Origin of the sequence: Nitrospirillum amazonense (assembly GCF_007828045.1) — a bacterium.
In the GTDB taxonomy this organism is placed as follows: Bacteria; Pseudomonadota; Alphaproteobacteria; order Azospirillales; family Azospirillaceae; genus Nitrospirillum; species Nitrospirillum amazonense_C.
Genome location: NZ_VITN01000020.1, coordinates 57672 through 115342 on the forward strand (window position 1 = coordinate 57672; position 57671 = coordinate 115342).

Annotated in this window: 42 protein-coding genes (2 of these 42 cut by a window edge); 24 read left to right on the forward strand and 18 right to left on the reverse strand. The window is 68.4% G+C overall.

What is annotated here, in order from left to right:
- Both FBZ89_RS23980 and FBZ89_RS30990 read right to left on the reverse strand, forming a co-directional pair.
- Positions 1–2792, reverse strand: partial view of a TonB-dependent receptor gene (locus FBZ89_RS23980; RefSeq protein WP_145752855.1) — the 5' portion only. Its footprint begins 115 nt before the window's first position; 2792 of the gene's 2907 nt are visible here — the first part of the coding sequence; it begins with the start codon at positions 2790–2792; its stop codon lies beyond the left edge, outside the window.
- A 462-nt stretch (positions 2793–3254) separates the two neighbouring features.
- Complete coding sequence (locus FBZ89_RS30990; RefSeq protein ID WP_186457542.1) at positions 3255–3401, reverse strand: hypothetical protein; 147 nt, start codon at positions 3399–3401, stop codon at positions 3255–3257.
- On the opposite strand from FBZ89_RS30990, the gene FBZ89_RS23985 reads away from it, so the two are divergent.
- Entirely contained in the window at positions 3400–4782 is a 1383-nt protein-coding gene (locus FBZ89_RS23985) for an alpha-L-fucosidase (protein ID WP_246172517.1), read from the forward strand. The two genes, FBZ89_RS30990 and FBZ89_RS23985, sit on opposite strands and share 2 nt — an antisense overlap.
- 356 nt (positions 4783–5138) lie before the next feature.
- Here FBZ89_RS23985 and FBZ89_RS23995 read toward each other — a convergent pair whose 3' ends face one another.
- The 6 genes from FBZ89_RS23995 to FBZ89_RS24020 form a co-directional block, all read right to left on the reverse strand.
- A complete protein-coding gene (locus FBZ89_RS23995) occupies positions 5139–5390 on the reverse strand; it encodes a type II toxin-antitoxin system Phd/YefM family antitoxin (protein ID WP_145752857.1) in 252 nt (83 codons plus the stop codon).
- 62 nt (positions 5391–5452) lie between these two features.
- Positions 5453–6262 carry a 5-deoxy-glucuronate isomerase gene (gene iolB, locus FBZ89_RS24000; RefSeq protein ID WP_145752859.1) on the reverse strand — a complete coding sequence of 270 codons (810 nt, stop codon included), beginning with the start codon at positions 6260–6262 and terminating at the stop codon, positions 5453–5455.
- Positions 6259–7173, reverse strand: a complete 915-nt coding sequence (iolE, locus tag FBZ89_RS24005) for a myo-inosose-2 dehydratase (RefSeq protein ID WP_145752861.1) — start codon at positions 7171–7173, stop codon at positions 6259–6261. The genes iolB and iolE overlap by 4 nt, the downstream gene beginning before the upstream one ends.
- A 14-nt stretch (positions 7174–7187) precedes the next feature.
- Entirely contained in the window at positions 7188–9044 is a 1857-nt protein-coding gene (gene iolD / locus FBZ89_RS24010) for a 3D-(3,5/4)-trihydroxycyclohexane-1,2-dione acylhydrolase (decyclizing) (protein ID WP_246172519.1), read from the reverse strand.
- Positions 9041–10996 carry a bifunctional 5-dehydro-2-deoxygluconokinase/5-dehydro-2-deoxyphosphogluconate aldolase gene (locus tag FBZ89_RS24015; protein WP_145752862.1) on the reverse strand — a complete coding sequence of 652 codons (1956 nt, stop codon included), beginning with the start codon at positions 10994–10996 and terminating at the stop codon, positions 9041–9043. Before FBZ89_RS24015 ends, iolD begins: the two co-directional genes overlap by 4 nt.
- 97 nt (positions 10997–11093) lie before the next feature.
- Positions 11094–11981, reverse strand: a complete 888-nt coding sequence (locus FBZ89_RS24020; protein ID WP_145752863.1) for a MurR/RpiR family transcriptional regulator — start codon at positions 11979–11981, stop codon at positions 11094–11096.
- A 188-nt stretch (positions 11982–12169) separates the two neighbouring features.
- Here FBZ89_RS24020 and iolG point away from each other — a divergent pair, with 188 nt between their 5' ends.
- The 5 genes from iolG to FBZ89_RS24045 are packed head-to-tail and all read left to right on the forward strand — an operon-like array spanning position 12170 to position 18116.
- Entirely contained in the window at positions 12170–13165 is a 996-nt protein-coding gene (gene iolG, locus FBZ89_RS24025) for an inositol 2-dehydrogenase (RefSeq protein WP_145752865.1), read from the forward strand.
- The gene (locus FBZ89_RS24030) at positions 13162–14544 is read left to right on the forward strand and encodes an APC family permease (protein WP_145752867.1); all 1383 of its coding nucleotides are present in this window, start codon (positions 13162–13164) and stop codon (positions 14542–14544) included. The genes iolG and FBZ89_RS24030 overlap by 4 nt, the downstream gene beginning before the upstream one ends.
- Entirely contained in the window at positions 14541–15479 is a 939-nt protein-coding gene (locus FBZ89_RS24035; protein WP_246172521.1) for a carbohydrate kinase family protein, read from the forward strand. The genes FBZ89_RS24030 and FBZ89_RS24035 overlap by 4 nt, the downstream gene beginning before the upstream one ends.
- On the forward strand, positions 15457–16833 hold the full coding sequence (locus FBZ89_RS24040) for a family 4 glycosyl hydrolase (protein WP_145752869.1): 1377 nt from the start codon (positions 15457–15459) through the stop codon (positions 16831–16833). Before FBZ89_RS24035 ends, FBZ89_RS24040 begins: the two co-directional genes overlap by 23 nt.
- Before the next feature lie 29 nt (positions 16834–16862).
- A complete protein-coding gene (locus FBZ89_RS24045) occupies positions 16863–18116 on the forward strand; it encodes an ROK family transcriptional regulator (RefSeq protein WP_186457543.1) in 1254 nt (417 codons plus the stop codon).
- Here the strand turns inward: FBZ89_RS24045 and galA are convergent.
- The 3 genes from galA to FBZ89_RS24060 all read right to left on the reverse strand — a co-directional run bounded on the left by galA (position 18107) and on the right by FBZ89_RS24060 (position 23587).
- A complete protein-coding gene (galA, locus tag FBZ89_RS24050; RefSeq protein WP_211115342.1) occupies positions 18107–20983 on the reverse strand; it encodes a beta-galactosidase GalA in 2877 nt (958 codons plus the stop codon). The genes FBZ89_RS24045 and galA overlap by 10 nt on opposite strands.
- Before the next feature lie 113 nt (positions 20984–21096).
- Positions 21097–22404 carry an MFS transporter gene (locus tag FBZ89_RS24055; RefSeq protein WP_145752873.1) on the reverse strand — a complete coding sequence of 436 codons (1308 nt, stop codon included), beginning with the start codon at positions 22402–22404 and terminating at the stop codon, positions 21097–21099.
- 67 nt (positions 22405–22471) lie between these two features.
- Positions 22472–23587 (reverse strand): ROK family transcriptional regulator, encoded by a 1116-nt coding sequence (locus FBZ89_RS24060; protein ID WP_145752875.1) that lies wholly within the window; start codon positions 23585–23587, stop codon positions 22472–22474.
- A 221-nt stretch (positions 23588–23808) separates the two neighbouring features.
- Here FBZ89_RS24060 and FBZ89_RS24065 point away from each other — a divergent pair, with 221 nt between their 5' ends.
- Positions 23809–26592: a TonB-dependent receptor gene (locus tag FBZ89_RS24065; RefSeq protein WP_246172523.1), complete on the forward strand. Its 2784-nt coding sequence runs from the start codon at positions 23809–23811 to the stop codon at positions 26590–26592.
- A 68-nt stretch (positions 26593–26660) separates the two neighbouring features.
- A complete protein-coding gene (locus FBZ89_RS24070) occupies positions 26661–28733 on the forward strand; it encodes a phosphocholine-specific phospholipase C (protein ID WP_145752878.1) in 2073 nt (690 codons plus the stop codon).
- Between the two features lie 107 nt (positions 28734–28840).
- On the opposite strand, the gene trhA is transcribed toward FBZ89_RS24070, so the two are convergent.
- The 5 genes from trhA to FBZ89_RS24095 form a co-directional block, all read right to left on the reverse strand.
- Entirely contained in the window at positions 28841–29428 is a 588-nt protein-coding gene (gene trhA, locus FBZ89_RS24075; protein WP_246172525.1) for a PAQR family membrane homeostasis protein TrhA, read from the reverse strand.
- A gap of 95 nt (positions 29429–29523) precedes the next feature.
- Positions 29524–29796, reverse strand: a complete 273-nt coding sequence (gene infA, locus FBZ89_RS24080) for a translation initiation factor IF-1 (RefSeq protein WP_145752882.1) — start codon at positions 29794–29796, stop codon at positions 29524–29526.
- A 75-nt stretch (positions 29797–29871) separates the two neighbouring features.
- Positions 29872–30081: a cold-shock protein gene (locus FBZ89_RS24085; RefSeq protein WP_145752884.1), complete on the reverse strand. Its 210-nt coding sequence runs from the start codon at positions 30079–30081 to the stop codon at positions 29872–29874.
- A 316-nt stretch (positions 30082–30397) separates the two neighbouring features.
- Entirely contained in the window at positions 30398–31201 is an 804-nt protein-coding gene (locus FBZ89_RS24090; protein ID WP_145752886.1) for a fructosamine kinase family protein, read from the reverse strand.
- A 15-nt stretch (positions 31202–31216) separates the two neighbouring features.
- Entirely contained in the window at positions 31217–31969 is a 753-nt protein-coding gene (locus FBZ89_RS24095) for a prepilin peptidase (protein WP_186457544.1), read from the reverse strand.
- A 608-nt stretch (positions 31970–32577) separates the two neighbouring features.
- Here FBZ89_RS24095 and FBZ89_RS24100 point away from each other — a divergent pair.
- The 14 genes from FBZ89_RS24100 to FBZ89_RS24170 all read left to right on the forward strand — a co-directional run bounded on the left by FBZ89_RS24100 (position 32578) and on the right by FBZ89_RS24170 (position 52255).
- Positions 32578–41079, forward strand: coding sequence for a discoidin domain-containing protein (locus FBZ89_RS24100; RefSeq protein ID WP_211115343.1), 8502 nt, complete (start codon positions 32578–32580; stop codon positions 41077–41079).
- Between the two features lie 97 nt (positions 41080–41176).
- The gene (gene gspG, locus FBZ89_RS24115) at positions 41177–41605 is read left to right on the forward strand and encodes a type II secretion system major pseudopilin GspG (protein WP_145752889.1); all 429 of its coding nucleotides are present in this window, start codon (positions 41177–41179) and stop codon (positions 41603–41605) included.
- A gap of 24 nt (positions 41606–41629) precedes the next feature.
- Positions 41630–42841, forward strand: coding sequence for a type II secretion system F family protein (locus FBZ89_RS24120; RefSeq protein ID WP_145752891.1), 1212 nt, complete (start codon positions 41630–41632; stop codon positions 42839–42841).
- Positions 42838–44526: a GspE/PulE family protein gene (locus FBZ89_RS24125; protein WP_145752893.1), complete on the forward strand. Its 1689-nt coding sequence runs from the start codon at positions 42838–42840 to the stop codon at positions 44524–44526. The genes FBZ89_RS24120 and FBZ89_RS24125 overlap by 4 nt, the downstream gene beginning before the upstream one ends.
- Positions 44519–45358: a hypothetical protein gene (locus FBZ89_RS24130; RefSeq protein ID WP_145752895.1), complete on the forward strand. Its 840-nt coding sequence runs from the start codon at positions 44519–44521 to the stop codon at positions 45356–45358. Before FBZ89_RS24125 ends, FBZ89_RS24130 begins: the two co-directional genes overlap by 8 nt.
- The gene (locus tag FBZ89_RS30995) at positions 45355–45909 is read left to right on the forward strand and encodes a PilN domain-containing protein (protein WP_186457545.1); all 555 of its coding nucleotides are present in this window, start codon (positions 45355–45357) and stop codon (positions 45907–45909) included. Before FBZ89_RS24130 ends, FBZ89_RS30995 begins: the two co-directional genes overlap by 4 nt.
- Entirely contained in the window at positions 45906–46526 is a 621-nt protein-coding gene (locus FBZ89_RS31000) for a hypothetical protein (RefSeq protein WP_186457546.1), read from the forward strand. Before FBZ89_RS30995 ends, FBZ89_RS31000 begins: the two co-directional genes overlap by 4 nt.
- Positions 46523–47056 (forward strand): hypothetical protein, encoded by a 534-nt coding sequence (locus FBZ89_RS24140; protein WP_145752898.1) that lies wholly within the window; start codon positions 46523–46525, stop codon positions 47054–47056. The genes FBZ89_RS31000 and FBZ89_RS24140 overlap by 4 nt, the downstream gene beginning before the upstream one ends.
- Positions 47056–49521, forward strand: coding sequence for a cohesin domain-containing protein (locus FBZ89_RS24145; RefSeq protein WP_246172528.1), 2466 nt, complete (start codon positions 47056–47058; stop codon positions 49519–49521). The genes FBZ89_RS24140 and FBZ89_RS24145 overlap by 1 nt, the downstream gene beginning before the upstream one ends.
- Positions 49518–50003, forward strand: a complete 486-nt coding sequence (locus FBZ89_RS24150; RefSeq protein WP_145752900.1) for a type II secretion system protein — start codon at positions 49518–49520, stop codon at positions 50001–50003. The genes FBZ89_RS24145 and FBZ89_RS24150 overlap by 4 nt, the downstream gene beginning before the upstream one ends.
- Before the next feature lie 5 nt (positions 50004–50008).
- The gene (locus FBZ89_RS24155) at positions 50009–50401 is read left to right on the forward strand and encodes a type II secretion system protein (RefSeq protein ID WP_211115344.1); all 393 of its coding nucleotides are present in this window, start codon (positions 50009–50011) and stop codon (positions 50399–50401) included.
- The gene (locus FBZ89_RS24160) at positions 50401–50979 is read left to right on the forward strand and encodes a type II secretion system protein (RefSeq protein ID WP_186457547.1); all 579 of its coding nucleotides are present in this window, start codon (positions 50401–50403) and stop codon (positions 50977–50979) included. The genes FBZ89_RS24155 and FBZ89_RS24160 overlap by 1 nt, the downstream gene beginning before the upstream one ends.
- Before the next feature lie 29 nt (positions 50980–51008).
- Positions 51009–51761, forward strand: coding sequence for a DsbA family protein (locus FBZ89_RS24165; RefSeq protein ID WP_145752903.1), 753 nt, complete (start codon positions 51009–51011; stop codon positions 51759–51761).
- A gap of 152 nt (positions 51762–51913) precedes the next feature.
- Positions 51914–52255 carry a cupin domain-containing protein gene (locus FBZ89_RS24170; RefSeq protein ID WP_145752905.1) on the forward strand — a complete coding sequence of 114 codons (342 nt, stop codon included), beginning with the start codon at positions 51914–51916 and terminating at the stop codon, positions 52253–52255.
- Here FBZ89_RS24170 and FBZ89_RS24175 read toward each other — a convergent pair.
- Positions 52241–53191 carry a LysR family transcriptional regulator gene (locus FBZ89_RS24175; RefSeq protein WP_145752906.1) on the reverse strand — a complete coding sequence of 317 codons (951 nt, stop codon included), beginning with the start codon at positions 53189–53191 and terminating at the stop codon, positions 52241–52243. The genes FBZ89_RS24170 and FBZ89_RS24175 overlap by 15 nt on opposite strands.
- 113 nt (positions 53192–53304) lie before the next feature.
- On the opposite strand from FBZ89_RS24175, the gene FBZ89_RS24180 reads away from it, so the two are divergent.
- Positions 53305–54096 carry an SDR family NAD(P)-dependent oxidoreductase gene (locus FBZ89_RS24180; protein WP_145752908.1) on the forward strand — a complete coding sequence of 264 codons (792 nt, stop codon included), beginning with the start codon at positions 53305–53307 and terminating at the stop codon, positions 54094–54096.
- 102 nt (positions 54097–54198) lie between these two features.
- On the opposite strand, the gene FBZ89_RS24185 is transcribed toward FBZ89_RS24180, so the two are convergent.
- The gene (locus tag FBZ89_RS24185) at positions 54199–55356 is read right to left on the reverse strand and encodes an SGNH/GDSL hydrolase family protein (protein WP_211115345.1); all 1158 of its coding nucleotides are present in this window, start codon (positions 55354–55356) and stop codon (positions 54199–54201) included.
- A 285-nt stretch (positions 55357–55641) separates the two neighbouring features.
- On the opposite strand from FBZ89_RS24185, the gene FBZ89_RS24190 reads away from it, so the two are divergent.
- Positions 55642–57671 carry the 5' portion of a PAS domain-containing sensor histidine kinase gene (locus FBZ89_RS24190; RefSeq protein WP_145752912.1) on the forward strand. It continues 19 nt past the right edge of the window, so 2030 of the gene's 2049 nt are visible here — the first part of the coding sequence; it begins with the start codon at positions 55642–55644; the stop codon falls past the right edge of the window.

The window sequence follows — 57671 nt, forward strand, 5'->3', positions numbered from 1 at the left end:
GACACCGAAACGTCGGCCCGGACGCCATAGCCGAAATCGTAGCCGGCATGAAGGTCCACCCGCTGCACCGGTCGGATCCACAGATCATCCCAGCTGCCGCCCAGGCCCAGGTAATCATACTGGGTCACATAGGCGCCGGTGTAATGGTAGATCAGGTCCAGGGTGAAACCGTCCTTTTCATAGAAGGCCTCGATATTGGCCATCCATTCCGGGGCGTTTTGAATGCGCTCGTTGGGGTCCAGACCCGGCGCCTTGGTATCGACCGAGGTCCATTGCCGGGTGAGGTTGGCGCCGATGCCGAAGCCGTCGAACGGGGCCGGCATGTCCTGGAATTTCTGTCGGGCGGAAAGTTCGATGCCATAGACTTGGCCGTCGCCGCCGTTGGTGGGGTGGTGGAAGATCACCGAACCGCTGTTTGCCACCGCCGGATTGCTGTAGGTGCTGCCGTTGTCATAGATGTAGTTGGACAACTGCTTGGCGTAGCCCGCCACCACCAGGGTGCCGCCGTGGCCGCTGTCCCACTGGCCGGAGACGTCGTAATTGACGGCGGTGATGGCCTTCAGGTTGGGGTTGCCCTCGGTGATGGTGGTGACACCGTTGGAGATGCTGGTCTGCGACCCGCCGCCCAGCTGCACGAAGGGCGGGCGGGTGTAGCTGGTCCAGATGGCCGCGCGGTAGACCGAATTGTCGTCGGGCCGGTAGTTGGCGAAGATGCTGGGCAGAGGTTCGTTGTAGTGGGTGGAGTTATAGCCCCAGTGGCCGGCCAGCTCATTGCCGTCGGCATCGTGCGGCGTCACCCAGAAGGTGTTGTGGATGGAGGTGTGCTCGAAGCGGAAACCAGGGACGATTTCCAGATCGTTGAATTTCAGGTTGGCCATGACGTAGGCCGCTGAAACCGCCTCGGTACCCTTCTGCGTGTTGCAGTTCCAATTGTTGATGTACAGGCTGCTGCAGCTGTCCAGATTCCCCGGATAGGCATAGGTATTGTAGAGGCGGAACAGTGCCGCTTGGTTGATGATGGGCACCGACCAGTTGTAGATGCCCGGATAAACCGAGGAGTAGTTGCCGCTGATGATGCCGAGCGAACCAAAAGTGCGGCCGTCATCGAAGTTGCCGTTGTACCAGTCGCGGTTGGTCACCTGCCGCTCGCTGACCTGATATTTCGCGCCGAACTTGATGAACTCCAGCGGGCCGGCGTTGACGTCGTAGCGTGTATCGAACTTGCCGCCACCCTTCACTTGGCCACTGAGCTGTGCGGTGATCTCGCCCCGGTCGCGGGCCGGCAGGCTGGCGACGTTGCCGAGCTGCGCGATGACATCCGACCCGACGAGCGGGTAGGGGAAGTCATTCACGTAAGTCGCCAGGGTGTTGTTGCCGTAGGCGAAGCCGTTGCCGCCGTTCTGGACGGAACGGGTGGAAATCTCGATGTGGTCGGGCCGGTCGTTATCACCCCAACTCATGAAGACATTGGGGCTGAAGGTCCAATTGCCCCACTTCTTTTCACCGCCCAGCTGGGCTGTCGCCAAGTCGGAATATTCAGGGTTGGTTTCATACCAGAAGCGGGTGGACAGGTACTGAATGTTGGGATGGTACAGGGCCGTGCTGCCGATCTGGTCATAGGTGACATTCATGCCGACCAGCTGGCTCAAATTGCTGTTCTGCTGCGTCTCCGCGACCGCGTAGCTCAGGCGGAAGTAGGCGCTGGCGGTCTCGTCCGGCTGCCAGTCCGCCGAGAAGTTGCCGCCGTAGCGCTTGGTGAAGCCGGTCGAGACGCCGACGTTGAAGCCGGTGGTCTCCAGATTCTTGGCCGGGTTCAGGTTGCTGGGATTGGTGCCGTCGGCATTGGCCACGGCGAAGGCCCAGGCGTTGTCGCAGCAGGTGGTTTCCGCCACCGCGCCCATCTCGCTGTTGGCGTAGTGGCGGATGTCGTAATAGGCGCTGACATAGACGCCGAACTGGTTATCGCGGCCGAACTTGCCCGCCCCCTCGCCCGCAAGGCCGTAGCCCAGGCTGTCCTTCTTGTAATCCTGCGCCCGCGTTTCCAGCCGGCCGCTGGCGGTGAAGCTGAACATCAGCGGTTCGCTGTAATCGAAGGCCGTGGGCGTACGGAAATCGACGGTGCCGCCGATGGCGTCGCCGTCCATGTCGGCCTTGGACGTCTTGTTGACGACGATGGTGTTCAGGCCGGACGGCGGCAGCAGGCTCAGCTGCACCTCGCGGCTGTAGGGCATGCCCTGGGCGACGTTGGCGCCGTTGATCAGGTTGACGTTGTATTCGCCGTTCAGGCCGCGGATGGAAGTGAACATGCCTTCGCCGCGTGAGGCGGCCCCGATACCGCCCACGAAGGACTGTCCCTGGCTCATGACGTTCACGCCGGGCAGCAGGCCCAGCGCCTCGGCCACGTTGTGCACCGCCGTGTGCTCCAGGTCCGCCGCCGACATGACGTCGACGGTGTTGCTGGCGTTCATCTGCAGGCTGGAGGCCTGGTAGCGGTTGGCGGCGACGATGATCTCTTGCAGCGCCGCGGTATAGGCCTCGAAGCTGACGGTCACCGTGCCGTCCTTGGGTACGGTCACGCGGGTCGAGCTGGTATGCAGGCCGGCCCGCGAGGCCGTCACCGTGTAGGTGCCCTCAGGCACATTGGCCAAGGTGAAGGTCCCGTCCTCGCCCGAGGCGGTGGAATAGCCAGTACCGGGAATGGTGATGGCCGTGGCGGCGAGCGGCTTACCCGTGCCCGGGTCCACGATCGTGCCAGTGATGCTACCTGCCATGGCCGGCAGCGAGAACGCCATTACCGTCGATCCCGCCAGAAGGCCAGCCCTGAATTTGCCCAGGCCCATGTCTTGCTCCCCGATTTTAGTGGAGCGGCGGCTGGTTTCCCCGGGGCATCGGTCCCTGGGGAATGGGTGGTTCAGCACGCCGTTCTACCTACAGAGGAACGCCTGGCCGGGGGCCAAGTCAATTCATTTTTTCCATTTTTCTTATTTTTGATCTAAAAATTCCATTCTAATCCCCTTCCTACATGGAACCAAAGTTCAGGAAGATAGAAGGGGCCGCCGGCGAAGATATTGGAATCGCTTGCATTGCCGGGACAAGACATACGGCCGCATCGCGCAGCAGAACGAGCATGCCGCAAGGTGCTGTTTCACAGGGGTGCGAAAAGAGCGCTTTCCCTACCCTTCCGCGGCAGCGACGCCACTTGCCGATGCATAGCCTCAGACCAGAGGAAACCCTTAGGATGCACTCATTTGGTTTCAGGCGGCGCGCAGGACCCCGCTGCTTTTCCGACTCGCGAGGGCCGTCATCGCGGCAATCGTATGGAAAATAATTTCCATCTTTTGATAAATGGGAATATATTTATCGAAACAAACCCGCCACATGACAGGGAAAGCCGCAGCCATGGCCGTCATCCGCCACCGCCTCGCCACCATCCTGGCCGGCACCGCCCTCGCCACGCTCATGGCGCTCGGCGTTGGGGCCAGGGCGGACACCGCGCCGCCGGCTGCGGCCCAGGCCTATACGCCGACGGCGGAGAACCTGGCCGCGCGGCAGTGGTTCCAGGATGCCCGGTTCGGCGTCTTCCTGCACTGGGGCCTGTATAGCGAACTGGGCGGCGCCGGCAAGATGGGCATCGCCGAATGGATCATGGATGAGAACCAGATCCCCGCCCGCCACTACGAACGCCTGGCCCGCTTCTTCAACCCCACGGCCTTCGACGCCGACGCCTGGGCGCAGACCTTCAAGGCGGCGGGCGCCCGCTACGTCGTCATCACGTCGAAGCACCATGAGGGCTTCGCCATGTTCGCCAGCAAGGCCAGCCCCTACAACGTCGTCGACGCCACCCCCTTCCATCGCGACCCGCTGGCCGAACTGGCCGCCGCCTGCCGCAAGGCCGGGCTGAAGCTGTTCTTCTATTACTCGCAGCTGGATTGGCACCATCCCGACTATTTCCCCCAAGGAACGACAGGGCATGCCTCGGAGCGGCCGGCCGGCGGCGACTGGGACCGCTACATTGATTTCGAGCAGGCGCAGCTGCGTGAGCTGCTGACCTACTATGGGCCCATCGGCGGCATCTGGTTCGACGGTTGGTGGGACCAGAAGGACACGGCCATGCGCGACCGCTGGCGCCTGGATGAGACCTACCGCCTGATCCACGGCCTGCAGCCGGCCGCCCTGATTGGCAACAACCACCACCAGGCGCCCTTCCCCGGCGAAGACTTCCAGATGTTCGAGCGCGACCTGCCGGGCGAGAACAGCATGGGTTTCAACACAGCCGGCGTCAGCGCCCTACCCCTGGAAATGGCCGAGACCATGAACGGCTCCTGGGGCTTCAACATGATCGACGACCAGTACAAGTCGACCGCGACCCTGATCCGCAGCCTGGTGGGCGCCGCCGGCCGCAACGCCAACTTCCTGCTGAACACGGGTCCCATGCCCAATGGCGAGCTGCAGCCGGAGAACGTCCAGACCCTGAAGGACATGGGACAATGGCTGAAGCGCTATGGTGAGAGCGTCTACCAGACCCGGGGCGGCCCCGTGGCGCCACGCCCCTGGGGCGTCACCACCCAGGCACCGGGCCGGGTCTATGTCCACGTCCTGGACTGGAAGGATGGGCCCCTGTTCCTGCCGCTGACCCAGGCCGTGCGCAAGGCGACCCTGCTGCGCGACGGCAGCGCCGTGCCGGTGCAGACCCGGCCGGACGGTCTGGAACTGACCCTGCCGGCCGCGACAGGCGAGGCTATGGACGGTTGGGACCGGGTGATCCGCCTGGACCTTCAGTGATGGAATGGAAGCGGGCGGCCGGAGCTGGGTTCCAGCCACCCTACTCCGTCCGCTTCACCCTCGTGAGCGTGCGGAGGAGATGTGCATGCAGGATCCTGTCGCGAACCAGCGCGAAGAACTTAGGCGGCAGCATTCCGTACTCGAAGCGGGCTGGTTTTCGGCAAGATCATTCGACGGTGTATGTGTCACCGGCACGACAGTGACTACCTCCCGCCCCGCAACGATCTGGCGGGCGGCGACGATGGCGCAGGGCCGGTCTTTCCGGCCATCTTCCGCGCCCTGGCGGTGTTCCCGCTCCCATAGATACGCGTAGGAAATCACGAGGCCCGGCCGCGGCGTCGGTAGGCTCATGAAGGTCAGTCTTCAAGAAGCTTGTCGAGATGATCGAATTCGGCGGGCACGGTGCTGTCGGCGATGGCCTTGAGGGTGTCCACATCCAGGTCCTCGACCTTGCGGGCAACCCGCCCCTTCATCAATATCTCAAAGAACGCCGCCGACACCGGCACCGTATGGGTACGGCCATTCTTGGTGATCGCCACCGGAGCCTGTTGCGCGGCATCCTGGTAGCGCCCGACATGCTGCTGGAATTCGCTGGATGTGATTTTCATGGCCTCCGCTCCTCTTTATCTAAAATAGATAAAATAGATAAAGTTGGCGAGGACAATCAGCCTCAGCGGCGCATGATCCAATCGTGCGCCGGATCGTTGCGGAATATCCAGCGCCGCTCCGGCCCCGCCATCACGTTGAGGTAATAGAGGTCATAGCCGTGCGGCGCGCCCACGGGGTGATAGCCCCGGGGGACCATGACCACGTCGCCGTCCTGCACGCAGATGGTCTCATCCAGGCTGCGATCGTCGGTATACACACGCTGGAAAGCGAAGCCCTGGGGCGGGTTCAGGCGGTGATAGTAGGTTTCCTCCAGCGCCGTCTCCTGCCCCGTCTCGGCCGTGTCGTGCTTGTGCGGCGGATAACTGGACCAGTGGCCGCCCGGGGTGATGACCTCCACCACCAGCAGGCTGTCGGCCGGCTTGCCCTCCGGCAGGATGTTGCGGACATGGCGGGTGTTCGTGCCCTGGCCCCGCATCTCGCGCGGCATCTCATCCGCGGCGATGACGCGGGCCTGGGCACCGGCCCGGCCCGGCGCGGTGCAGACCGCCAGCTCGACGGCGTCCGTCGCCATCACACCATAGGGCTGGCCCGCCGGCACATAGACCGCGCCGGGCGCCTTGTCCTCGAAAACGCTGGCGCGGCCGCCTACGGGGCCCAGGTCCTGGCCCCCCGCCGTCACCCGCGCCGTGCCGGACAGCACCACCAGGCAGGCCTCGCGCCCCAGCTCCACCCCATCGAGGGTCCGCCCCGGCGCCAGCCGATACAGGCGGAAACCGACATGGGTCCAGCCGGCGCTTTCCGGCGTCACCTCCAGCACGCGGCCATCGGCGCCGGGCGCCTGGGAACGCACCAGCAAGGGCGACGCGGTCATGACGCCACCGTCAGGCCGGCGCCCGCCGCCGCCTGCCGCAGGTGGCGCAGGCCCATCTCGCCGTACTGGCGCGGGTCGGCCTTGGCGGGATCCTGTTCCGCCTCGATGATGACCCAGCCGCTATAGCCGATGTCGGCCAGGGCGCGCATAACGGCGGCATAGTCCAGACGCCCGTCGCCCGGCACCGTGAACATGCCGTCCAGCACGCCGTCCAGGAAGCTGCCGCCCCGGTCCAACAGGGCCTGGAACACCGGCTGGCGCACGTCCTTGCAATGGACATGGGCGACCCGGCCCGGATGGGCGCGGATGACGTCCACCGCGTCGATGCCGCCCAGGGCGGCATGGCCGGTGTCCACCGTCAGGCCGACGGACGGGCCGGTATGGGCCAGGAACTGGGCCAGATCATCCGGCCGCTCCACCACCGTTCCCAGGTGATGGTGATAGGCGAAGCGCACCCCCTGCCCGGCGATATGATCGGCGACCTCGGTCAGGCGCCGGCCGAAGACGGCCCACCCGTCGGCGTCCAGCCGGGGCGTCTGCGCCAACGGGCGGGCGCGGTCGCCATGGATGGCGTTGCTGGTCTCGGCATGGACGAAGACGGTGCTGCCCATGGCCTTCAGCAGGGCCAGGTGCCCTTGCAGGGCGGCGATCTCGGCCGCCGCGTCATGGGCCAGCAGGTTGCCGCTGTACCAGCCCCCCACCAGGTCCAGCCCATGGCCGGCCAGCAGGGGCTTCAGCACACGCGGATCGCGGGGGAACTTGCCACCCAGCTCGATGCCGCTGAACCCAATGGCGCGGGCGTCGGCCAGCACCGTTTCCACCGGCGTCGCCCCGCCCAGCTCGGGCATGTCGTCGTTGATCCAGGCGATGGGACTGACGCCGAAGCGGATGGACCCTAAGCGGGTAGACATGGGGGCTGATCTCCCTAACGTTGGTCTTTTGTCTTCTCGTCATACGCCGCGCGGGCCTGGCGGACGGCCGCGCGGTCGGACACCTGGGGCACGGCCACGTCCCACCAGGCGCCGCCGGCGGCGGTGGACACGGCCGGGTCGGTGTCGATGACGATGACGTGCACGCCGGTGCCTGATCGCGCTTCGGCCAGGGCCGCCTCCAGCCCGACGATGTCCGCCACCTTGCGCGCCGTGGCACCCAGGCTGGCGGCGTGGGCGGCGAAATCGATGGCCGGCAGGGTTGCGTGGCGCGCGTCGGCCAGCAAATTGTTGAAGGGCGCGCCGCCGGTGGCCCGCTGCAGGCGGTTGATGCAGCCGTAGCCACGGTTGTCCAACACGATGATGGTCAGCTTCAGGCCCAGCATGGCGACCGTGGCGATCTCGGAATTCATCATGAGATAGCTGCCGTCGCCGACCACGACGTGGACGTCGCGCCCCGGCTCCGCCATCTTCACGCCCAGGCCGCCGGCGATCTCATAGCCCATGCAGGAATAGCCGTATTCCACGTGGTAGCCGCCGGGCCGCCGCACCCGCCACAGTTTGTGCAGTTCCCCCGGCAAACCGCCGGCGGCGCAGACCACCACCGCGTCCTCGGCCGTCTGGCGCCACACGGCGCCCAGCACCTGGGCGTCCGTGGGCAGGGCCATGGCGTCCCCCTTCGGGGCCGCCATGGCCGCCTCCCAAGCCTGGTCCCAGGCCAGTGCCGGGGCCGCCAGTACCTGCGTCCAATCCGCCGGAACGCGCCAGCCGGCCAGCAGCGGCGCCAGGGCGGCCAGCACGGCGCTGGCATCGCCCACCACGCCCACGGCACCCTGCTTGGCCGCGTCGTGGGCCGAGACGTTGACCTGCACCAGCGTGCGCGCGGCCCCCCGGAACAGGGCGCGGGAACCGGTGGTGAAATCCTGCAGGCGCGTGCCGATGCCGATGATCAGGTCCGCCTCGGCCGCCGCCGCGTTGGCGACGCCGGTGCCGGTGACGCCAACGGCGCCCAGGTTGGACGGATGATCCCAAGGCAGCGCCCCCTTGCCCGCCTGCGTCTCCGCCACCGGGATGCCGGTGGCCGCCGCCAGGTCGGCCAGCAGGGTTTCCGCGCCGGCGTACAGCACGCCTCCGCCGGCGATGATCAAGGGCCGCCGCGCGGCACGGATGCGCACCACCAGATCCGCCAGATCGAAGGGATCGGCCGGCGGGCGGCGGAACCGCCACAGGCGGGGGACGAAGAAATCCTCCGGATAATTCCAGGCCTCGGCCTGCACATCCTGGCAGAAGGCCAGGGTGACGGGGCCGCAGGCGGCCGGATCGGTCAGGACCGCCATGGCCTTGGGCAGGGCATCCAGGATCTGCTCGGGCCGCGTCAGCCGGTCGAAATAGCGTGAGACCGGCCGGAAACAGTCGTTGGCCGAGACGGTGCCGTCGCCGAAATCCTCGATCTGCTGCAGCACCGGATCCGGCCGGCGGCCGGCATAGACGTCGCCCGGCAGGAACAGCACGGGCAGGCGGTTGACATGGGCCAGGGCGGCCGCCGTCACCATATTGGTGGCGCCCGGCCCGATGGAGGTGGTGCAGACCATGGCCCGCCGGCGGCGCGCCTGCTTGGCGAAGGCGATGGCGGCGTGGGCCATGGCCTGCTCGTTATGGGCGCGATAGGTGGGCAGGGTGTCCTGGCTGGCCTGCAAGGCCTCGCCCAACCCGGCCACATTGCCATGGCCGAAGATGGCCCAGCAGCCGGCGAAGTAGGGCACCGCTTGCCCGTCCGCCCCCTCGACCCGTTGCGCCGCCAGATAGCGCACGGTCGCCTGGGCCGCCGTCAGGCGCAGGATCCCGGTGGTCACTTGCCCTTCCCCTCGACCACAGACGCGCGGGCCTGCCGCCAGGCGTCCACCAGGGTCTTCAGCTTGCCCGCCATCATGGCCACCACCTGTTCATCGTCCAGCCGGTTGGCAAGCCAGCCGCGCGCGACATCATAGAAGATGGTCCGCCCGACGGCGAAGCCCTTGACGATGCCCGAGGGGGCCGCCGCCTGGAAGGAGGCCAAAAGTTCCTCCTCCGGCGCCGAGAGGCCCAGCAAAACCACACCCCGGCAATAGGCGTCGTTTTCCAGCACCGCCATTTCAATATTGCGCCAGGCTTCGGGGTCGGTCACCGGCTCCAGCTTCCACCAGTCGGGCTTGATGCCCAAGGCGTACAGGCGGCGGATGCCGCGGGCCACCGTCATGGCGTCGACGGGCAGGCCGGCCGGCACGATCATCTCGAGCAGCAGTTCATGTCGCGTCTTGCGGCAGGCGTCGAACAGGCGCAGCAACTGCCGCTCCTGCCGGTCGCGCATGTCGGCGGCGTCGTCCGGATGATAGAAGACCAGGCACTTGACCACATGGTGCAGGGGCCATTCCGCCAGTTCCGTCGCCACGTCGGCGGAGCTTTCGAACACCAGCGGGCGGGACTTGGGCTCCTCGATGGGGCGGCCGATCCAATAGGGGTCGTCGGCGGAACTGGCCAAGGCCTCGAAGCCATAGCGGCCGTCCAGCAGCAGGCCGAAGCGGTCGTCGCCGCCCGCCACCGTCTCCACCGCCCGCAGGGCCAAAGCCTTGAACAGCGGGATGCGGGCCGGATCAGCGCCCAGCTCCGCCACCAGATCCTCGAACTGGCTGCGGTGGTCCACGGCCAGCACCGTCAGCTCGTCATAGCGATGCCGCCGGGTGGTGGCCCAGTGGATGTGTTCCAGCTCGGCGCTGTCGCGCAGGCGGTGGGGCAGGCTGGGCTGGGCCAGGAACCATTCCAGTTCCGGCCAAGTGGGCATGGCGGGGGCGCAGCCGTGGCGCGACACGACGATGGCACCGCAGGCGTTAGCCCAGACGCAGCAGCGCTCCAGCGGCTCATCGCGCAGCCAGCCGCGCAGGAAGCCCGCCATGAAGGCATCACCGGCGCCCAGGACGTTGAACACCTCGACCGGGAAGCCGGGTACCACGACGCCCTCTGCCAGGGTGGCTGGAATGGCGCCGGGGAAGGCGGTGCAGCCGCCCGCCCCCTGCTTGCAGACGATGAGGGCGTCGGTCTGCGCGCGGATGGCGCCCAGCGCCGCCAGCGTGTCGGTCACGCCGCCGAGGATGTGGATTTCCTCCTCCGTGCCGACGATCAGGTCGCACAGCGGCAGCACCTCGCGCAGGCGGGTGGTGACGCCCTCATGGGCGACGAAGCGATCCTCGCCCCGGTCGCGGCCGGCCAGGCCCCACAGCACCGGACGGTAGTCGATGTCGAACACGACGCGGCCGCCGTTTTCCTTCACCAGCCGCGCCGCCGCCACGCTGGCGGCGAAGGCCCGGGGCTGGGACAGGTGGGTGCCGTTGATCAGCACCGCGCCAGTGTGGCGCAGCCAGTCGCGGTCCAGATCCCCCACATCCAGCGCCATATCGGCGCAGTTCTCGCGATAGAAGATCAAGGGGAAGTTTTCGCGGTCGCGGATGCCCAATACCACCAACGCGGTCAGGCGGTCGGGGTCAGAGACGACGCCGGTGATGTCAACCCCTTCACGCTCCAGCTCTTCCCGGATGAAGCGGCCCATATGGTCCGCCCCCACCCGGGTGATAAGGCCCGTGCGCAGGCCCAGGCGGGCGCCGCCGGACGCGGTATTGGTGGGACTGCCGCCCAGGTATTTGGCGAAGGACGCCATGTCCTCCAGCCGGCCACCGATCTGCTGGCCGTAGAGGTCGACGCTGGATCGGCCGATGGCGATCAGATCCAGCGACTTGGGATGGGTTTGGACGGGGGATTGCGCAGAAGACGCCATGCCGGTTCCAGCCTTGGGGGCGCCGGATCGGCGCCCGATAGAATGGAACATATATTCCACGTTTCCGGTTTTTGTAAATAACGTATCGCCAAACTGGTCAGGCTTTCCGACGGCGGGGCCGCGATACGCCACTGGCGCTGGCCCGTTCGCGCTCAAACGCCAGGCCGATCACCAGGGTTTGCGCCAGGCACAGCGAGGCCGCCAGCGAGCGGAAGCCACGCACCTCGGACTCGCGCACCTGCAGGACATGGACCGCCATCTTGGCCATGGGGCTCACCAGGCTGTCGGTGATGGTCAGGACCTTGGCGCCGGCGGCGGCGGCGGCCTCGACGGCATGCACCGTTTCCTCGGCATAGGGGTGGTAGCTGACGGCGATCAGCAGATCGGTTTCCCCGACCGCGCCCATCTGCTGGCTGGTCAGGCCGCCCACGCCATCGACGAAGATGGTGCGCTTGCCCACCTGTTGGAATGAATATGCCAAATATGACGCCACCGGGAACGCGCGCCGGAAACCCATGATATACAGGGTTTGCGCCTGGTCGATCAGCTTCACGGCGCGCGCGAGGTCGGCCTTGGTCACGGTCTGACCCAGGTTTTCCAGCGCCAGCGTGTCGCGTTCCACGAATTCCGCCAGCAGGTCGCCGCCGTCGCCGGCCCCCGCCTGGTGGTCCAGGGCGGCGTTGAACTGGCGCACGCGCTCGCCATAGCCCAGGGCGGTGTGGTTGGCCAGCAGGCCGTCGCGCAGCAGGCGCTGCATGGGCATGGCGCCGGAATAGCCCAGCGCCTTGGCGAAGCGGACGATGGCCGATGGCTGGACGCCCGAGCGTTCCGCCACCACGGCCAGGGTTTCCAGCGCCAAATCGTCCGGATGGTCCAGGACAAAGCGTGCGATCTGCTGCAGCCGCTTGCTGAAGGTGTCGTAGCGTTCCAATATGGCGGCCCGCAGTTCCTCGGCCGTGCGCGGCACGGTGGCACTCCCCGTCATCGCCCCTCCAAAATCCTATGTGGCCCCAAGAATAGACGCTCACCGGGTGAAGGCAACGCCGCCCGGCGTTATGGATATTCCATCATACCCCATGGTATGATATTTTCATTCCATAATGTGTTGATGACCGCCCCGCTGGCGCCGAAAAGCCGGCCAGCCGGGCGGCCGGGCCTTGACAGGGAGCCTGCATGTTCGACATCGCCATTTTGGGCGCCGGCCGTATCGGCCGCATCCACGCCCGCAACGTCGCGGCCCACCCGGCCCTGCGCCTGAAGTACGTCACCGATCCCAACGCCGCAGCCAGTGACGCCGTGGCGGCCGAAACCGGCGCCACGGTCACCGACCTGGACACGGTGCTGGCGGACGACGGCGTGCGCGGCGTGATCATCGCCAGTTCCACCGACCTGCACCTGGACCAGGCCGCCCGCGCCATCACCGCCGGCAAGGCCGTGCTGTGCGAGAAGCCGCTGGACATGGATCTGGCGCGCGCCCAGGCCGCCGCCCCCGTCCTGGGTGGCGACGTTCCCCTGATGCTGGGCTTCAACCGCCGCTTCGACCCGCACTTCGCCACCTTGAAGGCCCGACTCGAGGCCGGCGCCGTGGGGGCGCTGGAAACCCTGCAGATCACCAGCCACGACCCCGCCCCGCCGCCCGTCAGCTACATCAAGGTGTCCGGCGGGCTGTTCAAGGACATGGCCATCCACGACTTCGACATGGCCCGCTGGCTGCTGGGCGAACCGGTGGTGGAGGTCTACGCCGCCGCCAGTTGCCTGGTGGATCCGGCCATCGGCGCCGCCGGAGATATCGACACCGCCAAGACCGTCCTGCGCACCGCCACGGGCAAGCTGTGCGTCATCAGCAACAGCCGCCGCTCCGGCTATGGCTATGACCAGCGTATCGAGGCCTTCGGCTCCAAGGGCCTGCTGCGCGCCGACAACATCCTGGAAAGCAGCGTTTCCACCTGGGGCGGGGCCGGCGGCAACCCGGGTGCTGCCAGCGACGCCTTCCAGAACTTCTTCCTGGACCGCTATGCCGAGGCCTACCGGCAAGAGGCGGCCCATTTCGCCGAGATCCTGGCCGGCACGGCGCAACCCAGCGTGGGGTATGCCGACGGCGTGGCGGCCCTGGCCCTGGCGGAGGCCGCCGCCCGATCCGTCGCCACCGGCCAGGCCGTGCGCCTATGACGACGGCCCCGGAGCCTGCTTCCCAATCGGCCCTGAGGCCCGTCCGCGGCATTGGGCTGGGCGGCGGCCTGGCCGCCAACATCCTGAACATGGTGGGCATCGGCCCCTTCATCACCATTCCCCTGGCCATTTCCGCCATGGGCGGGCCGCAGGCCATGCTGGGCTGGCTGCTGGGCGCCGTGCTGTGCGCCTATGACGGCCTGGTGTGGGCGGAGCTCGGGTCCGCCTTCCCCCGCTCTGGCGGGCCCTACCATTACCTGCTGCACGCCTTCGGTCCCGCCCGCCTGGGCCGGCTGTTCAGCTTCCTCTATCTGTGGCAGTCGCTGCTGATCGGTCCGCTGTCCATCGCCTCGGGAACCGTGGGCCTGGCGCAGTACGCCAGCTTCCTGGCGCCGGAGATGAAACCCTGGCACATGATGGCCATCGCGGCCGCCGTCTGCCTGGTGAACACCGCCCTGCTGTACCGCGACATCCGTTCCATCCAGCGCCTGTCCATCGCCATCACGGTGGTGGTGGTGGCCGCCTGCCTATGGATCGTGTTCAGCGGCGCCCTGCATTTCGACGCCAGACTGGCCTTCGACTTCCCCGAGGGCGCGTTCAAGCCCACCGGCGCCTTCTGGATGGGCATGGGCTCGGCCACCCTGATCGCGGTCTATGATTACGGCGGGTACAACAACGTCTGCATGATCGGCGAGGAGATCAAGAATCCCGGCCGCATCATCCCCCGCGCCGTGCTGCTGTCCATCGCCATCGTCGCCTTGCTGTACCTGGGCCTGAACCTGTCCATCCTGGGCACCCTGCCCTGGCAGACGGCGCAGAAGTCCGGCGCCGTGGTGGCGGATTTCATGCAGGTGATCTATGGCCACTGGGGTGGGGTGGTCGTCTCCGTCCTCATCCTGATCGCCAGTTGGGGATCGGCGCTGGTGGTGCTGCTGGGCTTTTCCCGCGTGCCCTACACGGCGGCGGTGGACGGGCGCTTCTTCAAGCCCTTCGCCCGACTGCATCCCACGGGCCGCTTCCCCACCGTGTCGCTGCTGTTCATGGGCGTGGCGTCCGCCATCGCCTGCTTCTTCTCGCTGGCCGACCTGATCGCCGTGCTGATCGTCATCCAGACCCTGTTCCAGTTCACCGCCCAGTGCGTGGCCGTGGTCATGCTGCGCCGCCAGGGGGCGGCAGTCCCGGGGCAGTTCCGCATGCCCCTATACCCCTTGCCCGTCATCATCACCATCGCCGGCTGGCTGTACATCGTCGCCACCAGCCAGCCCCGGCACATCGCCATCGGTATCGGCATGCTGGCGCTGGGTGTCGCGATTTATCTGGTGCAATCGCGGCGCGAGGGGGCCTGGCCCTTCCGGGTGCCGGCCTGGCGGGCGCCATGACCATGACCAAGACCCATGACGTGGCCGTGGTCGGCGAACTGTACATCGACCACGTGCTGAGCGGCTTCACCGCCTGGCCCCAGCCGGGGGAGGAGGTGGTGACCGACGCCTATACCCGCGAGGTGGGCGGCGGTGCCGCCAACACCGCCTGCGGCCTGGCCCGCCTGGGCCGTGCGGTCCAGCTGGTGGGCATCGTGGGCGAGGCCGACGCCGCCTGGTTCCGGCACCGCCTGGCCCCTTACGGCCTGGATACCGGCGGCCTGCGCGTCGGTGACGGCGCCACCGGGATCAGCATCAGCGTCTCCACCCGCGAGGACCGGTCCTTCTTCACCCATATCGGGGTCAACCGCGCCCTGCCGGCCCTGCTGTCCGACCCGGCGACGGTGGCCGGCCTGGCCCGCGCCCGCCACGTGCATTTCGCGCTGCCGCTTGACCGCGCCGTGGCCGACGCCCTGCTGCCCGCCCTGCGGGACGCCGGCTGCACCACCTCGCTGGACGTGGGGTTCCAGCCCGGGTGGCTGCCCGACCCGGCGAACCACGCCACCTGCCGCGCCGTCGATCATCTGCTGCCCAACGAGAAGGAGGCGGCGCTGTTCTGCGGCAGCGACGTGGCGGAGGACTATCTGTCCCTGGCCCGCCGCTTGGCCCTGCCCAACCCCGTCCTGAAACTGGGGCGGCGCGGCGCCCTGGGCCTGGACGGTGACACGGCCCTCAGCGTGGCCCCACCGCCCGTGGACGCCATCGACACCACCGGCGCCGGCGACGCCTTCGACGCGGGCTACATCGACGCGCTGCTCGACGGCACGCCGGTGCTGGACCGCCTGCGCCGCGCCTGCATATGCGGCGCCCTGTCCACCCGGGTGGCGGGCGCCTTGGGGGGCATCCCCGACCGAACGGAACTATGGAGCACTTATGAGCAATCCTACCGATCGTAAGATCGCGATGATCGGCGGCGGCGGCGTGCGCACCCCGCTGGTCATCTTCGGCATCAACGAGGCGGCGGAGGCCCTGGGCGCCCGCGAGATGGTGCTGTACGACCCGGACCAGGAACGTCTGAAGGTCATCGCCGCCCTGGGCCGCGCCGTCGTCGCCAAGGAGGGCGGCAGCCTGGTCATCCGGGAAGCCGCTGCCATCGAGGACGCGGTGGAGGGCGCCGATTTCGTCCTGAACAGCGTGCGCGTCGGCGGCATCGCCTCGCGCGCGGCGGATGAGCTGGCGGCCATCAAGCACGGTTATCCGGGGCAGGAGACCACCGGCCCGGCTGGCGCCGCCATGGCGCTGCGCACCGTGCCCGTGGCCCTGGACCATGCGCGGGTGGTGGAGCGGCTGGCGCCCGGCGCCTGGATCGTCAACTTCACAAACCCGGCGGGCCTGATCACCCAGGCCATCAGCACCCATACCAAGGCGCGGGTGGTGGGCATTTGCGATACCCCCACCGAGCTGCTGCACCGCATCGTCCTGGCGCTGGGCGCCCGGCATGACGAGGTGGTGTGCGATTATGTCGGGCTGAACCACCTGGGCTGGGTGCGCCGCATCCGCCTGCGCGGCGAGGACGTGACCGACCGTGTGCTGGACGACGACCGCATCCTGTCGCAGCTGTACACCGCCCCCCTGTTCGACTTCGCCATGATCCGCGCCCTGCGGCTGATCCCCACGGAGTACCTGTTCTTCTACTACAGTCGCCGCCGCGCGCTGGAGAACCAGAAGCGCCAGGGCAGCAGCCGGGGCACGGAGGTGGAGCAGCTGAACCACGAGCTGTTCGCCACCCTGAAGGACCGCCTGGGCGCCGACGATGGCGAGGGGGCGGTCGCCGCCTATGCCGCCTATCTCAACCGCCGCTCCGGTTCCTACATGAAGCTGGAGGCGTCGGCCGGCTCGGCCTTCGACAAGGACGCGCCGTTTGACGAGGATCCCTTCCGCGTGGCCAGCGGCTATCACCGCATCGCCCTGGACGTCATGACGGCGCTGTGCGGCGACAAGCCCGCGCGCATCATCGTCAACACCCGCAACGACGGCGCCGTGCCCAACCTGCCGGACAACGACATCGTCGAAACGCCCTGCCAGATCAGCCGCGACAGCATCGTCCCCGAACCGCTGGAGCCCTTGCCCGACGAAGTCCACGGCCTGGTGCAGTCGGTCAAGTCCTATGAACGGGCGGCCATCCGGTCCGCCATGAACACCGACCGGCTGACGGCGCGCATGGCCTTCCTGATCCATCCCGCCATTGGGGAATGGGAGCCGTCGGATCCCCTGCTGCACGATCTGCTGGACCGCTGCATCCACTGCTGATCCAAGCCTCGCGAGGAAAAGGACAGCTCATGAGCCCATCGCCCGCACCGCCGCGCACCGCCCGCCGGGTATCCGTGGGCGAAGGCTTGTCGGGGACGACCGGCGCCCAGGCGCGGGACCACAACCAGCGCATCATCCTGCAATGCATCCGCGCCGCCGGGGCGCTGTCCCGGCCGGAAGTAGCGGCCATCACCGGATTGACCGGGCCCACGGTGGCCTATATCTGCCGGCGCCTGGTGCGGGACGATCTGTTGGTGGAACGGGACCCGCCGGTTCCCGCCCGGGGCCGGCCGGGGCGGCTGCTGTCCATCAATCCCGCCGGGGCGCTGGCCCTGGGCGCGGACATGGAGGGCGACCGGCTGACCCTGACGCTGATGAACCTGGGCGGGCGGGTCGTGGACCGCCTGACCCAGCTCATCCCGCGCCAGGCGACGCCCGCCTGGGCGGACGCCATCCAAACCGGCATCGGGGACCTGTGCGGCCCGGCGGATGCCGGTGGCATGGTGCCGATGGGGCTGGGTCTGGCCTACGCATCGGAGCCCGGCCAAGCCCTGGCGACGGAGGTGGCGCACCGGCTGGCCGCGCGGTTGCCCTATCCCGTCCACGCCGAAACCATGACGGCCGCCGCCGCCGCGGGTGACCTGCACTTCGGGCCCGGCCTGCGCGAACCCAGCTTTTTCCAGATTCTGATCGGGCGGGAGTCGAGCGGCGGCCTGGTTCTGCGGGGCCGCCCCTTCACCGGAGCCGGGGGGCATGGCAACGACATCAATCTGCTGATCCCCCATGGCGGACCGTCGGCCGCCGGGGACATGGGCCCCCAAGGCATGGGCAGCATCGTCTCCCTGCCCGGCCTGCACCGGCACATGGCGGCCCAGGGATTGGCCACCGACAGCCTGGACGGGCTATCGACCCTGTCGGAAGAGGGCAACGCCCTGGCCGCGGATTGGATCGACACCTGCGCCCGCCTGCTGGAGGGGCCCATCGTGACCATCACCTGCCTGGTGAACCCGCCCGCCATCCATCTCAGCGGCCGGCTGCCGGGCCCGTTGCTGGATCAGTTGGCCCGCGCCTTGAACCGGCGTCTGGACGACATGCCCCACCTGCCGGGCCGCGTCCGCATCGTGGTGGCGCCCGATGCCATGACCATGGGGGCCGCCACCCTGCCTTTCCTGCACCGGCTGCTGCCCCGGCATGACGTCCTGCAGAAGACCGCCGCGCAACGGGCCCAGCGGGAGGCCCAAGGGGAAGCCCAGCGCGGTACCCCGGCCAGTGGTCAGGCCTGACGCACCGCGACGTTGCGGCTGAAGCCGAACTCGGCCCCGGCCGGCGTGCGGAACAGCACGTCCAGGCGCCGGTCGCCGGCTCCGGGGGCCAGGGCCACCGTCAGCGGCCCCGGCGCCACTTCCGTCTTGCGGCCCAGCAGGCGGCCACCCTCATAGATGTCGCACGCGCCGACCAGGCTCAGAAAGGCCACGCGCCCACCCTGGCGCCCCACCTTGGCCTGCGGTGTGAAGCGGACGGAGCATAGGGTGAAGCCATCCGCCGTTTGCGGGTCGTGCGCCCAGCGGGTGCCGAAATCATCCCAACCGGCCATGTCCGCCCCTTGATAGGCCAGTGCCGCTTCCGCCGTGGCGGCAAGGGGGGCGGCGTACCACGTTTCCAAGATAAGGTCGGTGGGCGCCGTCGCCTGCCCCGCCGGGGCCGCCGCCGGCTCAATCGCCACGCGCGTGCTCGCCGGCTTGAGGCCTGGTGCCGTGGCCGCCAGCGTCAGGGGGCCGCGGCCACCCGCCAGCGTCCGCACGGTCACCTGGGCCAGGCCGTTGAACAGGGCGCGGCGGTTCCCCTTCTCGGGGGCCGCGCTGTTGGGATCGCCATTGCCCAGGCCGATGATGTCACCGCCCTCGATGGCGAAGGTGACCATGTCCTGGGCCAGGGGCACCGGCCGGCCCTGGGCGTCCACCGCCTCCACCATAACGGGCGTGGCGTCCAGCCCGTCGCCGCGCAGGCGGTTGCGATCGGGCGTCAGTCTCAGGGCAACGGCCGGGCCCGTCGTCTCCACCTGGGCGCGAGCGGTGACCTTGCCCCCGGCATAGCCCACCGCCTCCAGCCGGCCCGGGGCATAGGCCACCATCCAGTGGTTCATCTCATAGGGATCGACCGCCTGACGGCCCAGGGAGCGGCCGTTCAGAAACAGCTCCACCTCCTCCACGTTGGCGCAGGCCATGACCTTGACGGGCTGGCCCTCCCGCCCCGCCCAGTTCCAATGCGGCAGCAGGGCCAGCACGGGCCGGTCCGTCACCCACTGGGCCTGGTGGATGTGGAAGGCCGCCTTGGCGAAGCCGCACAGATCCATGATGCCGTAGAAGGAGGAATTGGAAGGCCAGCCCCAGGGCGACGGCTCCCCATGATAGTCGAAGCCCGTCCAGACGAAGCCGCCGGCGATGAAGTCGCGCGTCGCGATCGCCTTCCAGGCGGCGCGATGGGTGTTCCAGTCCTTCACCGGGTCGTCGTAGCCGGCAATGGTGCGGCTATCCTTGTCCGTCACATAGGCGCCACGGGTACTGAAGGCGCTGGTGTCCTCCGACGAGATCAGCGGCACGTCGGGATGTGCGGCATGGAAGGCGTCGTACTTGTCCTGCTGGTAGTTGAAGCCGACCACGTCCACCGCCTGGGACACGTTCACCGGGGTGAATAGGCCGCCGTTCATGGCCGCCGTCACCGGGCGGGTAGTGTCCAGCGCCTTCACCGCGTGGGCCATGCGCCGCACCATCTCATACCCGGCGGCCGACCCCTGCATCGGTTCCTCGTTGAACACCGACCAGAGGATGACGGAGGGATGGTTGCGGTCACGCCGCACCATCCATTCCAGCTGGGCCAGGGTGTCGGGCGACGGGTTGAACTGCCGGTTCTCATCCATCACCAGCAGACCGTGGCGGTCACACAAGTCCAACACCACGGCCGATGGCGCATTATGGGTGCAGCGGATGGCGTTGCAGCCCAGTTCCTTCAGCCGGCGGATGCGGTAGTCCCACAGCGCGTCGGGTATGGCGGTGCCGACGCCGGCATGGTCCTGGTGCACGCACACGCCCTTGATCTTGAGTGGCCGGCCGTTGAGGAAGAAGCCCTTGTCCTTGTCGAACCGGGTGGTGCGAAAGCCGCAGGTGGTGGTGACCGCGTCCACGCACCGGTCCCCCGCCATCAACCGTGTCTGGACGCGATAAAGGGCGGGTGCCTCCACGCTCCATAGCCGGGGATTGGCAACGGCCAGATCCAGCCGGGCCACGCTCTGGTCGAGGGACGGGATGATCACCGGCGCCTGGCCGCTGGCCACCACCCGGCCTTCGGCATCCTCCAGGGTGCTCATCACGGTCATGGCGGCCGTGGTCTTGCCGCTGTTGTAGGCGGTGACCTCCACCGGCAGCACCCAACCATCGCCCGCCGGCACCGGATGGGCATAGACCCCATCGGTGATGATGTGGACGGGATCGCGCTTCACGATGCGAACGGAGCGGTACAGGCCGCCGCCCTCGTACCACCAGCCTTCCATGGCATGGGCGTCCACGCGGATGGCCAGGGTGTTCAGATCGTCGCCAAAGGTGGCAAAGGGCGTCAGATCGATGGTGATGCCGTTGTAGCCGCTCCAGTTCCGGTCCACGACCGTGCCGTTGAACCAAATGGTGGCATGGGTGGCGATGCCGTCGATCTGCAGCTCGATATGGCGGTCCTGGTCGGCCGGGTCGAAGCGCAGGGCGGTGCGGTACCAAGCGATGCCCCGCCGGCGGTAGCCCTGGGCCCGGTTGGCATCGGCCTCGATGGGCTGGAAACTGACGAAATCATGCGGCAGACGCACGTCGGCCCAGTCGGAATCATCGAAGCCGGGGGCGGCCGCCCCCCAGGCCTTGCCCGCCTTGGCGTTATCGTAGGAATCGTCCTGGCTGAGGATCTCGGGGAACGGGACGTCGCCCTCGAAGAAGCGCCACCCCTGGTCCAGCGCCAACACCTCGCGGGAGGAAGCGGCGGGCCGTGCCGCCCCGGCGGTCGCCGCGAAGGCCCGCGCGGTGGTGAGGGGACCGTATCCGGCCGCCGTCACGGCCACGCCGCCGCCCGCCTTCAACACCTGCCGCCGGCTAATGCCCCCGTCGCTGACCACCACCGCGCCCTCCCCCCGCTGATTTGCTTGGTGGATGCTAACGGGCGGCTTCCGGAGTCGCAATGACTATTTCATATTTATATTATTTGGAAATTCCATTCCATGCAGCAGCGTCATGTCAGGCGCAGGCGGGGGGTGAGCACGAGGCAAAGCATGGCACCCAGGGAAGGCAGGATGGTCATGGGCAGGATCAGGCCCAAGGCGGAAACGACCGTCTGGCGATCCCCGGTCCGCCACACCAGGATCTCGCTGACCATCAGGATGGCGACGGCACACGCCACCTTGATGCACAAGGTCAGCAGGCTAAACACCTGTGTTGGCGCCAGGCGATGGCCCGACATCGCGGGCGACGCGGCACAGGCCCCCGCCGCCGCCCATAACAGCATGCTCATGCCCCCCAGGCCCGTTCCCAGCAAACCGGCGGCGGCGGCGGTGAGCGGCAGGCTGTGGGCGCCGAAGACCAGAAAGGCCAACGCCCCGGTGATGGCCGCCGCCGCCGAGGCGCGAAACGCGGCCGACGGGTTGTGCCGGTCCACCACCAGGGTCCACAGCGGCTGCCCCACCAGCCCACCAATGGCCACGCAGGCCATGACGGTTCCCCGCGCCAGGGAAGAGGTGAGGACGGTGGCGGCGAAATAAGGCTCCAGCCGCGTGAACACCGAGGCCGTCCCAGACAGGACGAACTCCGCCGCCAGCACGGCGGCCAGAGCCATGGGGAAGCGAAATTGCGACAGGAAAGGGCGCGTCATCGCCGGCACCGAAGGTTCAAGGACTAGGCCGCGACGCGCAGCCCACCAGAACCAGCCGGCGCTGGCCATGCCCATCCCCCACAGAACCAGGGCGAAGACGGCGAAGGCGCGCGCCTGCTCCGGCCCGCTCCGCGCCAGCAGCAGCGGCGCCGCCACCGCGATGGACAGGGTGGCGAGACCGGCGCCGACGAAGCGCAAGGCCGACAGGGCGGTGCGCGCCCTGTCACCGGCGACCATGCCCAGCACGGCGTTCTGCGGCACGTCGTACAGGGCGTAGGTCAGGCGGAACAGCAACCCCGTGCCCAGCGCGTACAGGATGCGCCAACCGGCGGGCACCAGCCCTGTGGCCAGGAACAGCAACAGGGCCGCCCCCGCCAAGACGCTGCCCAGGAAGTGCAGGCGGGCGGCCGCCGGAACGGTCGCCGCCCGGCGCCGCAGCATATGTCCCATCACCATGTCGGTGGCGCCGTTGATCACCAGCGACACCGCCAGCACCGCCCCCATGGCGCGGGGCGGCAGGCCGCACGCCTCGGTCAGGAAATAGGCGAACAGCAGTTCGCTGCTGTACCAGATCAGGCTCTTGCCATAATGGCCGACGCTGTAGGCGCGCCAGACGGCCACCCGCAGCATCCGTGCCCATTCCGGGCCGCCATTCCCATCCATGCTGGACATCCGGCCCACCCGGCATTGTTCGGGCGGCACACTAGCCTGCGCGCCATTGCGGCTTTATGACAGGATGTCAGGCAAAGAACGCCTCGCGCAGGGGCATGACGGCGGCGCCCAGCGCGACCGGATCGCCGGGCGCCTCGGCCATCACCACGGCGGGAAGCGGGGGCGGATAGCCCCGGCGGTTGGTCGGCACCGGCACGACGATACGGTCGGCCAGGGCCCGGGCGATGGACGGGGGCAGCCGGCCGCCGATGACGATGAGGCCGGGATCCATGCTGTAGGCCAGAAGCCCGCACAGCATGGCGAAGGACGGTTGCGCCTGGTCCAGCCAATCCGCCACGCCATCCCAGCCCACGTCGATGGCCTGCACCATTTCCTCCACCGTCGCGAAAACGTGACCGTGATTCTTCAGGCAGGTCTGCAGCAGGTCCAGGTTGGCATAGGTCACGCCGGCCAGCGTCCAGATGCCGCCGAACTCCCCCGCGTTGCCGTTCTGGCCCCGGAAGGGTTTGCCATCGGCGATGATGCCGCCGCCGAAGCCGTTGGTCAGGTGCAGGTAGGCGAAGTTGCGGCAGCGCCGGCCCACGCCGAACAGGCTTTCGGCGATGGCGGCCACCGTGCCGTCATTGTCCACCCGCACCGGCAGGCGCAGCGCCCCTTCCAGAATGGGCTCGATCTCCACCATCGCCCAATCGTCCAGGTAGGCCGGCGGATTGAACAACCGCCCCCGCCCCACGTAAAAGGCGGAAATGCCCACGCCCACACCCACCAGGCGCCGGGGATCGATACCTGTCTCCTCCTCCAATTCCCGGCGGAAGGCCCGCAACCGCTCCAGCACCACCGGCCGCGCCATGGTGGGCATGGCGGCGCGCCGCTGCCCCCGCACCCTGCCGGTGAAATCCATCAGGGTCATGGACACGGCGTCGCCCAGCAGCGACACGCCCAGGGCATAGGCGAAATCGGGGTTGAGGGAGACGTGGACGCTGGGGTGGCCCGGCCTGTCCGCCTGCCGCGCCGCCGTGCGCACCAGCCCGTCCTGGTGGAACCCCTGCAGCAGCCGCGTCACCGTCGGTTGCGACAGATCCAGCGACCGCGTCAGCTCCGCCTGGCTCAAGCCCCCGCTTTTCAACAGCAGGTCCAGAATGCGCCGCCCGCCCTCGCTGACGGGCCGGGCGACGGAAACCATGGGAAGGGCGGGATCTGAATCGGGGAACATCCGCATGAGAACAGGCAGCCGGTAACGGTGAGGACAGCGTCATAGAGACACAAGCCCACGCCGTCATCAAGGCGTCATACATTCTGTATAGTATGCATGCTGCATACATTTAACGCGCCATAGGCGCCTGCGGTTCCATCCGCGGTTCAAGGGCCGGAACAGGCCAGGGGAAAGAAATGAGGTTGGGGATCATGCTCTGTGACAAACGCCGCCGGCGCATGCTGATGGGGTCCGCGCTGTCCTGGGGGCTCCTGCACGCGGCAACCGCCTGGGCGCAGCCGGCCGCGGGCGCGGAAACGGCCGCACCCGTCAATACCGCCGACAGCCCGGAAGAGATCATCGTGACCGGCGTGCGCCGGTCCAACGCCAAGGCCATCGACACCAAGCTGAACACGCCCGGCGTCACCGACGTCATCAGCGCCGACGACGCCCAGGCCCTGCCGGACCGCACCATCGTCGAGGCGCTGCGGCGCGTGCCCGGCCTGTCCGTCCTGCCGGCCACCGACAACGAGCACCCGCGTGATGAGGCCGCGACACCCGTCATCCGCGGCCTGGGCCCCGCCTACAACAACGTGACCATCGACGGCGTGCCCATCGCCAGTCCCGGCACGCCCAACGGCAACCTGGGCTCCATGGGGCGCGGCGTGCGGCTGGACATCCTGCCCACCTCCATGATCAGCGAACTGCAGGTGACCAAGACCTTCACCGCCGATCTCGACCCCAACGCTGTGGGCGGCGCCATCAACCTGAAGACGCGCAGCGCCTTCGACAATGGCGGCCGCCCCTTCTTCACGGCCGAGGGCGCGCTGGGCATGGCCAACGACCACGGCCAGCCGCGCAGCCAGGACCCGCTGGGCCGGCGCATCAGCGGCACGGGCAGCATGACCTTCGGGCCCGACCATATGTTCGGCGTGGTGGTGTCGGCCAACTACCAGAAGCTGGACAGCTTCACCGACACCCACATGACGACGGACACCGTCCACTACGACTTCTACAACAGCGCCGGCGTCCTGCAGAAAAACAACAACCTGGGCAACGGCATCGCGGTGCCGCAGCAGGACAAGTACTGGTATGTGGAAGACAGCCGGCAACGCGTGGGCGCCACCACCAAACTGGAAGTCCAACCCACGGACACGCTTTATGGCTTCCTAACGCTGGGCCATTACCGCTTCGTCGACACGATGGACCGCAACGAGGTCATCCTCGATCCCCGCAACACGGGCACTGTGTACAATCAGACCGCCACGTCAGGCAGCTATCCCGGCGGCGATGTGGAGGTGGGGTATGAGCACGCCAACATCATCACCACCACCAATCTGGCACAGGCCGGGCTGGATTGGCGCCCTGCGACCAATCAGGTGCTGTCCGTCCGGGGCGATATCTCGCGTTCCACTTACCGCGAGCCCCTGGACATGGTGAAGTACATGACCGGGCTGAGCTATCCGGCCCCGGGCAGCGCCGGCGCCATCACCACCAACGCGGCCAAGCCCGCCTATGGCTTCACCTACGACACAAGCCAGTTGAACCAGCAGTTCGCCATGGCGCCCAGCGCCTATTACAACCTGTCGAACTATAGCGGGCTGTACTGGCGCCAGGGCAAGCGCTCGGCCGATGACGACATCAAGAACACCCGCGCCGACTATCGCTACAACATGGGGGCCAAGGACCAGGGCCTGGGCTTCGCCGTCGGCGCCAGCTTCACCGACGACCGGCCCGATTACAACGTCTGGCGTTACGACTGGGAGCCGAACAACACCGCCGGCAGCCTGTTGCTGGTCAACGCCGCCGGGCCGGCCGGCGCGCCCATGAAATATTCCAACGGCCTGAACCTGCTGACCATCGACCCGGCCAAGGCCTGGGCCGCGTTCAACGCCAACCCGTCCTGGTTCAACCTGACCGACCAGTCATCCTACAACAATCAGGACAACTTCAAGCACACGGAACAGACGGTGGGCGCCTATGCCACCGTCGCCTATGCCCTGGACGATTTCCACGCCCAGGTGGGCCTGCACAACGACAGCACCGACCAGGATACCGTCAGCCGGGCCAAAATCTCCGGCGCGTGGACGGACCTGAAGACCAGTTCCAGCTATGACTACCTGCTGCCCTCCGCCCTGGCCAGCTACGACATCAGCCACGACATGGACGTCCGCGTGGGCGCCAGCCAGACCATAGGCCGGCCCAGCTACGACAGCTACGCCGCGCGCACCTCCATCAGCTTCACCAACGCGTCCGACCTGGGCAACCCTAATGCCACCGGCGTGTCGGTCACCGTCGGCAACCCCAACATCAAGCCGCGCCTATCCACCAACGTCGACCTGGCCTTCGACTACAAGCTGCCCAACGAGGGCGGCGGCCTGCTGTCGCTGGCCCTGTTCAACAAGGACATCAAGGACGAAATCTTCACGGCCAGTTCCATCGGCTACACCTACCAGGGTGTCACCTACAGCAACGCCGTGGTCTCGACCCCGCAGAACGCCAGCAACGCCTCCATCCGGGGCGTGGAGCTGAACGCCATCGTCAACTCGCTGGAATGGATCCATCCGTGGCTGCGCGACTTCGGCGTCAGCGGCAACTGGTCCTTCATGGAAGGGGAACTGTCGGTGCTGCAATCCAGCGGCGCCACCCGCACGCTGAGCCGCCTGGTGGGCCAGCCCAACCAGACGCGCAACCTCCAGGTCTTCTACAGCGACAGCGATTTCGAGGTGCGCCTGGCCTACAACCGCCAGGGCAAGGCCTTGCGGTCCATCGCGCCCGACATCGCTTGGCAGGACCTGTACTGGGCCCCGCGCGAACAGTTGGACCTGCAGGCCAGCTACAAGGTGCGCGATAGCGTCACCCTGTTCGGCGAGGCCAGCAACCTCACCCACAGCCGCCTCACCAGCCTGGTCGGCCCCAACCAGAACCTGCTGAAGGACAGCTACTCCGTCCCCACCGTGTTCTGGGTGGGCGTGCGGTTCACGCCGGACCTGTGACGGACCGGAAGCCCCGGGGGCAACGTCCCCGGGGCATCTTTCCACCTTATCGACGCGAGACCACCCCCGTGCGGTTCACCCGACGCCATCTTCTCTCCGCCGGCGGCGCCGCCGCCCTGCTGGCCCCCATCCGGCGGGCGCTGGCCCTGTCACCGCCCCCCACCGGCGGCGGCTTGGACGACATCCGCCATGTCGTCATCCTCATGCAGGAAAACCGCTCCTTCGATCACTATTTCGGGACGTTGCGCGGCGTGCGCGGCTTCCACGACCGGGCGACCGCGCCCGGCAGCGACGGCGACATCTGGCGCCAGGCGGACGGCCAGGGCGGCCATGTGCGCCCCTTCCCCCTGGATGGCGCCGCGACCGCCGCGCAGAACATCGCCTCCCTGCCCCATTCCTGGGTGGACGGGCATGCCGCCTGGAACGGGGGCCGCAACGACAACTGGGTGCCGGCCAAGGGGGCGCTGACCATGGCGCATTACACCCGCGCCGATATCCCCTTTCACTGCGCCCTGGCAGACGCCTTCACCATCTGTGACGCCTTCTTCTGCTCCACGCCCAGCGCCACCAATCCCAACCGCATCCATCTGATGACGGGCACCCCCGACCCCTTCGGCAGGGCGGGCGGTCCGGTGCTGAAACAGCCGGCGGAGGGACCGGACTTCCAGCCGCTGAACGGCCCGCCCTTCTCCTGGACCACGTACCCTGAGCGCCTGGAACAGGCCGGCATCTCCTGGTGCGTCTATCAGGGGGTGGATGCGGACGGCCCCTTCACCATCGACGTCCAGGACATGATCCGGCCGCGGCATCGCCCGGCATTGGACGAGAATGACGGTGTCAGCTGCTTCAATTCCCTGCGCTTCTTCACGCAGTTCGCCCACGCCCCGGTGGGGTCACCGCTGCACGCCAAGGCGATGACCCGCCGGCCACCCAGCGTCTTCGCCGCCGATGCCAAGGCGGGCCGCCTGCCGGCCGTCTCCTGGCTGATGCCGCCGCACAACCACTCCGAACATCCGCGCTATGCCCCGCTGGACGGCGCCGCCTACATCGCCACGGTGCTGGAAGCGCTGACCGCCAATCCGGAAACGTGGCGCCACACCGCGCTGTTCGTGCTGTACGATGAGAACGACGGCTTCTTCGACCATGTGCTGCCGCCGGCCCCGCCGACGGGTCCGGGCGGCGGCCTGTCGAACGTGGACTTGGCCGGCGAGATCAACGCCGGCGATGGCCAGCCCTTCGGCCTGGGGGCCCGGGTGCCCATGATCGTCGTTTCCCCATGGACCACGGGCGGCGCCGTCTGCTCGGAAGTGTTCGACCACACCTCGGTCCTGCGCTTCCTGGAGGCGCGTTTCGGGGTGGCGGAGCCCAACATCAGCCCCTGGCGCCGGGCGGTGTGCGGCGACCTGACCAGCGCCTTCGACTTCGCGCAGGCGCCACAGGCGCCGGTGGCTCTGCCGGACACGCGCGGCTATCGCGCCGAGGTGGAGGCGCAGGCCCACCGGCCGGAACCGAAACTTCGCCGCCATGACACGCCGTTACCGCAGGAACCCGGCCAGCGCCCGCTGCGGCCCATGCCGTATGACTTGGCGGTGGATCTGGTCGCGGCGCCGGGACGGCCTGCCTCCCTGGTCTTCCACAACCGGGGCCGGGCCGCCACCGTCTTTCACGTCTTCGATCGCCTGACACCCGGTGCCGGCCCGGCGCGGCACACGGTGGCCCCGGGCACCAGCCTGCCCACGCCAGTGCCGCTCATGGCCGGACAGGGATGCGATGTGCTGGTGCTGGGCCCCAACGGCTTCCTACGCCAGCTCACGGTCGGACCGGACATGGCTGGCCGCTTGTCGCTGTCGGCCACGCCCGACGCGGCCGACCTGACGCTGGCCCTGACAGTGCGTAACCATGGTGACGAGACGGTGCGATGGCACCTCGCTGACAGCGTCTACGGGGCGGCGCCCGTCTCGGCGACAGTCGCGGCCGGGGCGTCCAATGTGCTGTCCTGGCCCACCGCTGCCAATGACGGATGGTACGACGCGACGCTGACCCTGGCGGGGCCCGGGGGGCAGTTGAACTGGCGCCTGGCTGGCCATATCGAAACCGGCCGGGCCAGCCGGTCCGATCCGGCGTGGGGGGTGTCGAGTTGAAAGGCTGGTGCGCCCTGCCCCCCAGCATGATGATCGCCTCCCGCACGGGTGGGGACAGCGCGGCGCTGGGGGCCGCCACCCCGCCCTTCCGGCACCACTTCTTCTGATCACGGAAACTCGTTTCCGATAGCCACGTAATGGAAGGAAGCGGCCACCAGCACCATGAGGTGCCACAGGACGTTGTGATAGCGCACGCGGTGCGCCAGATAGACACCGACGCCCAGCGTATAGGTCAGCGCGCCGGCGGCGATCCATGGCCCCGTGTCCGCCAGCAGGCGGCCGGACAGAGCCGGTATCATGGGTAGGCCGATCCATCCCAGGCCGACATAGAGGGCCAATCCCAACCGTTCATAGCGGCGGGGCCACAGCAGTTTCAGCAGGATTCCCGCCGTGGCGATGGCCCAGACAACGATGAGGGCGACGGTGGCCGTCTCCCCCGGCAGGCGCGTCAGCAACGGCGTATAGGTGCCCGCGATGGCGGCGTAGATGCAGGCATGGTCCAGTCGACGCAGGCGTTCCTTGAGTTTCCGTCCGAAACTCAAATTGTAGGCTGCGGACGCCGTCAGCATTCCCGCCATGGCGATGGCGTAGATGGCCACGGCCACCAGGCTGCTGGTCTTCAGGGAATTTGATCGCGACAGGACCAGCCAGACACCTCCCGACCATCCGGCCGTCACCCCCAGCAGGTGGACCACGGCATCCGCGGCGTACTCTCCACGGCTGTAACCAGGGTGACGGGGATGGTCGGGGTGGGTATCGATGGCGCCACCCTACATGGAACGGCGACGCATCACCGGCGGCGGGGCGGGGGACGACGCCCCGGCACGGCGGGACCGGACCGTTCATCCTTGTGACGGTAGGTGATGCGCCCCTTGGTCAGGTCATAGGGCGTCATTTCCACCGTGACGCGATCACCCGCCAGCGAGCGGATCCGGCTTTTGCGCATCTTGCCGGCGGTATAGGCGATGATCTCATGCCCATTTTCCAGCTTCACGCGAAAGCGGCCGTCGGGCAGCGCCTCTTCGACATAACCGTCGAATTCGAGAAATTCTTCCTTGGCCATTGCATCCTCCCAAACAGGAAAAAGGCGGCGGCACGCCTAGGCATGCCGCCGCCGCTCGTTCAGATGAGGAGGAGGTCAGATGGCGCGCAGGTTTTCCGCCGCGGTCTTGCCCTTGCGCGGGTCGCGGACGGCGTCGAAGCTGACCTTCTGGCCTTCGTTCAGGCCGCTGAGGCCGGCGCGCTCAACGGCGGAGATGTGGACGAAAACGTCGGCGGAGCCATCCTCGGGCTGGATGAAACCAAAGCCCTTGGTGCTGTTGAACCACTTGACGGTACCGGTGGACATGGGATGCCTTCTGGGATTTTTCCCGTTCGAAGCTGCCCGGCGCGAGAGTGCGGACGGGCATCAAAGTCACGACAGGGAACAGAACCAGCGTCAGCCGGTAGATAGCCCAGTAGCAAAGTCGACCCGGGCAGCATGGCTCCCCCAGCTCAAAACCGCAAGCGTTTAGGCATCCCGCCAGGACATGGCTGCAAGACGCGGGCTCTCCTGTCCTGGGTATTGCGCCGCGCCTTGATCGACCTAACGGCCGTCAAGAGAGCGTGGAACAGCGTGGATCGACCGCGTGAAGGCCGGCCCTCAACCACCGGCTCCTCCTGTCTTAGACACCAAGCCGCCGCAGGTCGGCATCAACTCCTGCGGCGTAGGCTGGGCCGAAGAGCCGCAGATGGACCAGCAGCGGCCAGAGCCGGTAGACCGGCAACCGCTGGCGCCACCCGGGCTCCAAGGCCAGGGAGTCGAAGAAGGACGCCGGCGGACGGTCGAACAGGGTCAGCATGGCCGCGTCCACCTCGCGGTCCCCGAAGTAACAGGCCGGATCGATCAGGCCGGAGACCCCGGTACCGGACACCAGCACATTGCCGCCCCATAGGTCGCCGTGCAGCAGCGACGCCGGCGGGCGCTGCGGAACGTGGTCGCCCAGCCGCTCGGCCAAACGCCCGATACGGGCGCCGAGGCCGGCATCGACATGGGCTATATGGCAGCGCAGCCGCTGCGCCGCCCAGAAGGCGGGCCAGTCGTCGGTCCTGGGGTTGGGCATGGCCACAGCCCCCAGGCTGTGGTCGTGCGGCCAGCCATAGGGCTCATCGGTGGGCGCGTGCAGCCGGTTCAGGCAGGTGGCCAGATCATGCCAGGCCGCCGCCAGCGCGCCCTCGGCGGGCAGCTTTTCCATCACCAGCCAGCCGTCATCCGCCGCCAGCACCGCCGGCGCCGGAGCGCCGGTAGCGGCGATGGCCCGCAGCATCGTGCCTTCCCGCCCGGCGCCGTCCCCGTGTTTGGCGACCGCCAACGCACCATCCGACAGCGTCAGCTCATAGACAACGGAGAGGTCGCCCCCCGCCATGCGGCGCAGGGACAGCACGCGCCGCCCCAGCAGGCCGGATAAGCGGTCCTTCAAGGCATCCATGTCCCCCCCCGCCCGTCACAGGTCTGAAAGAGTAAACAGCCAGGCGGCCCAGATGCCCAGCGCCAGGCAGGGGCCGAAGGGCATGGGGGTGGTCCCGTCCACCCGCCGGCCGGCCAGACGCAACGCCGCCATTGCCAGCAGGCCGGCCAGCGCCGCGATCAGCAACATGTGGGGCACGGCCGCGGGTCCCGCCCAGGCGCCACCAGCGGCCAGCAGCTTAGCATCCCCCCGGCCGATGCCGTCGCGGCCCCTGATCCGCCGGTACAGCGTTTCCACAAGCACCAGCCCGGCATAGGCCACGGCAGCAGCCGCCAGCCGGTCGATCGGAAAATGCCCATCCCGGGCCCACCCCATCAGGATGCCCGCGATGATCAGCGGCAGGGTCAGCGCGTCGGGCAGGATCATGTGGCGCAGATCGATCCACGCCAAAGCCAGCAAGACCCAACCCAGGCCGGCGCCCGCGCAGAGCGTCAGGGCATCCAAGGGCATCAGGAAGGCCATGCACAGGGGCGGCAGGACGGCCGCCAGCTCGATCGCCGGATGGAACGCGCCGATGGGCGCCGCGCAATAGCGGCAATGCCCCTTGGACCATAGGTAGGAGAGGATGGGCACCAGGGAGGCCGGACTCAACGTATGGCCGCACCGGTCGCAGGCCGACCGCCCCCACACCACGGACCGCCCCGCCGGCAACCGGGTCACGACCACCCCCAGGAAGCTGCCGACGAAGGGGGCGGCGATCAGCAATGTCCAAAGGGTGATGATGTCCACTTTTCCGTTTCCCAACGCGTCCCCGGCCCCCATGGGACCGCCCGCCATACCCCTCCGATTCGCGAGGGATTTCAACAGCCAATCGGCGACGGCGGCTGGAAATGAGCCGTTAACACCACCGGAACGGCGCCACACTTTTGAATCTTTCAAAATTTTAAGTACAGGTTCGATGTCACCGGTTACCTGTCCGGATACACGACGCACCTGTCCTTTCGATGGATTGCGCATTGCCGAGGTACATCTCTCCGCTCCAGGTAACAATGTATACCATTGCATCATGTCCAAAGTTGTAAGCGAAGGCTTTCCCCTTTTGGACAGTTATATTCAAATTTTATAACCATTGCGGCCATATGAAATCAGAACATGGTCCAGTAACTCTGGGAACGACATCGATAACATTTTAGGAATTAACCGCTTTTTTGATTCGACGACGTTGGCTTATACAGCCCTCCGAAGAAACGCGCCCGCTCAGGCGGCGCTACTGCAAGAGAAGACGGGGCATGTCTCTCGCAAGTTGGGGGCTTAAAATGACAGCTCGTGCCTTGCTGGCGTCCTTAGGGGCGCTGAGGGTTTTGTTTGTCGGGTTAATTATTAGCGGTATTTTGGGAATGCCCGCCGCATGGGCGGATGACGGCACGGCATTGCCGCCGTCCAATCGCATCTCCATCAACCTGGGCGAAACGCCGTGGCGCTTCCTGAAGGACAGCGACCCGGCCAACGCCATGGATCCCGCCTATAACGACACCTCCAGCAATCCGAACCCGAACGAGGTATGGACCTCGGTCGGCGTGCCCCATTCGCCCAGCGACAACGATACCTTCCTGAACCTGAAGTCCGGCGGCGGCCAGGGCCAGCTGACGGGCAACATCACCTGGTATCGCAAGCACTTCTCGCTGGATAACGCCTACAAGACACGCAAGATCTTCGTGGAGTTCGAGGGCGCGCACATGGGCGCCCGCGTCTTCATCAACGGCCATTTCATTCCGGGCAACAGCCTGGTGAACCCCAACGCCACGCACGTCGTCGGCTTCGTGCCCTTCATCGTCGATATCACCGACTACGTGAAGTTCGACGGCGCCGACAACGTCCTGGCGGTCAAGGTGGCCCGGGGCGACACCTTCTTCACCAATCCCAACTTCTCCGGCGCCTTCCGCTTCGGCCAGGCCGACAGCGGGCTGTTCCGCCCGGTGTGGATGTACATCACCGACCGGGTGCACATCCCCCGCAACACCTACGCCGTGCTGAACACCTGGGGCACCTACGTCTCCACGCTCAGCGCCAGCGACGCGTCGGCCACCGTGCGCGTGCAGACCAACGTCGCCAACGAGTACGCCAACGCCCAGACGGTGACGCTGAACACCCAGATCGTGGACGCGGCCGGCACCGTGGTCGCGTCCGCCCAGGACACCAAGACGCTGGCCTCGGCACCACTGCCGGCCGTGCCGGCGCAGAACGCGCCCGAGACGGCGCCGCCGCCCGCCACCTTCGACCAGACGCTCACGGTGGACCACCCTACCCTCTGGTACCCCAACAACAGTCAATGGGGCCACCCCTACATGTACACGGTGGTGCACACCGTCAGCGTGGACGGCGTCGTGGTCGACGCCACCACCACGCCGCTGGGCATCCGCACCATCGCCTGGGACCAGAACTTCCCCATCATCAACGGCCACGCCCACTATCTGTGGGGCGCGTCGGGCCGCTACGACTATCCCGCCCTGGGTTCCGCCGTGCCGGAGGAACAGCAGTGGCGCGACGTGGCCCTGCTGGCCAACGCCGGCGGCAGCCTGTACCGCCCGGGCCATTCCGCCCAGGGACCGGAGTTCCTGGCCGCCGCCGACGCCTTTGGCGTGATGATGGTCCAGCCCAGCGGCGATGGTGAGAACGGCTTCGCCCATCTGTGCCCGGGCGACACCTATGTCGGCAACTGCACCGCTTCCACCCTCGACATCGAGATGAAGAAGGAGGTGCACCGTGACATGATCGTGCACGACCGCAACAACCCGTCCGTGCTGGCGTGGGAGGCGGACAACGGCGTCACGGATACCGGCTTCGCCCGCGCCCTGAAGTCCCTGTCGGAAACCTGGGACCCGGTCCTGACCCGCGCCCAATCCGACCGTACGCCCGATGCCGCCAACGGTGACATCCTGGGCTGCTCGGGCGACGGCTGCGATATCGGCGTGAAGCGCGACAACCCCAACGTTCCGGCCTGGGGCTCGGAATACTGGGACAACGGCGTCGGCCGCGACCTTTATGACTTCGAACTGCCCTTTGCCGCGCTGTACATGAAGCAGTGGGTGCAGAGCGTGGCCATGAAGTCCTTCGGCATGGCCCACTGGTATCTGGCCGACACGCCCGGCGAGATCGTGACCCAGGTGGATGGCCCCGGTTCGCCCACCGGTTCCGCCAGCGGCCACACCCCGGAAAGCATTCGTGGCAACGGCGCCTCGATGATGGACGCCAACCGCATCCCGCGCCTGCTCTACTACATCTACCAGGCGGCCTGGACCCCGTACGACACCCGGCCGGTGGTGAAGCTGGCCTATCACTGGAACCGCATGGGCCAGGTGCGGGTCAACGCCTTCTCCAACTGCCCGTCCGTGCGCCTGCTGCTGAACGGCCAGCGCCAGGGCGGCGACATGACGCCCAACCCGCTGACCAGCGACGTCAGCCCGGACATGACCCAGAACACCACCCTTCTGCCCACGCAGGTGCATTGGGATGTGATGTGGGCCGCGGGCACCCTGACCGCCCAGTGCCTGGACACCAACGCCCGCGTGGTGCTGGACGCCGCCGGCAACCCCATCCAGGACACCCAGGTCACCGCCGGCACGCCGGACCACATCCGCCTGACCGTCACCCCGGAACTGGTCCGCCCCAGCGGCCAGCCCTTCGCCGTGCAGGCCAACGGCACCGACGCCGCCTTCATCACGGCGGAGGTGGTGGACGCCAACAATGTGCGCGTGCCCAATGTTTCCCCCACCCTGACCTTCGCGGTCAGCGGCCCCGGCACCTACCGCGGCGGCGCCGATCATTACGTCAACGACAGCCAGCCCGACGGCTACCATGCCCCGGGCGACCCCAACCTGACGGCCGAGGGCGGCGTCACCCGCATCGCCGTGCGTGCCCAGTTCGTCCCCGGCACCGTGACGGTCACCGCCACGGCCCCGGGCTTGGGCGCCGGCACCGCCCGCTTCCAGACCGTGCCCACCACCGGGCCCAGCCTGGGCGCCAACGGCAACCTGTCCGTCCCGGCCACGCCGGCCGGCCAGTTGTCCATCGTCACCCCGCCGCAGGACCAGACCGTCACCGTCGGCCAGACGGCGACCTTCACGGTGCTGAGCGCGGGGGCGGCGCCCCTGAGCTACCAGTGGCAACGGGGCGGCGTCGCCGTCCCCGGCGCCACCAGCTACAGCTACACCACCCCCGCCACCAGCCTGGGCGACAACGGTGCCGCCTACAGCGTCATCGTCTCCAACGCCTCGGGCGCCAGCGTCACCTCCACGGCCGCCCTATTGTCCGTGGTGCCCCCCACCATCCCCACCGTGCTGACCCAGCCCAAGGGGGCGACGGTCATCGCCGGCCAGAACGCCAGCTTCAGCGTCCAGGCCAGCGGCTCGCCTGTGCTGAAGTACCAGTGGTTCAAAAATAAGACCGCCATCGCCGGCGCCACGGGGGCGATCTACAACACGCCCGTGCTGACGCTGGACGACAACGGCGCCAGCTACACGGTGGTGATCACCAACACGGCGGGCAGCGTCACCTCCGACGCCGCCGTCCTGACCGTGGGGGCCGCCACCCCGCCCACCATCCTGACCCCGCCCGCCAGCCAGGCGGTGCCGGTAAACCAGACGGTGGTGCTGTCGGTCCTGGCCTCGGGCACGGCGCCGCTGCATTACCAGTGGACGCATGACGGTGTGGCCGTCGGCCCCGACGCCGCCAACTTCGTCATCCCGTCGGTGCAGACGGGCGACGCCGGCGCCTACACGGTGACCGTCACCAACGTGGCGGGCACCATCACCTCCAAGCCCGCCGCCACCCTGTCGGTCAGCGGCAGCAACGGCACCAACCTGGCCCAGGGCAAGACGCCGCTGGAAAGCAGCGAGCAGAACGGCGGCCTGACCGCCAAGTACGCCTTCGACGGCAACGCCACCACCCGCTGGTCCTCCGCCCCGCAGATCGACCCGTCGTGGGTGGGCGTGGACCTCGGCTCCCTCCAGACCTTCGATGAGGTCGTCCTGGTGTGGGAGAACGCCTACGCCTCGGAATACCAAATCCAGGTTTCCAACGACGAAGGCGACAACAAGACCTGGACCACCGTGTACCCCGCGGACGGCAGCATGGCCGTGGGCCACGGCGGCACGGAAACCCTGGCCTTCCCCAGCACCACCGCCCGCTTCGTACGCATGCTGGGCAACAAGCGCGCCACCGACTACGGCTACAGCCTGTTCGAATTCCAGGTCTATGACGTGCCCCAGTGCGGCACGGCGACGGAGCGCTACACCCTGCAGCCGGCCAAGTCGGGCACCTATGTCTCGCCCATCGCCGGCATCCCCAACGGGCCTTTCGTGCCCACCGTGGTCGACAACGTCAGCGGCCTGACCTGGCAGCAGTACGTGACGACCTTCACCCAGGCGGGCGCCCAGTTCACCCGGCCGGTGGCCGAGCAGTACTGCGCCTCCGTGGGCATGCGCGTTCCCACCCAGGACGAGGCGCTGACCATCGCCGGTAACAACTATTCGGCCTGCGCCTTCCCCAACCCTTGGACCACCTGGACGGAAACCGACGTGGCGGGTGAGACCGACCGGTCCTACTTCGTCTCCTCCGCCGGCCAGTCGTCCTCGCAGATCACCGACAACTCGCCGGGCTGGGCCCTGTGCGTGGTGGGCAAGTCACTGGCCGCCCCCACCATCACGGCGCAACCCGCCAACCAGACGGCGCCGCTGGGCGGCACCGCCACCTTCACCGTCGGTGTCGGCGGCCCCGGCCCCTTCAGCTACCAGTGGCTGGAGAACGGCGCGCCCATCGGCATCACCACCGTTCCCACCTTCACCACGGCCCCCTTGCAGGCGACCGATGACGGCGCGTCCTTCAGCGTCATCGTCAGCAACGGCGGCGGCAGCGCCACCAGCGCCACGGCCACCCTCACCCTGAACGGCACCGCCGGCGACGGCAACGGCAATACCGGCGGCAACACCGGTGGCGGCGGCGACAATGGCGGGGGCAACACCGGGGGCGGCAATAACGGGGGCGGCAGCGTCGATCCGCTGGCGCCCCCCACCAAGTCCCCGGCGTCGGATCTGGCCGCCGGCAAGAAGGCCACGGCCACCAGCGACCAGGGCGACGGCTATCCCGCGTCGGCCGCCACGGACGGCGCCCTCAACTCCCGCTGGTCCTCGGGCTTCAGCGACACGGAATCGATCATGGTCGATCTCGGTGCCGTCCAGACCGTGGACCGCGTGGTCCTGCGCTGGGAAGCCGCCTACGGCGTCGGCTATCTGATCGAGGTATCGACCGACAATCAGCATTGGAAGACGGTACACACCGAAACCCAGGGCAAGGGCGGGGTGGATGACATCCGCTTCGACGCCACCCAGGCGCAGTTCGTGCGGATGAGCGGCACCAAGCGCTCCAGCCAGTTCGGCTACAGCCTGTTCGAGTTCGAGGTCTACAACACCGCCACCACGCCGCAGTACACCCTGACCGCCACGGCCGGGGCCAACGGTGCCATCCTGCCCGGCACGGTGTCGGTCCTGGCCGGTGCCAGCCAGACCTTCACCTTCCAGCCGGCCAACGGCTTCGCCGCCACCGGCGTGACGGCGGACGGCCAGAGCGTGGGCCAGGTGGCCAGCTACACCTTCACCAACATCCAGGCCACCCACACCGTGGCCGCCACGTTCAGCGTCTCTTCAGCGGCGGTGGACCTGGCCCTGCACCAGCCCGCCACCTCCAGCGAGTTGGAGAACGCGGGCTACCCCGCCGGCAACGCGGTCGACGGTGATCCCAACACCCGGTGGTCGTCCGCCGTCGGGCCCACCGCCTGGCTGCAGGTGGACCTGGGCGCGCCCAAGGCCTTCAACCGCGTGGTGGTGAGCTGGGAAAACGCCTACGCCGTGGGCTACCAGGTCCAGGTGTCCAACGTGGGCGGCGCCGACGACCAGAACTGGACCACGGTCCACCCCGAAACCACCGGCAAGGGTGGGATCGAGGACATCACCTTCACCGAGGTGACCGCCCAGTATGTGCGCCTGAAACTGACCCAGCGGTCCGGCCCCTACGGCTACAGCCTCTGGTCCTTCCAGGTGTACGACATGCCGACCCCGCCGGCGCTGACGGCCCAGCCCGCCAACGTCACGGTGACGGCCGGCCAGACCGCGCAGTTCACCGTGGCCGCCACCGGCACCGCCCCCTTCACCTACCAGTGGTATGTGAACGGCACGCTGGCCGCGACCACCGACGCCCCCTTGTTCACCACCAACAGCCTGACCACCGCCGACAGCGGCACCATGGTGTCCGTGGTCGTCAGCAACGTGGCCGGCACCGTCACCAGTGCCAGCGCCACGGTGACGGTGACCGCCCCGCCCCAAACGGGCACGGGCGACACCGGGAACGGCAACACGGGCAATGGCAACACCGGTAACGGGGGCACGTCGCCGGTTTCCGCCAACGCCAACCTGGCCTTGGGTGTCACCATGACGGCCAGCGGCACGGAGAATGACGGCTACCTCGCCGGCAACGCCGCCGACGGCAGCACCAACTCGCGCTTCTCCTCCAACTTCGACGACCAAGCCTGGCTGCAGGCCGACCTGGGCGCCGTGCGGGCGGTCAACCGCGTGGTCCTGCGCTGGGAGAACGCCTACGGCGTGGGCTACCTGATCCAGACCTCCACCGACGGCAAGACCTGGGACACCGCCTTTACCCAGACCAACGGCAAGGGCGGGGACGAGGACCTCTCCTTCGCCACGGTGAACGCGCGCTACGTCCGCCTGCAGGGGGTGAAGCGCTCTTCCGGCTACGGTTACAGCCTGTTCGAGTTCGAGGTCTACAACACCGCCAGCACGCCCCGCTTCACCGTCACGGCGACAGCGGGCGACAACGGCGGCGTCACCCCGTCCGGCACCACCCAGGTGCTGCAGGGGGCCGACCCGCGCTACACCTTCACCGCGGCCGACGGCTTCGTCGTTACCAAGGTGGCGGTGGACGGGCAGGACATCGGTCCCCAGGCGGGCTACACCTTCACCAACGTCCTGGCGCCGCACAGCCTGGCCGTCACCTTCGGCCCGGCCTCGGCCGGCGTCGATCTGGCGGCGGGCAAGGCGGCCACGGCCAGCGGGACGGAGAATGACGGCTATCCCGCCGGCAACGCGGTGGACGGCAACCCCAACACCCGCTGGTCCTCCGCCTTCGTCGATCCGTCGTGGATCGCCATCGACCTGGGCTCCGCCCAGACCTTCAATCGCTTGGTCCTGAACTGGGAGAACGCGCACGGCATCGCCTACCTGATCCAGGTGTCCAACGTGGGCGGCGCGGACGACAAGGACTGGACCACCGTCTACACCCAGGCCGCCGGCAAGGGCGGGGTGGAGGATCTGGGCTTCACGCCCGTGACCGCCCGCTACGTCCGCCTGCTGGGCACGCAGCGGTCCAGCCCCTACGGCTACAGCCTGTTCAGCTTCCAGGTGTTCAATAACCAGACGGACCAGGCGCCCGCCATCACCAGTCAGCCGCAAAACCAGACCGTGGGCCTGGGCCAGAGCGCCAGCTTCTCGGTCACGGTCAGCAGCACCGGCCCCTTCACCTACCAGTGGCAGCGCAATGGTGCCGATGTCGCCGGCGCCACCAGCGCCAGCTACAGCACGCCGGCCACCACCAGCGCCGACAACGCCACCCAGTACGCCGTCGTCGTGACAGGCCCGCAGGGGGCCAAGGTCACCAGCACCCCGGCCATCCTGACGGTCAACTCCAGCGGCCTGCCCTACACGGTCTTCCCCGGCTTCGTCGGTGTCGACCTGCAGAACAACACCCATGGCGCCTACAGTGACGACCAGGTGTACGTGGCCGTCATCGGCCGCGACCCGGCCACGGGGCAGTTCGCCTGGCTGAAGCCGGACGGCACCCTGACGGCCGCCAGCGCCGCCGACAACGACGGCGCCGGCCACCTGACCAAGAACGGCCAGAACTACAGCAACTACTTCTTCACCCTGGCCCAGGCCAAGCAGCTGAAGCTGCCCAAGATGGACAGCGGGCGCGTGTTCATCGCCCTGGGTGAGCCGCTGTACATCAAGATCCTGATGGATGCGAACAACCAGGTCGGTTACGCGGGGCCCAACCCGCTGAACGGCACGGACCCCAACATCAACGTCTATTACGACTGGTACGAGTTCACCTACAACGCGTCCGGCCTGTGGATCAACACCACCCAGGTGGACCAGTTCGGCCTGCCGCTGCTGCTGGACGTGTACGGGTCCAACAACAGCTTCCACAAGCAGACCGGCATCAACCAGAGCCGCGCGGCCCTGTACGACGCCTATGTCGCGGAGACGCCGGCAGCCTTCCATTCGGCCCCGCTGTCGCCCTATCGCATCATGGCGCCGTACAACAGCACCTTCGACGCGGGCCAGGCCAACGCCACCTACTTCGACGGCTACGTCGACCAGATCTGGGCCTTCTACGCCACCAACACCCTGACCATCGACATGTGGGGCGGCGCCCGCCGCTTCACCGGCCAGGTCCAGGGCGGCCAGATGGTGTTCAGCGAGGTCGACCTCAAGAACGGCGCCTATGTCGGCGGCAGCTACGTCGTGAACAAGCCGACGACGCAGGACGTGCTGCGCGGCGCCGGGGCGCTGGCCACCGGCAACGCCACCGAGCTGGCGCTGGAGGCCCAGCTGTGCGCGGCCTTCAACCGCCACATCACCGACAACGTCGCGGCCTGGGCCACGCCGTCCGTCTGGTACAGCGCGGCGCCGGCCAATTTCTACGCCAAGTTCTGGCACGACCACAGCGTCGGCGGCCTGGCCTACGGCTTCGCCTACGACGACGTGTCGGACCAGAGCTCCACCATCACCACCGACAAGCCGGAGCACGCGGTGTTCGGCATCGGCTGGTGATGGCGGCGGCAATCAAGGACTGAAAGGAACGGCGGCGCCCCCGGGGCGTCGCCGCTTCTTCGCGTTTTGGGACCAGTTATCTTTGGGGGTTAAGGGAATGAAGGGGTTCAGGAACAGGGCGCGGGAACAAGGCTTCACCCTGCTGGAACTGCTGGTCGTCGTGCTGATCATCGGCCTGCTGGCCTCCTACGTGGGGCCTAAATACTTCTCGCAGGTGTCGAAGTCCGAAGTGACGACGGCCAAGGCGCAGATCGAGGCCTACGCCAAGGCCGTCGATAATTTCCGCCTGGACGTGGGCCGCTTCCCCACAACGGAGGAAGGGCTGGCCGCCCTGATGACCCGCCCCGCCACCGATGGCGACAAATGGAACGGCCCCTACCTGCGTAAGGACGTGATCCCCGACCCCTGGGGGCACCCCTACCTCTACCGCTCACCCGGGGAGAAGGGGGAGTTCGCCATCACCTCCTACGGGCGCGACGGCCAGCCGGGCGGCACCGGCCCGGACGCCGACATCAGCAACGAGTAGCCAGGCCGGCGGGGATCATTTCGAATGCGGTATGAGGTCCGGGCGCTGTCGCCCGATCACCTGATGACCCAGCTGATCCTGGATGCCCAGGACGAGGACGACGCGCGCCGCCAGGCGGCGATGCGCGGCCTGGCCGTGGCCGAGGTGTGGCCGGCCAAGGGCCTGCGGATGCCAGGCACCCTTGGCGGTCCCTTCGGGGGTGCCACGGCGCGCCAGTGGTCCCTGGTGCTGTTCAGCCAGGAACTGTTGGCGCTGCTGCGCGCCGGCCTCTCCATCGTCGAAGGGCTGGAGGCGCTGCTGGAGAAGGAGGCGAACGAGACCGCGCGCACGATCCTGCAGCGCCTGCTGGCCGGCCTGCGCGACGGCAAGCGCCTGTCCGTCGTGCTGGCGGAACAGCCGGCGCACTTCCCGCCCCTGTATGTCGGCATCGTCCGCGCGGCGGAGGGCACCAGCGACCTGCCCCGCTCGCTGGCGCGCTACCTCGATTACCGCCAGCGGGTGGATGGTGTGCGCGGCAAGGTGGTCAGCGCCGCCATCTATCCCTGCATCCTGGCCCTGGTGGGCGGCGCCGTGTCCTTTTTCCTGGTGGGCTACGTCGTTCCCAGCTTCGCCCAGATCTACCAGGGCACCGGACGTTCCCTGCCCTTCCTGTCGCGCCTGCTGATGGATTGGGGCCGCTTCGCCGGGGCGCATTCCGCGCCACTGGCGGCGGGCATTGTCGCCCTGGCCGCCGTGGTCGCCCTCGGTGCCCGGCATGTCGTCCGGCGCGGCGGCGTGGGCCGGCTGCTGGCCGTCATTCCCGGCATGGCGGCGCGGGTGCGGATTTACGAGCTGTCGCGCCTCTACCTCACCATGGGCATGCTGCTGGAAGGTGGCATCACCGTGGTCGCCGCCATGACCTCCATCCAAGGCATGATGTCGGCCGACGTGGCCGCCCGCCTGCGACTATCCCGCGAGGCCGTGCAGGCCGGCACGCCCCTGTCCGACGCCTTCGAGGCCCAGGGCCTGGCCACGCCCATCTCGCTGCGCATGCTGCGCGTGGGCGAACGCTCGGGCGAACTGGGCGCCATGCTCACCCGCTCCGCCGAGTTCTACGACGGGGAGATCGGGCGTTGGATCGACCGCTTCACCCGCGTCTTCGAACCCCTGCTGATGGCCGCCATCGGCATCATCGTCGGCGCCATCGTCGTGTTGCTCTACATGCCCATCTTCGACCTGGCGGACAGCCTGCAATGAGCCAAGACGCCCCCTTTCTGACTTTGGATGACAAGGCCTTGCTGCGCCGGGCGCGGCAGGCAGCACTGACCAGCCGGCGCGGCATCCTGGCGGAGTTCGACACCCTGGCCGGCGGGGAGCCGCGCCAGCGCCTGCACCGCCTGGGCCAGGTGCTGGGCCTGCCCGTGCTGGAGACGGCGGCCATGTTGGCCATGACGCCGGCCCTGGACCTGCTGCCCCTGCCCCGCGCCATGCAGCGCCACTGCGCCCTGCTGCGCGCCGAGGGCGGTGGACTGCTGGCCGCTGTCCCCGACCCCTTCGACGCCGACCTGCTGACCTGGCTGGAAACCCAGGCGGGGGCCGAGATGGGCGTGGCCCTGGCCCTGCAGGCGGACATCCACGCCTATCTGTCCAAGCTGGAAGAGTCCGTGCGCGCCATGGACAGCGTGGTGCAGGCCGGCGACGGCGACCGCCGCGACGGCCGCACCGCCGCCATCCTGTCCTTCGCCAGCGTCAGCGAGGCCGCCAGCCCGGCGGTGAAGCTGGTCAATTCCACCCTCTACGACGCGCTGAAGGCCGGCGCGTCGGACATCCACATGGAAAGCACGGCCACCGGGCTGGCCATCAAGTACCGCGTCGACGGCGTGCTGGACCGGGGCGCGGCGATCAATGGCACGGAGACGGCGGAGCAGGTCATCAGCCGCCTGAAGGTGCTGGCCGAACTGGACATCGCCGAGCGCCGCGTGCCGCAGGACGGCAGCTTCCGGGTGGAAGCGGCGGGCCGGGAGATCGACCTGCGCGTCTCCATCATGCCCAGCATCCATGGCGAGGACGCCGTCATCCGCATCCTGGACAAGCGCGCCATGATGGCGGCCTACGGCGCGCTCAGCCTGGAAACGCTGGGCTTCGACGCCGCTTCGCTGGCCATCCTGCGGGAGTTGGCGGAGGAGCCGCACGGCATGTTGCTGGTCACCGGCCCCACCGGTTCGGGCAAGACCACGACGCTGTACGCCGCGCTGACGGAAATCCACAACGGGCGCGACAAGATCATCACCATCGAGGACCCGGTGGAATACCAGCTGCCGGGCATCCTCCAGATCCCGGTGAACGAGCGCAAGGGCCTGACCTTCGCCAAGGGCCTGCGCAGCATCCTGCGGCACGACCCGGACAAGATCATGGTGGGCGAAATCCGCGACCGGGAAACGGCGGAGATCGCGGTGCAGTCCGCGCTGACCGGCCATCTGGTGCTGACCACCGTGCACGCCAACAGCGTGTTCGACGTCTTCGGCCGCTTCACCCACATGGGCATCGACCCCTACGCCTTCGTCTCCGCCCTCAACGGCATCTGGGCCCAGCGCCTGATCCGCGTGAACTGCCCCCACTGCGCCGCCGACTACGTGCCGGAGGATGGGGAGTTGCAGCGCCTGGGCCTGACGGGGGAGGCCATCTCCGGCTTCCGCTTCCGCCGTGGCCCGGGCTGCGGTGATTGCCGGGGCACGGGCTACAAGGGCCGGCGCGCCATCGCCGAGATCCTGACCCTGACGGATGAGCTGCGCGAGATGGTGGTGGAGAAAAGCCCCATACGCCTGATCAAGGACACGGCCTACCGCAACGGCACGCGCAGCCTGCGCGACGTGGCCATGGCCCTGGCGCGCGAGGGCGGCACCACCCTGGCCGAGGTCAAGCGGGTGACCCAGCATGCGTAAGCCCCCCCTCCCCGCCCTCACCCGTTTCCTGGGCGGCCGGCTGGAGCTGACGCTGACCCGTGCCAGCCTGTCGCTGGCCCTACGGCGCACGGCTTGGGGGGCCTCCGTTCCCCTGGTGGAGCTGCCGTTGGCCAACACCTTCCACCCGGACATGCTGGCCCCCACCCTGGCGGCGGGCCGCCTTGCCGGCCTGCCGCTGTCGGTCACGCTGGGCGACGATTTGGTGCGGCTGTTCATGGTGGCGCCGCCCGGCAACGCGCGCGGCCTGGGCGACATCCGCGCCGTGGCGGCGCTGCGCTTCCAGCGCCTCTACGGCGACGACCTGGCCGCCTGGCGCCTGACCTTCGACGCGGCGGTGGACCGGCCCTTCCTGGCCTGCGCCATGCCGCAGGCGCTGCACGCCACCCTGCTGGACCTGGCCCGAACGCACCGGTTGGCGCTGACCGTCCTCACCCCGCGCTTCGTCACCGCCTGGAATGCCGAACACCGGCGGCTGAATGGGGCCTGGCTGGGCGTGGCGCAAGAGGGGGCGATCACCCTGGGATGTGTGGACGTTCCGCCCGGCGGGGGCGCCGCCGGCCTGATGGCGGTGCATCGCCTGGCCCTGCCGCCGGGGGCGGACGCCCGCTGGCTGCGCGATCAACTGCGCGTCGTGGCGCTACGCCATGGCCTGGCGGACCCGGTGGCCGTCAAGCTGGTGGGACGCCCCCCGGCCGGCCTGACCGCCCCCACAACGGGCACGCCCACCCTGACATGGCAGCCGCCCGCGCCGCGGCCCACGGCCGCCCAGGCGTTCGCTTACCTTTTCGGCGGGGGGCAGCGCGCGGGATGAGACGGCAGAGCATCAACTTCGCCCCCCACGGCTACACCCGGCTGAAACAGGAAACCCCCGCCGCCGCCAAGGTGCTGGGCATCCTCGGCCTGGGCCTTTGCCTGGCGGCGGCGCTGGAGGCGCGCGACCGGCTGGACCGCCTGTCGGCGCTGGACCACGCGGTGGCGCGGGCGGAGGGCGATCTGGCGGCACGCGCCGGCCGGCGGGCGCCCGTGGCCGACATCCCCATCCCCGAAGCGCAGGCCACGGCGGTGAACGGCGCGGTGCGGCAGTTGAACCTGCCCTGGCGCGCCGTGCTGGACGCGGTGGAGGCGGGCACGCCCAAGACCGTCGCCCTGTTGTCGCTGGAGCCCGACGTGCGGCGCGGCCTGGTGCGCATCGAGGCGGAAGCGGCGGATGGCGAGACCATGCTGGCCTATGTGAAACAGTTGAAGCAGCAGCCCCTGCTGGCCGGCGCCGTGCTGGTGAAGCACCGGACGGAGGAAACCAATGCGCGCCGCCCCCTGCGCTTCCAGATCGAGGCCGGGCTGGCCGCCGGGGGGACGCCATGAGCCTGCTGGCCACCCCCGCCCCCACCTTGCTGCTGCGCGCCCGCCTGGCCCTGGGCCGCGCCGGCTGGACCAGCCTGCTGGCTGGCGTCTTGTTCATCGCGGGCGCCGCCGCCTTCCTCATCGGCCTGCCCGCCCTGCAGGCGCGGGTGGACGCCCGCCAGGCCGACCTGGCGCAGGTGACGGCGCGGGTGGCCAGGGCCGGGCGGCAGCCCCAGCCGGCCGCCGCCCCGCTGCCGCCGGCGCAGCGCAACCTGCAAGCCTTCTATGACGCGTTGGGCGACGTGCGTTATGTCGACCAGGACGTGGCCGTCATCCTGGACGAGGCCGATCGCCAGGGCCTGACCATCGCCCAGGCCGACTACAAGCTGGGCTATGAGAAGAACGGCCTCTATCACGTCTACACCATGCAGATGCCGGTGACGGGCAGCTACGCCGCCATCCGCGCCTTCTGCCGGCAGGTGCTGCTGTCCCTGCCCTATGCCGCCCTGGAAGAGGTCAGCGTCAAGCGCGCCGCCATTGGCGACGCGACGGTGGAGGCGCGGCTGCGCCTGGCGTTGTACCTCGACGGCCCGGCGGACTACGCGCCGGGCAAGCCGGTGGACGGGGGTGCGCGATGAAGGCCCGCCAAGCCCTGATGCTGGCGGCCCTGGCCGCGTCCGCCGGCCTTGCCATCTTCGGCGACCGCACGCCCAACGGCGGCGGCGAGACGGTGGAGCCAGCGCCGCGCCCGCAGCCGGCGGCGGCGGCTCCCAAGGCGGCCACGCCCACCGCCAAGCACAAGCACGCGGCGGTCATCCTGGCCCTGCTGCCGCGCGAAGACCTGATGGGACCGCGCGATGAGGAGCGGCCGGAGTCCACGCTGTTCATCGCGCAGAGCCTGGACCGGGCGCCGGCGGGGGCCGGCACCCAGATGCCCGTGGCGGTGTCGTCCGCCACGCCGGGGCTGCCCTTCACCTACCTGGGCAAGAAGTACGAGAACGCGGCGTGGGAGGTCTACCTGGCCATCGGGGACCAGACCTACTTCGTGCGCGAGGGCACGGTCATCGACCAGAAGTACGCGGTCAACCAGATCAGGCCGCCGGTGCTGACGATGACCTACCTACCAACCAAGCAGCAACAGACGATGACGATCGGCGGGGAAGAGTGATGGGGGTTGTGAGGGGGTGGCGATCCGGCGCGCGCACAGGGATTTCCCTGCTGCTCAGCGTGGCGCTGACGGCCTGTGCCGGGCATTCCGCCTATCAGGACGGCGTGAGCCTGGTGGCCGAAGGCAAGATGGACGACGGCCTGGCCAAGCTGCAGGAGGCCTATCGCCAGGATCCGCGCGACGTGCAGGTCCGCACCGCCTATCTGCAGACGCGGGAGCGGGCCCTGACCACGGATGTGGAGCGCGCGGACAAGCTGGCCGCCGCCGGCTCGTATGACGAGGCGCGCGCCCTTTACCGCCACGCCCTGAGCCTGAACGCCAATTACGAGCGCGCGCAGGACGGCCTGGCGGCATTGGAGGCCCGCGCCCGGCAGGCCGGCTGGATGAACGAGGCCGACGCCCTGCTGTCGCGCGGCCAGGTGGACGCCGCCAGCCAGAAGCTGGCCCGCGTGTTGACGGAGGCGCCGGCCGACCCGCGCGCCCAGGCGCTGAAGCACGCCATCGACACGCGCCTCGCCGCCTCGACGCCCCAGGCGCGGCTGGCCCAGGTCTACCACAAGCCCATCACCATCGAGTTCAAGGATGTCAGCCTGAAGCAGGTGTTCGAGGTCATCGCCCACACCTCGGGCCTGAACTTCCTGTTCGACAAGGATGTGAAGACGGACCAGCGCACCTCGATCTTCCTGAGGAACAGCACCATCGAGGCGGCGGTGCGCCTGGTGCTGCTGACCAACCAGCTGGAACAGCAGGTGCTGGACGGCAACACGGTGCTGATCTACCCCAACACCCAGGCCAAGCAGAAAGACTATCAGGAACTGAGCGTCCGCACCTTCTACCTGGCCAACGCCGAGGCCAAGACCATCGCCAACACCCTGAAGACCATCATCAAGGTGCGCGACATCGCGGTGGACGAAAAGCTGAACATGGTCATCGTTCGCGACACGCCCGAGGCCATCCGCATGGCGGAAAAGCTGGTGGCGGTGGAGGACGTGCCGGACCCCGAGGTCATGCTGGACGTGGAGGTGCTGGAGATCCAGCGCAGCAAGCTGCAGAACTTCGGCATCCAATGGCCGGCCTCCGCCAGCTTCCAGCCGTCGCCCCTGGGCAGCATCACGACCGGCGGCGACAGCTCCTCCAGCGGCTCGTCGGGCAGCGGCAGCGGCAACACCAGCTCCGCCGTGTCGCTGTATGACCTGACGCACCAGACCACGCGCAATATCGGCGTCAGCGTGGGCAGCGCCACGGCCAACGCCAACCTGCAGGATTCCGACGCGCGCCTGCTGACCAACCCGCGCATCCGGGTGCGCAACCATGAGAAGGCCAAAATCCTGATCGGGCAGCGGCTGCCCAACATCACCTCCACCGCCACCTCGACGGGGTTCCTGTCGCAGTCGGTGAACTACATCGACGTGGGCCTGACCCTGAATGTGGAGCCCACGATCTACCTGGACGACAACGTCGGCATCAAGCTGACGCTGGAGGTCAGCAGCATCATCCGCCAGGTGACGACGCAGACCGGCACCAGCGCATACGAAATCGGCACCCGCACGGCCAGCACGGCCCTGCGCCTGAAGAACGGGGAGACCGACGTGCTGGCCGGCCTGATCGACAGCCAGGAACGCACCTCGGGCAACAAGCTGCCGGGCCTGGGCGACGTGCCCGTGCTGGGCCGCCTGTTCGGCGCCACCACGGACGACGACCAGAAGACGGAAATCGTCCTGTCCATCACCCCGCACCTGGTGCGCAACCTGCAACGCCCCGACGTGAACGACGCCATGTTCAATGCCGGCACCGAGACCAGCATGCACACCGCCCTGCCCGGTTCCGGCGGCAGCGTGTCCACCACCTCCACCGTCACCACCACCGTGGCACCGGTATCGCCCATGCCGCCGGCCGCCCCCAACGCCACCAGCGGCACCGGGTCGTCGTCCACCACCGGCGGTGGCACGGGGGCAGTGAATGACCTGGGCCTCGGCCTCAGCCAGAATGGCGTGGGCGGCACGGTCGGCGGGTCGGCAGAGGAAGGGGCCGTGGGCGCCGTGCCGGGGGCCGGTACCGCCCAGCTGCAGCTGCAGGGCAGCAACCAGGCGGCGGTGGGCGGCACCGTCACCGTGAACCTGCTGGCGCAGGCGACGCAGGGGGTCACCAGCTTCCCCGTCACCCTGGGTTTCGATGCCGCCAAGCTGCAGGTCACCAACATCGCGGAAGGGCCCTTCTTGAAGCAGAACGGCGCCAGCACCAATTTTTCCAGCCGCCTGGGCAACGGCCAGGTCATCATCGCCGACAGCAGCACCGGGGGCGCCGGCGTCACCAGCCAGGGCGTCCTGGCCACGGTGACCTTCAAGGCGCTGGCCACCGGGCCGGCCAGCGTGCAGGTGGCCTCCGCCTCTCCCATCGGGGTGGACGGCGTGCCCATCACCCTGCTGTCGCCCAGCCCCTACACCGTGCAGGTCGCCGCCAAATGACGGGGCGGCGCACCTCGGAGGCGGGGTTCACGCTGGTGGAACTCCTGGTTACGCTGGCCATCGTCGGCCTGCTGGCCACGCTGGTCCTGCCCGTGGCCCAGGTGGCGACCCAGCGGACGCAGGAGACCGAGCTGCGCCGTGCCCTGCGCGACATCCGCGCCGCCATCGACGCCTATCACCGCGCCAGCGACGACGGCCGCATCGCCAAGGAGGCCGGGACCACGGGCTATCCCCCCGACCTGGACGTGCTGGTGACGGGGGTGGAGGACCAGAAGGATCCGGAGAAGCACAAGATCTATTTCCTGCGCCGGCTGCCGCGCAACCCGCTGGCCGGCGATCCCGACCTGGCCGACGCCGCCACCTGGGCCAAACGCAGCTATGCCAGCGAACCCGACGACCCGCAGGAGGGCGACGACGTCTATGACGTCTACGCCGCCAGCCCGCGGCTGGGCCTCAACGGCATCCCCTACAACAAATGGTGAGGGCCATGACACGACGCGCGGCGAAGAGGCGCTCGGCGGGCTTCACCCTGGTGGAACTGCTGGTGGTCATGGCCATCATCGGCATGCTGCTGAGCCTGGCCCTGCCCCGCTATTACCACGCCATCGACACCTCCAAGGAGCGAGTGCTGGCGGAAAACCTGCGCGTCACCCGCGACGCCATCGACAAGTTCTACGGCGACACCGGCCGCTATCCCGAAGCCCTGGACGAGCTGGTGCAGAAGCATTACCTGCGGGCCCTGCCCTTCGACCCGGTGGCCGACAGTGACAGCGCCTGGATCATCGTCCCGCCGGAGGAGCAGTTCACCGGCAACGTCTACGACATCAAAAGCGGGGCGCCGGGCACCAGCCATGATGGCAAGGCCTTCGGGGACATGTGATGCAGGACCGCCATGACGCCATCCGCCCCGATGAAGCCGGCTTCACCTACCTGGGCCTGCTGATCATCCTGGCCATCATCGGGGTGGTGGCCGCGGCCAGCTTGCAGGCCGGCGCCCTGGTGCAGCGGCGTACGGCCGAGGAAAGCTTGCTGGATATCGGGTCGGACTTCCGCACCGCCTTGCGCAGCTACGCCGACAGCACGCCCGCCGGCCTGCCCCGATCCCCCCGCACCTTGCAGGACCTGGTGCGCGATCCGCGCTATCCGGGCGTGCGCCGCTACCTGCGCCGGGTGCCGCCCGACCCCTTGGGCGGCGACCTGCCCTGGGGTCTGGTCATGAGCCCGGATGGCGCCGGCATCATCGGCATCTACAGCCAGGCGCCGGGCCATCCCATCAAGCGGGACAATTTCCCGGCGGCCTACCAAGACTTCCGCAACCGCGACAGCTATGCCGACTGGGTCTTCACCCAGGCGCCGGCCCGTAATTCCCAGTTGCCCTCGCGTCCCATTCCCCTGGGCCCGGGTGCGTCCCCGCCATCCAGCCCCGGCGCCGGCGCCACCCCCTCCGGCCCCCGCTGATCCCCTCCGCAATCCAGGACCGACCGCCCGTGCGAACCACCCTTTCCGCCCTGATGACATCCTGCCTGCTGCTGGCCGGCACCGCCGCCCAGGCCGCGCAACCGGCCACCCGGCAGCCGGATGATCTTGACGCCCGCATCCACGCCTATCTCCTGGCCCACCCGGAGGTGCTGACGGAAATGCAGCAGGCCCTGGCGGCCAAGCAGGCGGCGGAGCGGGAGGCACAGACCCGTGCCACCCTGGCCGCCAACCACGACGCCCTGGTGGCCGACGCCGGGGATGCCGTCCTGGGCAACCCCAAGGGCGACGTCACCATCGTGGAATTCTTTGATGACGAGTGCCCCTACTGCAAGATGATGGCGCCCACACTGGAAGTGGTGGTGAAGACCGATCCCGGCGTGCGCGTGGTGCTGAAGGAACTGGCCGTCCTGGGCCCCGGCTCGGAAATCGCGGCACGCTATGCCCTGGCGGCCCAGCAACAGGGCAAATACCTGGCGCTGCACGCCGCCCTGATGGCCGACAAGACGCCGGAACACCAGCTGACCGAGGCGCGCGTGAAGGAAATCGCGGCCGGCGCCGGCCTGGACACCGCCCGGCTGGAGCGGGACAGCCAGTCGGCGGACATCGTCGTCCGGCTGCAGCGCACCCGCGCGCTCGCCCAGACCATCGGCATCCGGGGCACGCCCGGCCTGGTCATCGGCGACGCCGTGCATTCCGGCGCCATGACGCCGGACGCCCTGGTCAAGGCCATCGCCGCCGCGCGGGCCGCGAAGGCGCCCTGACCAAACACCACGACGGGCCGGAACCGCGGGAAAAAAATTTATTCAGTGCGAAATCTCTGTCAAGAGGGGGAGAACGCCGCCATCGTTGCCGCCCAGCCGCGGCGGCGCCACACTGCCTGAGTGCCCGTGATACCGTGAAGGGGACCGCCCTGATGGCCATACCCGGCAATCTGCTGACCGCCCTGCCCCCGGCCCGGGACGCGGAATGCTTCACCGACATCCTGCGCCGGCCCGGCTGTCGCATTGAGCGTATCGTGTCCCAGGGGCAGGTGACGCCGATCGACCAACCTTACGTTCAGGCGCATGACGAATGGGTGCTGGTCCTGGCCGGCGCCGCGCGGGTGGAGGTGGAGGGCACGGAAACGGCCCTGGCGCCCGGCGACCATTTGTTCATCCCGGCCAACGCCAGCCATCGGGTGACCTTCACCGACGCCGACCAGCCCACCGTCTGGCTGGCCATCCACATCGGCGAGACCAGGTCACCCCACGAATGAGGACATGGCCGGCGGCTTAATGGCTCCCACGAACAACGGCGACGCCGCCACCACATTGACCATATGGTCAATGAAAGCGCGCACTCGGCGAGGCACTTGGCCACCGCCGACATATACGGCGTTGATCGTTTCCAGATCGCCGGGATTATAGGCTTCCAACACAGGCACCAGGTCCCCCCGCGCCATGGCGTCAACCACGTGCCAATGGCTGAGCCGTGCCAGCCCTATGCCTGCCAGGGCCATCTGTCGCAAGGTCTCGCCATTGTTCACCAGCAGGCTGCCGGCCACCGGCACCTCCACCTCGCGGCCGTCCTCCCGAAAGGGCCAGCCCACGCGACTGCGGCGGAAATTGAAGCCCAGGCAGTTGTGCTGGGCGAGGTCCGCCGGGCTTCGCGGCGTGCCCTTGCGGGCCAGGTAATCGGGAGCGGCGCAGATCACCCGGCGGCTCTGCCCCAGCTTGCGTGCCACCAGGGCACTGTCGGGCAGCGTACCCACGCGGAAGGCCAGGTCGGCCTTCTGCGCCAGCAGGTTCACCACGTCGTCGGTGAAGCTGAGATCGATGGTCAACTCGGGATGGCGCGCCAGGAAAACCGGAAGGGCAGGCGCCAGGACATGCGTGCCAAAGGGGACGGAGGCGTTGATGACCAGCCGGCCGCGCACGGTGCCCGCCCCCACCGCCTGATCGGCGTCGTCCAGCGCCCGCAGGGCCCGCTCCGCCGCCTGCAGATAACCCCGTCCCTCGTCCGTCAGGGTCAGCGCCCGGGTGGTTCGGTTCAGCAGGCGGGCGCCCAGCCGCGCCTCCAGCCGGGCGATCAGCTTGCTGACGGCGGACGGCGTCAGGTCCAGGGTGCGGGCGGCGGCGGAAAAGCCCCCTTCCCGCACCACGCGGACGAACACCTCCATCTCGCCAGAGCGTTCCATCTGCACGCGCGCCATTTGTGCCTGCCATTCATAGATATTATTCTTCCATACTCCATACTCCCACCGCCGATCGCTGCCTAGATTTGGCGTCGAAACGTCATCGGGACGTGATGGAAGGAGTATGGGTCATGGACCTGAAGATCGCGGGCAAGACGGCCCTGGTCACCGGATCGACGGCCGGCATCGGACTGGAAATCGCCCGCAAGCTGGCGCTGGAGGGGGCAGCCGTCATCGTTGCGGGCCGTGACGGCCGGAAGCTGGACCAGGCGGTCGCCGGCATCCGCGCCTCGGGCGGCGTCGATGTGAGCGGCGTGCGCGCCGACATCACCACAGCCGACGGCGCGGCCGACCTGCTGGGCCAGGTGCCGTCGGTCGACATCCTGGTCAACAACCTGGGCATCTATGAAAGCAAGTCCTTCGCCGAAATCTCGGACGCGGACTGGCAGCGCTATTTCGACGTCAACGTCATGAGCGGCGTGCGCCTGACGCGCCACTATTTCCCGCAGATGCTGGCCCGCAACGAGGGCCGGGTCATCTTCGTCTCCAGCGAGACGGGCCTGGCAGTGGATCCGGCCATGATCCACTACGCCATGACCAAGACGGCGCAGCTGTCCATCGCGCGCGGCCTGGCCGGCCAGACCAAGGGCACGCGGGTGACCGTCAATTCGGTGATGCCCGGCCCCACCCGGTCGGAAGGCATCGTGGATTTCCTGCGTAGCGTGTCCAGCAAGCCGGACGCCACGGTGGCCGAGGCGGAGGCCGAGTTCTTCGCCACCGCCCGATCCGGATCGCTGCTGCAACGCATGATAGAACCGGAGGAGATCGCCAACATGGTGGCCTTCCTGGCCAGCCCCCTATCGGCCGCCACCAACGGCGCCGCCATCCGGCTGGAAGGCGGGCTGATCAACACCCTGGCGTGAGATGGAGGCGCCCCATCGGCCACCCCCATCGCCCAACGTGGAAGTTCTGATTTCAGAACTTCCATGGGCCGCGAGGGCGCGCACCCTCCGCCGCGCCTGGGGTCACTTGGCTTGCCATACCTCGGAATGGGCATCCATGTAGTCGCCCAGCGCCTTGGCGATCTTGGCGTCGTCGGCCAGGCTGGGATGGGAATGACAGCCGCTGAAGGCGATGTCGTGCATGGGCAGGAAGGCCAGGCGGTTCTCCCCGGCCGCGTGCAGCTTGTCCGCCACCTTGGCCACTTCCGCCGCGATCTCGCCATCGGCCATGTCGGTCGCCCACAGCAGGAAATAGGCCTGGGGATTGTGGGCGCGCAGGGCTTTCACGAAGTCGACGTAGGTTGCCTCATAATCGGCGTGCAGGGCGTCGCGCGTCGCCCACTTCTCCCCGGCATGTAGCTGGGTGGTGAAGTCGTTGGTACCCAGGGCGATGACGATGACCTGGGGATGCCAAGCCGCATCTTCATAGCGGACGGCATGGTCGAACAGGGTGTAAGGGTAGGCCTGCGGCAGGGTGTCCGCGGCGAAGCCGTTGTAGTTGCGGACGATGCCCCGGCCGGAAATGGCGTTCACCTGGTAATCGGCACCGTAGCGGCCGGCCAGGCGCGGCGCGATGCCCTGCGAGGTATCGGTTGTGTCCCACACCTCGGCCGTCGTGCATGTCTGCTGGAACGCCGCCTGGTCCGCAATGTTGCCGTAGCCCACGGTGTGGCTGTCGCCGATAAACTCGATCTGCCGCGCCCGGGCCGGAGTGGGCAGCGGCTTGGTGCCCGCCGGGGCGTAAAAACCGCCAAAGGCGCTGGGGCCGGCCTGGGTTTCGCTGGCGGTGTCGACACGCAGGGTGTGTGCGCCCGGCTTCAGTCCCGTGACGCGATAGATGCCCGGCTTAGGCTTCACCAGCGCCGTCGGCGTGCCGCCATCGACGCTGATGCGCAGGCTGACGTCGCCCGGGCCCACGCGGAACAGCGCCGAGCTGCCCTGGAACCGGCTCTCGACATAGGTGCCCGGCCATTGCCGGCGGAAACCGCCGTCGGTCCCCTCGGCCAACACCCGGCCGCCGATGTGCCCCGGCAGGGCCGTGGCGCCGGCGGGCAGATCGGCCACAGGTTCCACCTTGGGCGCCCCCTTGAGGGACGGCGGCTCCTTGGCCAGGACCGGGCCGGCAGCCAGGGTGGCCGTAAGCGACAGAACGAACGCCGACAGAACGTTTAGGGACTTCACCGCTTTCCTCCCAGCATCAGACTTATATGCCAAATGGCGGGAGAGTAGCGGTATCGGTTGCCGGCTGCCAGTGCGGGAACGGAAGCGCCCCCGGCTGGCCATACGGATGCGGCCGCAAGATGCCCTCCAGCCCGATGCGGCGCAGCAATTCGGCCCGCACCCGGTCGGCCACGCGCGGATTTCGTTGCACAAATGCGATACTATTTACGAACCGCTAGGCCCTTGATTATCCTGGCCGCTACGCAACACCGCAGGCCCGGCCTGGACAGAATAACACGGCGGATCATGGGCCCCTCTCCTTCGCCCCCCCATCGGCCGGCGCCCCCCCATCGGCCGGCGCCGCACCGGCGGTCGCGGTCCCTGGCGACGCTGGCTGGCCATGGCCGCACCCAATGCCTGGCCGCGGCCGTGCTGGCGCTGTTGATCTTTTCCGCCGATGCCTTCAGCCCGCTGCAGGGCGCGGTGGCGGTGCTGCACACCGCCGTCGTGCTGCTGGTCGCCATCTCCCACGGCCGCCGGGCGGTGATGCTCACGGGCCTGGCCTGCGCTGCGCTGACCGGCGGCGCCTTCCTGGCCGGCCATATGGATGACCTGTCGGAAGGGGCGGCCATGCGCCTGGCCGTCAGCCTGACGGCCATCCTCATCACCACCCTGCTGTCGCTCAGCAATCGCAGCGCCCGCACCGCCATGGCGGAGCAGGCCCGCATCCTGGAGCTGACGCACGACACCGTGGTCATCCACGACGCCGACGGCATCATCCGCTATTGGAACGATGGCGCGGAACATCTGTACGGCTGGACCCGGGAGGAGGCGCTGGGCCAACCCTGTCAGCAGCTGCTGCAGACCGCTTATCCGGCGGACGAGGTGCGCCAAGCCCTCGCCCAGGCCGGCCACTGGTCCGGCGAGCTGACACGGGTGCGCCGCGACGGTCGCCGCATCGTGCTGGCCAGCCGCTGGCTGGCGCGCTTCAACGGCCAGGGCGGTAACATCGGCATTATCGAGACCAGCGCCGACCTGACGGAACAGCGGCGGGCGGACGCGGAACGCCAAAGATCCGAGGGACGCTATCGCGCCATCTTCAACGCCGCCGGCTTCGCCATCTGGGAGTCGGACTGGACGGACGCCTTCCGCGTGCTGGAAAGGGCGCGCGACCTGGGTGGCGGCGACCTCAAGGCCGGCCTGGCCCTGCACCCCGACCTGATCCGGCAGGCGGGTCAAGCGACCCGCATCCGCGCCATCAACGCCGCCGCCGTCCGCCTGTTCGAGGCGGAGGGGGCGGAGCAGCTGCTGGCGGGCAGCATCGTCGCCATGTACACACCCAGCAGCGAGGCCGCCCTGGTCCAGGTGTTCGCCGCCCTGTCGGCGGGTGAGCGCATGGTGGAAGCGGAGGGCCAATTCCGCACCCTGTCGGGCGGCATGGTGGACGTGGTGCTGCGCGTCACCGTCCCGCCGGAGGATGAGGACTGGTCGCGCATCCTGGTCATGGCGCTGGACGTGACGGAGCGCAACCAGGTCCAGGCCAAGCTGGCGCAGCTCAGGACCGAACTGGCGCATGTATCGCGCATGAGCACGCTGGGCCAGCTGGCGGCATCCATCGCGCATGAAGTCAACCAGCCGCTGTCGGCCATCATCACCTATGGCAAGACGGGCCGCCGCTGGCTGGCGCGCGGGCCCGAGCATGCGCATGAGGTGGAGGACTGCCTGCAGCATGTGGTGACCAACGGCACCCGCGCCGCCGACGTCATCGCCCGCATCCGCGCCCTGGCCCGCAAGGCGCCGCCCAAGACCGACACCCTGGTGGTGGAGGCCCTGGTGGCCGAAACCGTGGCCTTGGTGGGGCGCGAGGTGCAGGCCAAGGCCATCGCCGTCCGCGTCCTGTGCCCGTCCGACCTGCCGCCGGTGCGGGGTGACAAGGTGCAGGTGCAGCAGGTGCTGATGAACCTGCTGATGAATGCCATCCAGGCCACCGCCGCGCAGGGGAACCCGCTGGTGGACGGCGATACGGCCCGCGACATCACCATCCTGGCGGAGCGGGCGGATAATCTGGTCAGGGTTTCCGTACGGGACAGCGGCGGCGGCATTCAGGACGTGGAACCGGCGACCTTGTTCGAACCCTTCTTCACCACCAAGGCCGATGGCATGGGCATGGGCCTGTCTATCTGCCGCTCCATCATCGAGGCGCACGGCGGGCAGATCACTGCGGCCAACAACGACGGTGCCGCCCCCGGAAGCGGCCGCCCGGGCGCCACCTTCGCCTTCACCCTGCCGGCGGCGCCGGAGGAGCGGGCGGCTGGCGACGGCGTCGGGGAAAGTGG

Bases quoted from the DNA above. Each gene is read 5' to 3' on its own strand.
- FBZ89_RS23985 (WP_246172517.1), top strand. From the start codon at position 3,400: ATGGCCGTCATCCGCCACCGCCTCGCCACCATCCTGGCCGGCACCGCC.
- FBZ89_RS30990 (WP_186457542.1), bottom strand. From the start codon at position 3,401: ATGGCTGCGGCTTTCCCTGTCATGTGGCGGGTTTGTTTCGATAAATAT.
- FBZ89_RS23995 (WP_145752857.1), bottom strand. From the start codon at position 5,390: ATGAAAATCACATCCAGCGAATTCCAGCAGCATGTCGGGCGCTACCAG.
- iolB (WP_145752859.1), bottom strand. From the start codon at position 6,262: ATGACCGCGTCGCCCTTGCTGGTGCGTTCCCAGGCGCCCGGCGCCGAT.
- iolE (WP_145752861.1), bottom strand. From the start codon at position 7,173: ATGTCTACCCGCTTAGGGTCCATCCGCTTCGGCGTCAGTCCCATCGCC.
- FBZ89_RS24015 (WP_145752862.1), bottom strand. From the start codon at position 10,996: ATGGCGTCTTCTGCGCAATCCCCCGTCCAAACCCATCCCAAGTCGCTG.
- FBZ89_RS24020 (WP_145752863.1), bottom strand. From the start codon at position 11,981: ATGACGGGGAGTGCCACCGTGCCGCGCACGGCCGAGGAACTGCGGGCC.
- iolG (WP_145752865.1), top strand. From the start codon at position 12,170: ATGTTCGACATCGCCATTTTGGGCGCCGGCCGTATCGGCCGCATCCAC.
- FBZ89_RS24030 (WP_145752867.1), top strand. From the start codon at position 13,162: ATGACGACGGCCCCGGAGCCTGCTTCCCAATCGGCCCTGAGGCCCGTC.
- FBZ89_RS24035 (WP_246172521.1), top strand. From the start codon at position 14,541: ATGACCATGACCAAGACCCATGACGTGGCCGTGGTCGGCGAACTGTAC.
- FBZ89_RS24040 (WP_145752869.1), top strand. From the start codon at position 15,457: ATGAGCAATCCTACCGATCGTAAGATCGCGATGATCGGCGGCGGCGGC.
- FBZ89_RS24045 (WP_186457543.1), top strand. From the start codon at position 16,863: ATGAGCCCATCGCCCGCACCGCCGCGCACCGCCCGCCGGGTATCCGTG.
- FBZ89_RS24055 (WP_145752873.1), bottom strand. From the start codon at position 22,404: ATGTCCAGCATGGATGGGAATGGCGGCCCGGAATGGGCACGGATGCTG.
- FBZ89_RS24060 (WP_145752875.1), bottom strand. From the start codon at position 23,587: ATGGTTTCCGTCGCCCGGCCCGTCAGCGAGGGCGGGCGGCGCATTCTG.
- FBZ89_RS24065 (WP_246172523.1), top strand. From the start codon at position 23,809: ATGCTCTGTGACAAACGCCGCCGGCGCATGCTGATGGGGTCCGCGCTG.
- infA (WP_145752882.1), bottom strand. From the start codon at position 29,796: ATGGCCAAGGAAGAATTTCTCGAATTCGACGGTTATGTCGAAGAGGCG.
- FBZ89_RS24085 (WP_145752884.1), bottom strand. From the start codon at position 30,081: ATGTCCACCGGTACCGTCAAGTGGTTCAACAGCACCAAGGGCTTTGGT.
- FBZ89_RS24090 (WP_145752886.1), bottom strand. From the start codon at position 31,201: ATGGATGCCTTGAAGGACCGCTTATCCGGCCTGCTGGGGCGGCGCGTG.
- FBZ89_RS24100 (WP_211115343.1), top strand. From the start codon at position 32,578: ATGCCCGCCGCATGGGCGGATGACGGCACGGCATTGCCGCCGTCCAAT.
- gspG (WP_145752889.1), top strand. From the start codon at position 41,177: ATGAAGGGGTTCAGGAACAGGGCGCGGGAACAAGGCTTCACCCTGCTG.
- FBZ89_RS24120 (WP_145752891.1), top strand. From the start codon at position 41,630: ATGCGGTATGAGGTCCGGGCGCTGTCGCCCGATCACCTGATGACCCAG.
- FBZ89_RS24125 (WP_145752893.1), top strand. From the start codon at position 42,838: ATGAGCCAAGACGCCCCCTTTCTGACTTTGGATGACAAGGCCTTGCTG.
- FBZ89_RS24130 (WP_145752895.1), top strand. From the start codon at position 44,519: ATGCGTAAGCCCCCCCTCCCCGCCCTCACCCGTTTCCTGGGCGGCCGG.
- FBZ89_RS30995 (WP_186457545.1), top strand. From the start codon at position 45,355: ATGAGACGGCAGAGCATCAACTTCGCCCCCCACGGCTACACCCGGCTG.
- FBZ89_RS31000 (WP_186457546.1), top strand. From the start codon at position 45,906: ATGAGCCTGCTGGCCACCCCCGCCCCCACCTTGCTGCTGCGCGCCCGC.
- FBZ89_RS24140 (WP_145752898.1), top strand. From the start codon at position 46,523: ATGAAGGCCCGCCAAGCCCTGATGCTGGCGGCCCTGGCCGCGTCCGCC.
- FBZ89_RS24145 (WP_246172528.1), top strand. From the start codon at position 47,056: ATGGGGGTTGTGAGGGGGTGGCGATCCGGCGCGCGCACAGGGATTTCC.
- FBZ89_RS24150 (WP_145752900.1), top strand. From the start codon at position 49,518: ATGACGGGGCGGCGCACCTCGGAGGCGGGGTTCACGCTGGTGGAACTC.
- FBZ89_RS24155 (WP_211115344.1), top strand. From the start codon at position 50,009: ATGACACGACGCGCGGCGAAGAGGCGCTCGGCGGGCTTCACCCTGGTG.
- FBZ89_RS24160 (WP_186457547.1), top strand. From the start codon at position 50,401: ATGCAGGACCGCCATGACGCCATCCGCCCCGATGAAGCCGGCTTCACC.
- FBZ89_RS24170 (WP_145752905.1), top strand. From the start codon at position 51,914: ATGGCCATACCCGGCAATCTGCTGACCGCCCTGCCCCCGGCCCGGGAC.
- FBZ89_RS24175 (WP_145752906.1), bottom strand. From the start codon at position 53,191: ATGGCGCGCGTGCAGATGGAACGCTCTGGCGAGATGGAGGTGTTCGTC.
- FBZ89_RS24180 (WP_145752908.1), top strand. From the start codon at position 53,305: ATGGACCTGAAGATCGCGGGCAAGACGGCCCTGGTCACCGGATCGACG.